Source organism: Streptomyces sp. NPDC050534 (assembly GCF_044457745.1).
Lineage (GTDB): Bacteria > Actinomycetota > Actinomycetes > Streptomycetales > Streptomycetaceae > Streptomyces.
The window spans coordinates 54,220-110,171 of the sequence record NZ_JBITHF010000017.1; the positions used below are offsets into that span (position 1 = coordinate 54,220).

Genomic DNA, 55,952 nt, shown 5'->3' on the forward strand with positions numbered 1-55,952 from the left:
GGGTCGAGGTTGTTGGTCGGCTCGTCGAGGAGCAGGACGTTGGCGGAGGAGACCACCAGGGTCGCCAGCGCCAGGCGGGTCTTCTCGCCGCCGGAGAGGACCCCGGCCGGCTTGTCGACGTCGTCGCCGGAGAACAGGAACGAGCCGAGCACCTTGCGGACCTCGACGAGGTCCATGTCGGGGGCCGAGGAGCGCATGTTCTCCAGGACCGAGCGCTCCGGGTCCAGGGTCTCGTGCTCCTGGGCGTAGTACCCGAGCTTGAGGCCGTGGCCGGGGACGACGGCGCCGGTGTCCGGCTGTTCGGCGCCCGCGAGAAGCCTCAACAGGGTTGTCTTTCCCGCGCCGTTGAGGCCGAGGATGACGACGCGCGAGCCCTTGTCGATGGCCAGGTCGACGTCGGTGAAGATCTCCAGCGAGCCGTACGACTTCGACAGGCCCTCGGCCGTCAGTGGGGTCTTGCCGCAGGGCGCGGGATCAGGGAAGCGCAGCTTGGCGACCTTGTCGGAGACCCGCACCGCGTCGAGTCCGGCGAGCAGCCGGTCGGCACGCTTGGCCATGTTCTGCGCGGCGACCGTCTTGGTGGCCTTGGCGCGCATCTTGTCGGCCTGCGAGTGCAGCGCGGCGGCCTTCTTCTCGGCGTTCTGCCGCTCCCGCTTGCGGCGCTTCTCGTCGGCCTCGCGCTGCTGCTGGTAGAGCTTCCAGCCCATGTTGTAGATGTCGATCTGGGCGCGGTTGGCGTCCAGGTAGAACACCTTGTTCACGACCGTCTCGACCAGGTCGACGTCGTGGGAGATCACGATGAAGCCGCCACGGTAGGTCTTCAGGTAGTCCCGCAGCCAGATGATCGAGTCCGCGTCGAGGTGGTTGGTGGGCTCGTCGAGGAGCAGCGTGTCCGCGTCCGAGAAGAGGATGCGGGCCAGTTCGATACGGCGGCGCTGACCGCCGGAGAGGGTGTGCAGCGGCTGACCGAGCACCCGGTCGGGCAGGTTGAGCGCGGCGGCGATGGTGGCGGCCTCGGCCTCGGCGGCGTACCCGCCCTTGGTGAGGAACTCCGTCTCCTGGCGCTCGTACTGCCTGAGGGCCTTCTCGCGGGTGCTGCCCTGGCCGTTGGCGATGCGCTGCTCGTTCTCGCGCATCTTGCGCAGCAGTACGTCCAGGCCGCGCGCGGACAGGACGCGGTCGCGGGCGAGGACGTCGAGGTCCCCGGTGCGCGGGTCCTGGGGGAGGTAGCCGACCTCGCCGGATCGGGTGATGGTGCCGCCCGCCGGGATGCCCTCCCCGGCCAGGCACTTGGTGAGGGTGGTCTTGCCCGCGCCGTTGCGGCCGACCAGACCGATGCGGTCGCCCTTGGCGACACGGAAGGTGGCGGACTCGATGAGGACACGGGCGCCGGCGCGCAGCTCGATACCGGAGGCGGAGATCACGGACAGGCTCCAGGGCAGTCATGGTTGACGGGTGGGCGGCTGAGGACGTTCCCGCCGTCTAATGCGCGAGGAGAATGGCCATGGGCCAAGTCTAACGGGGCGATGCAACCAGTTTTCCTGGGTCCGCGTGTTCGGTCGCCCGGGCGTGACGAAGGGCACGCCCGGGCACGCGTGCGGTCCTTTCGGCTCAGCCGCCGGTGTGCACCTGGAAGGCGGCCCGGCGCACGGCCTTGGCCAGGGCGGGGTCGGGGTGCGCCGCGGCGAGCGCGACCAGGACCTGCACGGTGCGGGGATGCCCGACGGCGCGCACCTCGTCCAGGAGCGAGGGGACCGTCGGCTGCACGGCCGACTCCAGGTGCCGTACGAGCATCGGGGCCTCGCCGTGGTCGGCGACGGCGGCCGCGGTGTCGACCCACAGCCAGGTGGCCTCCTCGCGGGTGAGCACCTCGTGGGCGTCCTCGGGGTCCACGCCGTCGTGCTCGGCCAGCCACAGCAGCGCGTACGGCCGCAGCGTGGGCTCCTCGACCACGGCGCTGACGTCGGGCTCGGCGGGGGCGCCGACCACGCGCAGCGCCTCGAAGGCGAGGCCGCGCAGCAGGGCGTCGTCGCCGCGCGCGGCGTCGATGAGCTCGGTGACGGCGCTGCCCACGGGCCGGGCGGCGAGCCAGGCACGGTACTCGGCGCGGGCGGCGTTGGGTCGCAGCTGGGCGCAGCCGCGGAGCATGTCCTCGGCCGCCTGCTCGATGTTCCCGGCGGGGCTCTGCGCGGCGACGCAGATCTGCTCCAGCTTGACCCAGACCGCCCAGTTGCCGAGCGGGGTGAGCGTGGCGTGCCCGTCGCCGTAGGTGAGCGCGCCGACGGCGGCGAGGGCACGCAGCGCCCAGTCGAGGAGGGGTGCGAGCGGGGTGTCCGTGGGCTGCTGCTGCACGGGCTCCGGCTGCGGGCCGTAGGGGATCTCGCATCGTGCGGTGCGCAGTTCGGTGACCCGCTGCTCCAGGAGGTCGAGGAGCTGGTCGACCGGGACGGGCCCGGCGGACAGCTGGAGGAAGGAGAGCACCTGGGGCATGGCCGAGACGACCTCGGCGACGCCGGCCGGCTCGTGCTCCGCCGGCTCGGGGTGGGCGAGGGACCAGGCGTCGAAGAGGGCGACCCAGCCGCGCAGCACGGCGCTGTCGTCGCGGTTCCAGGCGCGCAGCCGCCAGCCGGGGCGGGCGCTGTCGCCGTGCACCTCGATGAGGCCGGCGAGGCGGGCGGTGTCCCAGTCCGCGCGGACCTGAGCCGAGCTCAGGCCCAGTTCCACGGCGGCGCGTTCGGCGGTCTCGTCGGAGAGGGTGGCCTTCCCGTCCGCCGTCGCGTCGTCGCCGCCCGGGCCGAGAGCCGCGTCGGCCCAGCGGGCGACGCGGGCCGCGGCGGCCAGACCGGAGCGCGCCATTCTGGCCAGCTCCGCGGGCGCCGGTGTGCCCTCCGGAGGGCGGGGCGCGGGGCGGCGTGGGCGCCGCTGGTTCACAGCTGAGGGGGCGGCGGCCAGGGGTCGCGGGCGGACGAGTCGAAGCCTGGAGTCGCGCGGGATACGGGACGTCACGGGTGCAGTCTTCCGGTTGACGGTCCGAAAACCCAAACGGAATGTCACGGCGGGCGACGGGACTGGCCAACGCACGGGGTCCGGTGGGCGGTGCGGGGCCGAGAACAGGCCAGTCGTACGGCCTTAAACGGAACCGCACCGACCGTACAGGTGCGCGCACACCCGGCTCCGTGGACGGGGCCGGGCCGCGGGTCACATGAGCGGGGTGAGGAAGCGGCGCAGCGCCTCCTCGTAGGCCTCGGGGTCGGCGTTCCACATCGCGCCGTGCGGGGCCTGCGCGACCGTGTGCAGGGCGATCAGGTTGGGGCGGGCGTTCGCGAGCCGGCGGGAGTGCTCCCAGGGGGCCAGGGTGTCGTCCGGGCCGTGGAAGATCAGCGTCGGCACGGTGAGCTGCGCGGCCTCGGCGGCGCTGTCGCGCTCCAGGCCCGTGCGCCCCTGGGCGGCCCGTACGGCGAGCGGCAGCAGGGCGCCCGGGGTGCGGCGGGCCGAGGCGAGGGCGCGCAGCGTCGTCGGCCAGCTGAGGACCGGGGAGTCGAGGATCAGCCCCGAGATCCGCTCGCGCAGCGCGGAGCGCACGGCGGCGCGCAGCGCCATGGTGGCGCCGGTGGACCAGCCGTGCAGGACGACCTGCCGGGCGCCGTTGTCCACGGCGTACCGGACGGCCGCGTCCACGTCGCGCCACTCGGTCTCGCCCAGGTGGTTCAGTCCGTCCGGGGAGCGGGGCGCGCCACGGTCGCCGCGGTAGGCGAGGTCGAGCACCGGGAAGCGCTGGCGGTGCAGGAACTCCATGACGTTCATGGGGTGTTCGCGGGTGGCTCCCAGGCCGTGCACCGTGATCACCCAGGTGTCGCGCACGCCGGGCACGAACCAGGCGGGCATGGCACCCAGTTCGCCGAGGACCTCGACGTCGCGGTGGTCGAGGCCGAGGGCGGAGCGCGGGTCGCCGTGGTGCACGGCCGCGGTCAGCCGCACCTTGTCGCCCGTTTCCAGCGTGCCCTGCGTGACCCGCTCCAGGCGGCGCACGACGGTGTCGGCGGAGTGCGAGGCGGCGCCGAGCACCGGGCCGACGACCGCGTGCGTGCCGTTGCCCGCGAGGCCGTAGACGCCGGGGCGCAGGGCCGCCAGGTGGCGGGTGAGGGCGACCTGGCCCGCGGCCGTGGCGTGCACGGTGAGCCGGGGCTCGGTCGGCAGCGGTTTGCCCGGGGGCGCCTTGAGCGCTGCGTCGCTCGCGAACCGGCCGACCGCCACGCTCGCCGCGCCGGCCGCCAGGGCCACGGTGACGGCCGCGGCCGTCGCTTTGACTGTGCGCACCCCTCCAGTGTCCCGGCGGACCCGTTGACCGGCCAGCGGGAGGAAGGCACGGGGTGACGCGAGTTCTCGGCGATCGTGTGGTCTGCTCACGCCGTTGCGGGTACCCCGCGAAGTCACCCGCGTTGCCCGTACCCCAGCAGTTTCTCGGCCACCTCCGCCAATTGCCCGCCGGAGAGCAGGGACGGCGACATGCCGGGCACGGACGACGCCGTGAGCCACAGCCGGCACATCCACTCCAGCTGCGCGGTGCGGTCGTAGGCCTGGTCCAAGGTGGCGCCGTAGGTGATCGTGCCGTGGTTCTGCAGCAGGCAGCCGGCGCGGCCGGCGAGGGCGCGGAGCATGTTCTCGGCCAACTCGTCGCTGCCATACGTCGCATAGGGGGCGACTCGGACGGGCCCGCCGAGGGCGGCCGTCATGTAGTGGATCGTCGGAAGCTCGGGGACGAGCGTGGAGACCGCGGTCGCGTGCACGGCGTGCGTGTGGACGACGGCACGGGCGTCGGTGGTGCGGAGGACGGCGAGGTGCATGGGCAGCTCGCTGGTCGGGACCAGGGTGCCGAGCACCTGCCGGCCGTCGAGGCCGACGCCGGTCACGTCCTCGGGCGTGAGCCGGTCGTAGGGGACACCCGAGGGCGTGACCAGCACGGTGTCGCCGACGCGTACCGAGACGTTGCCGGAGGTGCCGACGACCAGTCCGTCGGACACGGTGCGGCGGGCGGTGGCGACGAGGTCCTCCCAGGCGCGGGCCTCCTCCGGGAGCACATCCCTCCGCCACGCTTCCCGCGCATCCTGTCCGCGCTCCCGGGCATCCCGTCCGTCCCGCTGGTCCTGCCGCTCCTCAGCCATGCCGCGATCCTGCCAGGCAGACCCCGACACGCGGCCGGACCGGGGGCACTTTAGGACGGAGGCCGAGCCTCCGAAAGAACACATATGCAGACAAATCACTCTCTCGCCATGCTTGGCCGGAGATCACCGCACATGCAACGACCTTCCAGTAATCTCCCGTTGACCTGCTGCGCACGTCGCCATTCCGGGGGGAAACATGGCTCGTGATCACAAGGTGCTGCGCCGCCGCAGCTGCGCCGCCGCGGTCTCCGTGGCGGCGCTCGCCGTCGGCGGCACCGCCCTCGCCGCGCTTCCGGCCGCGGCGGCCGGCCTGCCGAAGGGGCACGACGTCTCCTCGCACCAGAAGAACGTCGACTGGTCGCGGGCGAAGGCCAGGGGCGCCAGGTTCGTCTACGTCAAGGCGACCGAGTCCACCACGTACCGCAACCCGTACTTCACCAGGCAGTACAACGGTGCCCGCGACGCCGGCATCATCCGCGGGGCCTACCACTTCGCGCTGCCGGACCGCTCGTCGGGCAGGGCCCAGGCGGCGTACTTCGTCCGCCACGGCGGCCGGTGGCGCGCGGACGGCTGGACGCTGCCGCCGGCGCTCGACATCGAATACAACCCGTACAGCGCCAAGCACCGGTGCTACGGCCTGAGCAAGGCGGGCATGGTCCACTGGCTCCACTCGTTCAGCGACGAGGTGAAGCGGCGCACCGGGCGCCGGCCGGTGATCTACACGACCGCCCGCTGGTGGAACACCTGCACCGGCGGCAGCCGCGCGTTCGCCTCGAACCACGCGCTGTGGCTGGCCGGCCGCAGCCCGGCGGCGTCGGGATCGATGCCCGCCGGGTGGCCGTACTGGACCTTCTGGCAGTACGGCAGCAAGGGCAGCCTGCCGGGTGACCAGAATCTCTTCAACGGCTCCCGGGCCCAGCTGAAGAGGTTCGCCCGGGGCGGGTAGCCAAGGGGCGCCGAGGGTGAGGGGGCCGCCGGGCCGGGTGCGGAGCGGCAACCCCCTCATCAGGTCACCTCGAAGCCCTGTCCAGTTCATCTTCCGTTCACTCAGGTTTCCTACGGTCAAGCGACCGATGACTTCGAACGATTGCCTGGGTAAATGGAAAACTTCTCGCTGATCCTCGCGATTGTGGTCGTAACCGCACTCGCGTTTGATTTCACGAACGGTTTCCACGACACCGCCAACGCGATGGCCACCACCATCTCGACCGGTGCACTCAAGCCCAAGGTCGCGGTGGCCATGTCCGCCGCGCTCAACCTTGTCGGCGCCTTTCTGTCGGTGGAGGTCGCCAACACGATCTCCAAGGGCCTCGTGGACGAGGCCGGCATCCGTCCCGAGGTCATCTTCGCGGCGCTGGTCGGCGCGATCCTCTGGAACCTCGTGACATGGCTGGTGGGGCTCCCCTCCAGCTCCTCGCACGCCCTGATGGGCGGCCTGATCGGCGCCACCGTCGCCTCGGCCGGCTTCGGAGCCGTGCACGGCGACGTGCTCGTCACCAAGGTGCTCCTCCCGGCGGTCGCCGCCCCGATCGTCGCGGGCGTGGCCGCCATGATCGGCACCCGGCTTTCGTACACGATGAGTCGCAAGGCCGACGGCAAGGCCGCCGAGAAGGGCTTCCGCACCGGGCAGATCGCCTCGGCGGGCCTGGTCTCCCTGGCCCACGGCACGAACGACGCGCAGAAGACGATGGGCGTCATCACCCTCGCCCTGGTCGCCGGCGGTGTCGTCGCCCCCGACTCCGACCCGCCCACCTGGGTCATCCTCTCCGCCGGCCTCGCCATCGCGCTCGGCACCTACATCGGCGGCTGGCGCATCATCCGCACGATGGGCAAGGGCCTGACCGAGCTGCGGCCGCAGCAGGGCTTCGCCGCCCAGACCAGCGCGGCGACGGCGATCCTGGCCTCCTCGCACCTCGGCTTCTCCCTGTCCACCACGCACGTGGTCTCCGGTTCGGTGATGGGCGCGGGCCTCGGCCGCAAGGGCGGCGTCGTCCGCTGGTCGACCGCGACCCGGATGCTGGTCGCCTGGGTGCTCACGCTTCCGGCCGCCGCTCTGGTCGCCGCCGGCGCCGAGTCCGTGACGGACCTCGGCGACTGGGGCACCGCCGTCGTCGCAGTCTTCCTGGTCGCGGCGAGCGCCACGATCTGGAAGCTCTCCCGCCGCCAGGTCGTCGACGCGACGAACGTCAACGACACCGAGGAGCCGGCCGGCGTGGTGACCACGGCGATCGCCGCCGTGACGCCGCCTCCCGCGGCCACGATCAGCGAGGACCTGACGGCCACCGTCCCGGCCCCGGCCCCGACCGCCACCCCCGACCAGGCGGCCCCGGCGACCCCGCCGGCCGCGACCGTCTGAGCCGGCGCGCCCGGCACGAAGGAAGAGAAGCAGCATGAAGATCGACTGGGCAGCTCTGGGCTCCGTCTTCGGCGTCAGCCTCGCGGTCACCGTGGGCCTCGTGACCCTGTTCACCCTCGGCATCATGGGCCTGTCGCGCCGCGAACGGGCGGCAGCGCAGGGCAACTCGGCGGCCCTCGCGGTCACGGGCGCGTACGTGTGCTTCGCGGCCTGCGCGGCGGCCGTGGCGTACGGGATCTCCCTGATCATGACCAAGAGCTGAGGCCGCGACCGCACCTCGCACTCGCACGGCGCCCCCTGACCGGCCGAAAGGCCGGTCAGGGGGCGCCGTCCTGTTGCGGCCAGGCGATATTCGGCCACTTCCGCACCGTGGCCCGATCGTCACCCACCGCCGCACCGCACATCCGGCCCACCGACCGTTCGTCCCTCGCGTCCCGCGGGACCCAGGTGGATGACGCCTCGTAGCGCGCCCCATCACGATCGGTGAACGCGGGTGGCGTGGACGATCCGCACGCCCGTACGACGCAGACCGCGGCGCGAGCCCGCCCCTCCGCCCCGGGTGGCGTGATATAAGTCCGCCAGCCGCCCCGCGAAACGCCATATGGCAGACTGACACAGACCCAAAGACGTACGGCATCGGGGCACCTGTCAGAAGGAACACGCCTGAGCGGCGCATCGCCTACGTCTGAACGGTCACGGAGGAGCCAGCCCATGCCCAGGGAAGTCGACCCGAGTCTGAACCGCCGCCGGCTGCGCATCGAACTGCGCAAGGCGCGCGAGGCCACCGGTCAGACGCAGACCGATGCCGCAGGCGCGCTGGAGTGGTCGCTGTCGAAGATCATGCGCATCGAGGCCGGGACCGTGAGCGTCTCGGTCACCGACGTGCGGGCGCTGATCCAGCACTACGGCGTGACGGACCCCAAGCTGGTCGCCGAGCTGGAGGACGCGGCACGGGGCAGCAAGGGACAGAGCTGGTGGACCCCCTGGAACGAGGTCATCACACCCGGGTTCAGGTCGTACATCGGTTACGAGAGCGCGGCCGCGTCGATCCGCACCTATCACCCCATCGTGGTGCCCGGGCTGCTGCAGACCGAGGACTACGCAGCCGCCGTACTCGCGCCGCGGGTGGACGAGGCGCGGGCCCGGAAGATCATCGAGCTGCGCACGGCGCGCCAGGAGCGCGTACTGGACACCGACGCGCCCTCTCCCTGGCTCTCCTTCATCCTCGACGAGGCGGCGCTGCACCGCCAGGTCGGCGGCCCGCGGGTGCAGCGCAACCAGCTGCAGCACCTGATCGACATGGCGGCGCATCCCCGGGTGACGCTGCAGGTGCTGCCGTTCACCAGGCCCGCGCACTACGCCACGCAGACCAGCTTCATCCTGCTCGGCTTCCACGACGACGAGGACCTCCTGCACATGGAGCACAGGGGTCAGACGACGGGCGACGACTTCGAGCTGATCGTGCGCTACCAGGAGTGCTTCGAGTGGCTCCGTGAGAGCGCCTGCGACACCGAGAGCAGCATCGACCTGATCACCCGGATCAGGGAAGGCATCGACACCACCTGACCCCCGGGCACAGGGCTCGGGGCACGAGGGGAGGCCGTGACATGCCAGGCACGTGGACAGAGTGGCGGCAGGGCGTGGTCGCCGCCTTCTTCCGTGTCCCGGGGCCCCCGCCCGAGCCGGACGCACCGCAGGAGGCCACCGCCGGCCCGGAGGAGGACCTCCCCTCGTACAATCGGCTGGTCCACGACGCCGTACGGAGCGAGGAGCGGACCGTCCGGATGGACCATCTGGACAAGAACCGCACCCAGGACCGGATCGAGTTGCTGCGCGCGCGGCACGAGGAGCAGCGCAAGCTGCTGAAGACGATCATCGTCTACGGCACCGGCAGCGTCGTCGTCGTCCTGGTCTCGGTGGGCGGGGTGATCGCGGTCGCGGGCGCGTTCGGCGTGACCTCGCCCTACGGCCTGGGACCGCTGATCCTGGGGCCGATGTCGCTGATCACCGGGCTGTGGGTCAGGATGGGCCGCCTGGTGGCCGAGTACACGGCGGTCGCCCGGTCCGCCGCCGAACTCAGCGCGGACCGCCGGGCCGTGGTCCCGGAGCCCAGGTCCGCCGATCCGTCCTGACCATGCGGTGCCCCGTCCAGAAGCCGAACAGCAGCGCCACGACGGCGGCGACGCAGACCCACAGGGCCGTCCGTGCGGCACCGGCCGGTACCAGGAGTCCGGCGGCTCCGCCCACCACCACCGCGACCGCTCCGCCGAGCAGGCCGAGGGCCATGAGCTCTCGCGTGGCCGGCCGACGGGACTCGGGCCGCACGACCTCGCCGCCCTGGTGGCGTAATCCGGTCGACTGATGACCTGTCATCCCGCTCCCCCTCCCCCTCCGGCAGGGGCGCCGAGCGCATCCACGAACGTCTGCCACCGGACCCGGGAGAAGACGATGTGCCCCCGGTCCCGGTTCCAGGAGTGGCGCACCAGTACAGCGTCCCGTGTGACCGCCACCTCGACGCAGTCCTCTTCCTCGCTGTAACTGCTGGTGTACCAGCGCGGTTTGTCCGTGTTCGTGCGATCCACACCGACCTCCCCCTGCCCGAGTCGGCGTCCCCCGTGACGGACCGCCCTCCCCTTGTCGTGTTCCAGTCTAGGAAGGTCTGTTTTGGCCGCCTAGAGGCAAACCGGCCCACGCTCGCGCCCTGTGGGCCTCAGCACACTCCCCCGCCGCAGGTCAACAGCAAGTTGACTGCCGTTCGGGCGCGTGGTGGACTGCCGAGGCCATGTACGGCGGCGCGAGAGGAAGCCGGTGAAAGTCCGGCGCGGTCCCGCCACTGTCACCGGGGTAGGTAGCCCCGGGAGCCAGGAACTCTCACCGCCGGTCTCGTCGAACCAGGGCGCGGACACCCTGAGTGAGGACATATCGCCATGCGCGGCTGCCTGTTGAGGGCCTCCGGGGCCTGCCCACCGGCCCCCGGACCCAACGCCCGAAGTCTGTTCCTCCCCTCGGCCGGCTGAGCCGATGCGTGCCGGTCGCGTCTTCGCGTACGGCGCCGCCGCCGGACTCCTCGGTGACCACCTCCTCGGCGATCCGCGCCGCGGGCATCCGGTCGCCGGCTTCGGGCGGGCCGCGGCTGCCGTGGAGAAGGTGTTGTGGCGGGACCACCGCGGGTGGGGCGCGCTGCACACCGCCGTGTGCGCCGGAAGCGCCGTGACGCTCGGTGCCTTGGCGGAGTCCTGTCTGCGTCCCTCCCGTGCCGCCTCCGTCGCGCTGACCGCCGCCGCCACCTGGGCCGTGGTCGGCGGTACGTCTCTCGCGCGTGAGGCCCGCACCGTCCGCCGGGCCCTGGAGGCCGGGGACGTGGAGGCCGCGCGGGCGCGGCTGCCGCATCTGTGCGGGCGGGATCCGCAGGCGCTCGACGCCGGCGGGATCGCCCGGGCCGTCGTCGAGTCCGTCGCGGAGAACACCTCCGACGCCTTGGTGGGGGCGCTGGTGTGGGGCGCCGTCGGCGGGGTGCCGGGGCTGGTCGGGTTCCGGGCCGTCAACACGCTCGACGCCATGGTGGGGCACAGGTCGCCCAAGTACCGGCGGTACGGGTGGGCTTCCGCCCGTCTGGACGACGTCGCCGGATGGCCGGGAGCGCGGCTGACAGCCGTACTGGCGACGGTCGCCGGAGGCGATCCCCGCGGGGCGGTGCGCGCCTGGCGCGCCGACGCGGGCAGGCACCCGAGCCCCAACGCCGGGCCCGTGGAGGCCTCGTTCGCGGGGGCGCTCGGAGTGCGGCTCGGCGGGACGTTGTCGTACGGGGGGCGTGTGGAGCATCGGCCGGTACTCAACAGTGAAGGGCGGGCCGTGGAGTTCGGGGACATCGAGCGAGCCGTTCGGCTGTCCCGGCGGGTCGGGTGGCTGGCACTCGGGGCCGGGGCCGCGGGGGCGCTGCTGCGGGGGCGGGCCGCACGGCGCCCGGCACGGCGATGGGAGCGTGCGTCATGAGCGGCGGTGGGCTTCTGGTAGCCGGCACCACCTCGGACGCCGGCAAGAGTGTCGTGACCGCCGGGATCTGCCGCTGGCTGGTGCGCCAGGGGGTCAAGGTCGCCCCCTTCAAGGCGCAGAACATGTCGCTGAACTCGTTCGTGACGCGCGAGGGCGCCGAGATCGGGCGGGCGCAGGCCATGCAGGCGCAGGCGTGCCGGGTCGAGCCGACCGCGCTCATGAACCCCGTGCTGCTGAAGCCGGGCGGTGAGCAGAGCAGTCAGGTCGTGCTGCTGGGCAAGCCGGTGGGCGAGCTCAGTGCGCGCGGGTACCACGGCGGGCGGCAGCAGCGACTGCTCGGGACCGTTCTCGACTGCCTCGCCGAGTTGCGGGGCACGTATGACGCGGTGATCTGTGAGGGGGCCGGCAGCCCCGCCGAAATCAATCTGCGCCGTACCGACATCGTGAACATGGGGATCGCGCGCAACGCACGGCTCCCCGTGCTCGTCGTCGGCGACATCGACCGCGGCGGCGTCTTCGCGTCCTTCTTCGGGACCGTCGCGCTGCTCTCGTCCGAGGACCAGGAGCTCGTCGCCGGGTTCCTCGTCAACAAGTTCCGGGGCGACGTGAGTCTGCTGGAGCCCGGGCTCGACATGCTGCACGGTCTCACCGGGCGGCGGACGTACGGCGTGCTGCCCTTCCGGCACGGGCTCGGGATCGACGAGGAGGACGGGCTGCGGGTCTCGCTGCGCGGGACCGTGCGGGAGTCGAACACCGCTCCCCCGGTCGGCGCGGACGTGCTGCGGGTCGCGGTGTGCGCGGTCCCGCTGATGTCCAACTTCACCGACGCGGACGCGCTGGCCGCCGAACCCGGCGTCGTGGTGCGCTTCGTGGACCGGCCGGAGGAACTGGCCGACGCCGACCTGGTGGTGGTCCCGGGCACGCGCGGGACCGTGCGCGCACTGGAGTGGCTGCGGGAGCGCGGTCTTGCCGACGCCCTGGAGCGCAGGGCCGCCGAACAGCGGCCCGTCCTGGGCATCTGCGGCGGCTTCCAGATTCTCGGCGAGCACATCGAGGACGAGGTCGAGTCGAGGGCCGGTGCGGTCCCCGGGCTCGGAGTCCTGCCCGTGCGGGTGCGGTTCGCCCGCGAGAAGACCCTGACCCGTCCGTCCGGGGAGGCCCTCGGCGAGCGGGTCGAGGGGTACGAGATCCATCACGGGGTCGCCTCGGTGGAGGGCGGGGATCCCTTCCTCGACGGCTGCCGGGTCGGCGAGACCTGGGGCACGCACTGGCACGGTTCGCTGGAGTCGGACGGGTTCCGGCGGGCCTTCCTGCGCGAGGTGGCGGCCGCCGCGGGCCGCCGGTTCGTGCCGGCCCCCGACACCTCGTTCGCCGCGCTGCGCGAGCAGCAGCTCGACCGGCTCGGCGACCTGATCGAAGAACACGCGGACACGGACGCGCTGTGGCGGCTCATCGAGTCCGGCGCGCCGCAAGGACTGCCCTTCATTCCACCGGGAGCACCCGCATGAGCACAGTGTTGTTGTTGTCGACCGCCGACACGGATCTGCTGGCCGCGCGGGCCGCGTCCGGTGCCTCGTACCGGATCGGCAACCCCACCCGGGTGGATGTGGCCGAGGAGCTGCCCGGCCTCCTCGCGGGCGCCGACATCGCCGTCGTACGGCTGCTCGGCGGGAAGCGGGCCTGGGAGGACGGGCTCGCGGCGCTGAGGGCGTCCGGCGTGCCGACCGTGCTGCTCGGCGGAGAGGCCGTCCCGGACGCGGAGTTGATGGCCGAGTCGTCCGTGCCCGCCGGTGTGGTGGCCGAGGCGCTGAAGTACCTCGTCGAGGGCGGGCCCGCCAACCTCACCGAGCTCGCCCGGTTCCTCTCCGACACCGTGCTGCTGACGGGCGAGGGGTTCGTCGAGCCGCAGAAGATGCCCGAGTACGGCGTCCACGGCGAGCGTCCGCGCGTCGAGGGACGGCCGACCGTCGGCGTGCTCTTCTACCGGGCCCACGAACTGAGCGGCAACACCGCCTTCGTGGACACCCTGTGCGACGCGGTCGAGGCGCGCGGCGCCAACGCCCTTCCCGTGTACTGCGGTTCGCTGCGCTGCGCGGACGCGGGCCTGTACGAGCTGCTGGCGAAGGCCGACACCCTGGTCGCCACCGTCCTCGCCGCGGGCGGCACCCACGCCTCGCAGGCGTCGGCGGGTGGCGACGAAGAGGCGTGGGACATCGGGGCGCTCGCCGACCTCGACGTCCCTGTGCTGCAGGGGCTCTGCCTCACCTCGTCGCGGGCCGCCTGGGAGGCGTCCGACGCCGCCCTGTCCCCCATGGACGCGGCGATGCAGGTCGCGATCCCGGAGTTCGACGGGCGGCTCGTCACCGTCCCGTTCTCCTTCAAGGAGCAGGGCCCGGACGACGTGCCCGTGTACGTGGCCGACCCGGAGCGGGCCGCGCGGGTCGCCGGGATCGCCGTACGGCACGCGGAGTTGAGGCACAGGCCGAACGCCGGGAAGAAGCTCGCGCTCGTCTTCACCGCCTACCCGACCAAGCACTCCCGGGTCGGCAACGCGGTCGGCCTGGACACGCCCGCGTCGGCGGTGCGCGTCCTGGACGCGCTCAAGGACGCCGGATACGGGGTCACCGACTACCCCGACAACGGCGACGAGTTGATCCACCGGCTCATCGAGGCGGGCGGGCACGACGTCGAGTGGCTGACCGAGGACCAGCTCGCGTCGGCGCCCGCGCGCGTCCCGCTCGCCGACTACCGGGCGTGGTTCGAGAAGCTCGACCCCGGGCTGAGAGACGCGATGACCGAGGCGTGGGGCGAGCCGCCGGGCTCGCTGTACGTCGACGGGGAGGACATCGTGCTCGCCTCCCTCCGGTTCGGGAACGTCGTCGTGATGATCCAGCCGCCGCGCGGCTTCGGCGAGAACCCGATCGCGATCTACCACGACCCCGACATGCCGCCGTCGCACCACTACATGGCGGCCTACCGCTGGCTGGAGAACAGTTTCGGCGCCGACGCCGTCGTCCACATGGGCAAGCACGGCACGATGGAGTGGCTGCCCGGCAAGGGACTCGGGCTCGGCCGCGGCTGCGCGCCGGACGCCGTGCTCGGCGAACTGCCCCTGATCTACCCGTTCATCGTCAACGACCCCGGTGAGGGCACCCAGGCCAAGCGGCGCGGGCACGCCACGGTCGTCGACCACCTCGTACCGCCGATGGCGCGGGCCGACACCTACGGTGACCTGGCCAAGCTGGAGCAGCTGCTCGACGAGTACGCGCTCGTCTCCGACCTGGACCCGACGAAGGCCCCGGCGGTGCGCGCGCAGATCTGGACCCTGGTCAAGGCGGCCGAGCTCCATCACGACCTGCACGTGGACGAGCAGCCGGACGACGGCGAGTTCGACTCGTTCGTCATGCACATCGACGGCTATCTGTGCGAGATCAAGGACGTGCAGATCCGCGACGGCCTGCACATCCTGGGCGGCGGCCCGGTCGGCGAGCCGCGCGTGAACCTCGTGCTCGCCGTGCTGCGCGCCTCGCAGGTGTGGGGCGGGCAGGCCAACGCGCTGCCGGGGCTCAGGGCTTCGCTGGCCGCCCATTTCGGGCTGGTGGAGAAGGAGTTGCTGGCCGAGCCGGGCGCGCCGGTGAAGGCGCCGGTGGAGCTGACGGACCTCGTCGAGGGGCCGTCCCGTTCGGCCGCCGACGCGATCGACCTGCTGGAGCAGCTGTGCCGGCGGTTGGCGGAGGGGATGGAGGAGCGGGAGTGGGCCGCGGCCGCGGTTCCGGCCCTCGTCCGTGACGTCGTCGGCACCGAACTCCCGGACGCGGTCGCGGTGCTGGAGTTCGCCTGTGCCGAGGTCGTGCCGCGGCTCGCCCGCACCACCGACGAGATCGGCCACATCCTCAAGGCGCTCGACGGCGGTTACGTCCCCGCCGGCCCGTCCGGCTCCCCCACCCGCGGTCTGGTCAACGTCCTGCCGACCGGCCGCAACTTCTACTCGGTCGACCCCAAGGCCATTCCCTCCAGGCTGAGTTGGGAGGTCGGGCAGTCGCTCGCCGACTCCCTGGTGCAGCGGTATCTGCAGGACACCGGCGAGTACCCGAAGTCCGTCGGCCTCACGGTCTGGGGCACGTCCGCGATGCGCACCCAGGGCGACGACATCGCCGAGATCCTGGCGTTGCTGGGCTGCCGGCCGGTGTGGGACGACGCCTCGCGCCGGGTCACCGGCTTCGAGGTCGTCCCGCTGGAGGAGCTCGGCCGACCCCGCATCGACGTCACGGTCCGTATCTCCGGCTTCTTCCGGGACGCCTTCCCGCACGTCGTCGGGCTGATCGACGACGCGGTGCGCGAGGTGGCGGAGCTGGACGAGGCCGCCGAGCACAACTTCGTGAAGGCGCACGCCGACCAGGACACCGCCGAGCACGGCGACCGGCGGCGCGCGACGGCCCGTGTCTTCGGCTCCAAGCCGGGCGCGTACGGCGCCGGTCTGCTGCCCCTGATCGACGCCCGCAACTGGCGCTCCGACGCCGACCTCGCCGAGGTCTACGCGGTGTGGGGCGGCTACGCCTACGGGCGCGGGCTCGACGGGCGGGCCGCGCGCGGGGACATGGAGACCGCGTTCCGGCGGATCGCGGTCGCCGCCAAGAACGTCGACACCCGCGAGCACGACCTCGTCGACGCCGACGACTACTTCCAGTACCACGGCGGCATGGTCGCCATGGTGCGCCATCTGACGGGCGAGAGCCCCGAGGCGTACGTCGGCGACTCCGCCACCCCCGACCAGGTGAAGACCCGCACGCTCGGCGAGGAGACGCACCGCGTCTTCCGGGCGCGCGTGGTCAACCCGCGCTGGATGGCGGCGATGCGGCGGCACGGCTACAAGGGCGCCTTCGAGATGGCGGCGACCGTCGACTACCTCTTCGGGTACGACGCGACGGCCGGGGTCGTCGACGACTGGATGTACGAGAAGCTCAGCGCAGAGTACGTCTTCGCCCCGGAGAACCAGGAGTTCATGAAGAAGTCCAACCCGTGGGCGCTGCGCGGGATCACCGAACGGCTGCTGGAGGCCGCGGACCGGGGGCTCTGGGCCGAACCGGACGCGGAGACGCTGGAGCGGCTGCGCGCCACGTATCTGGAGCTGGAAGGCGACTTGGAGGGCGACCAGTGACCACCCCGTTCCCCTTTACGGCCGTCGTCGGGCAGGACGACCTGCGGCTCGCGCTGCTGCTGAACGCCGTCTCCCCGGCGGTCGGCGGCGTGCTGGTGCGCGGCGAGAAGGGCACCGCCAAGTCGACGGCCGTGCGCGCCCTTTCGGCGCTATTGCCGCACCTCGACGTGGTCTCCGGATGCCGCTTCTCCTGCGATCCCGCCGCCCCCGACCCGGCGTGCCCGGACGGTCCGCACGAGCCGGGCGCGTTCGAGACGCGTGCGGCGCGGATGGTCGAACTGCCGGTCGGCGCCTCGGAGGACCGTCTGGTCGGCGCCCTGGACATCGAGCGGGCGCTGGCGGAGGGCGTGAAGGCCTTCGAGCCCGGCCTGCTCGCCGACGCGCACCGCGGCATCCTCTACGTCGACGAGGTCAACCTCCTCCACGACCACCTGGTCGACCTGCTGCTGGACGCCGCCGCGATGGGCGCCTCGTACGTCGAGCGCGAGGGCGTCTCCGTGCGGCACGCCGCCCGCTTCCTGCTCGTCGGCACCATGAACCCCGAAGAGGGCGAGCTGCGGCCGCAGTTGCTCGACCGGTTCGGGCTGACCGTGGAGGTCGCGGCCTCGCGGGAGCCGGACCAGCGGGTCGAGGTGGTACGGCGCAGGCTCGCCTACGACGACGATCCGGCCGGTTTCGCGGTCCGCTGGGCCGCCGAGGAAGCCTCGGTACGTCAACGCATCGTCGCGGCAAGGGAGTTGCTGCCGTCGGTGCGGCTGGGCGACGGGGCGCTCCGGCAGATCGCGGCGACCTGCGCCGCCTTCGAGGTGGACGGCATGCGCGCCGACATCGTGATGGCCCGAACGGCCACCGCGCTGGCGGCCTGGGCCGGGCGTACCGAGGTGCTCGCCGAGGACGTACGGCAGGCCGCGCTGCTCGCGCTGCCGCACCGGCGCCGCCGCAACCCCTTCGACGCGCCGGGCCTGGACGAGGACAAGCTGGACGAGACGCTGGAGGAGTTCGCCGGGCCGGAGGACGACGACCCGGGTCCGGACGGCGGTCCCGGCGGGGGCGGCGGGCAGCCGGCGCCGGACGAGGGGCCGCAGGGCGGGGACACCGGTGCCCGTCCCGAGGCCGGCGAGGACGGCGCGCCGCAGCCCTCCGGTGCCGGGGAGCAGTCCGCCGTACGCGCCTCCGAGCCCTTCCGGACCAAGGTGCTGAGCGTGCCGGGGATCGGAGAGGGCGCCGCGGGGCGGCGTTCCCGGGCGCGGACCGAGCACGGGCGCACGACGGGGGCCAGGCGGCCTCGAGGCGCCCTCACCAAGCTGCACCTGGCGGCGACCGTGCAGGCCGCGGCGCCGCACCAGCGGGCACGCGGACGCTCCGGTCGCGGGCTGGTGGTCCGGCGCGACGACCTGCGGCAGGCGACCCGCGAGGGGCGCGAGGGCAACCTCGTGCTGTTCGTGGTGGACGCCTCCGGGTCGATGGCGGCGCGGCAGCGGATGAGCGCCGTGAAGGGGGCCGTGCTGTCGCTGCTGCTGGACGCGTACCAGCGGCGGGACAAGGTGGGGCTGGTGACGTTCCGCGGCACGGCCGCCGAGGTGGCGCTGCCCCCGACCTCCTCCGTGGACGCGGCCGCGGCCCGGCTGGAGTCGCTGCCGACGGGTGGGCGGACACCGCTCGCCGCCGGGCTGCTGCGCGCGCACGACGTGCTGCGGGTGGAGCGGCTCAGGGATCCGGCGCGCCGGGCGCTGGTCGTCCTCGTGACCGACGGGCGTGCCACGGGCGGACCCGAGCCGGTCGCGCTCGCGGGGCGGGCGGCTCGGCTGTTCGCGGCCGACGGAACCGCCTCGGTGGTGGTCGACTGCGAGTCGGGGCCGGTACGGCTGGGGCTCGCAGGGCAGCTCGCGGGTGAGCTCGGCGGCACCGCGGTGTCGCTGGACGAGCTGCGGGCTGACTCGATCGCCGGGCTGGTGAGGGATGTGCAGGGGACATCGAGGAGGGCCGCGTAATGCCGCAGGGGCAGCCGAGTGTCGTGCCGGACGACGGACTGACGACCCGTCAGCGCCGTAACCGGCCTCTGGTCGTCGTGCACACCGGGATCGGGAAGGGCAAGTCCACCGCCGCCTTCGGGCTCGCGCTGCGGGCCTGGAACCAGGGGTGGCCGATCGGGGTGTTCCAGTTCGTGAAGTCGGCCAAGTGGAAGGTCGGCGAGGAGAACGCGCTGCGGGTGCTCGGCGCCTCCGGCGAGGGCGGCACCGTCGACTGGCACAAGATGGGCGAGGGCTGGTCGTGGGTGCAGCGCGACGAGCAGCTGGACAACGAGGAGAAGGCCCGGGAGGGCTGGGAGCAGGTCAAGCGGGACCTGGCCGCCGAGACGTACAAGCTGTACGTGCTCGACGAGTTCGCCTACCCGATGCACTGGGGGTGGGTCGACACGGACGAGGTGGTCGACGTGCTGCGGAACCGGCCCGGGACCCAGCATGTGGTGATCACCGGGCGGAACGCGCCCGAGAAGCTCGTCGGCTTCGCCGACCTCGTGACCGACATGTCCAAGGTCAAGCACCCCATGGACACGGGCCAGAAGGGTCAGAGGGGCATCGAGTGGTGACTGCGGTTCCCCGGCTGGTCATTGCCGCGCCGTCGTCCGGCAGCGGCAAGACCACCGTCGCCACGGGTCTGATGGCCGCGTTCGCCGCACGGGGGCTCGCCGTGTCCCCGCACAAGGTCGGGCCGGACTACATCGACCCCGGGTATCACGCGCTCGCCACCGGACGCACGGGACGGAACCTCGACGCGTACCTGTGCGGGCCGGAGCTGGTCGGGCCGCTCTTCGCGCACGGGGCGCGCGGGTGCGACGTCGCCGTCGTCGAGGGCGTGATGGGGATGTTCGACGGGGCGGCCGGGGAAGGCGAACTGGCCTCGACCGCCCACGTCGCCAAGCTGCTGCGGGCGCCCGTCGTGCTCGTCGTGGACGCGTCCTCGCAGTCGCGGTCGGTTGCGGCGCTCGTGCACGGGTTCGCCTCCTGGGACCCGGAGGTGCGGGTCGGCGGCGTGATCCTGAACAAGGTGGCGTCCGACCGGCACGAGGCGCTTCTGCGGGAGGCGCTGGACTCGGCCGGGGTGCCGGTGCTGGGGGTGTTGCGGCGGGCCGCGCCGGTGGAGACGCCGTCACGGCACCTGGGACTGGTACCGGTCGCGGAGCGGCACGCCGCGGCGGTGGAGGCCGTGGAGGCGATGCGGGCGCAGGTGGAGCGGGGATGCGATCTCGAAGCGCTGATGGGGCTGGCGCGGAGTGCGGGTGCGTTGTCGTGTGCGGGCTGGGATGCGGCTGACGCCCTGGGGGCCGCGTCCACGGACGGGCTGAGAATTGCCGTCGCCGGCGGAAGTGCGTTCACGTTCTCCTATGCCGAGCACGCCGAGCTGCTCGCCGCCGCCGGAGCCGAAGTCGTCGTCTTCGACCCCCTCCGTGACGAGCGACTGCCCGACGGCACACGCGGGTTGGTCATCGGGGGCGGTTTCCCCGAGGTGTACGCCCCCGAGCTGTCCGCCAACGAAAACCTGCGCAAAGCCGTCGCAAGCCTCGCAGAGAGCGGCGCTCCCGTCGCCGCCGAGTGCGCCGGGCTGCTGTACCTGTGCCGGGAGCTGGACGGGCTGCCCATGTGCGGGGTGATCGACGCGCGGGCGCGGATGTCGGAGCGGCTCACTCTCGGGTACCGGGACGCCGTCGCCGTCGGCGACAGTGCGCTGGCGCCCGCCGGGACCCGGATGCGGGGGCACGAGTTCCACCGCACGGTCGTCGAGCCGGGGGCGGGGACGGCTCCCGCCTGGGGTGTGCGCGCCCCTGAACGGCGGCTCGAAGGTTTCGTACAGCAAGGTGTGCACGCGAGTTACCTGCACACGCACTGGGCGTCCGAGCCCGGTGTCGCCCGTCGGTTCGTGGAGAGGTGCCGGACGTCATGAGCAGCAGCAGGCTGATCGGAGTCGGGGTGGGCCCGGGCGACCCCGAGCTGGTGACCGTCAAGGGGGTCAACGCCCTGCGGGCCGCCGCCGTCGTCGTCGTACCCGTCATGGCTGCACCTGATGGGAAGGACGGCGGCGAGCGCGGGCGGGCCGAGGCCACCGTGCTGCACTACGTGCCCGGGGAGAAGGTCGTCCGGGTGGTGTTCGCGCTCAACGAGCGGAGCGACCACGCCCGGCGCGAGGCCGCCTGGGACGCGGCCGGTGCGCGGGTCGCCGAGCTGCTCCGGGAGCGCGGCACCGTCGCGTTCGCCACCATCGGCGACCCCAACGTGTACTCGACCTTCACCTATCTCGCCCACACCATCGCCGGGCTGGTGCCGGGGACCGCGGTGGAGACCGTGCCCGGGATCACCGCCATGCAGGATCTGGCGGCGCGGTCCGGGGCCGTCCTCACCGAGGGCACCGAGCCGCTCACCCTGGTGCCCGTCACCGCTGGGGCCGCCGTGCTGAAGGACGCCCTGGCCGGGCCGGGCACCGTCGTGGCCTACAAGTTCGGCCGGCAGGCCGCCGAGGTCGCCGAGGCGCTGCGCGAGACCGGGCGCATCGACGACGCCGTATGGGGTTCGGCGCTCGGCCTCGAGGCCGAGTCGATCCGGCCGGCCGCCGAGCTCGACGGCGCCGCGCTGCCGTACCTCTCCACGCTCATCGCGCCCGCGCGGCGTGACGGCGGGCGGGGCGGCAAGTTGTGACCTCCCGCCGAGGGCTCTCAGCCGGCGAGGCCCACCACCAGCCAGATGAACAGCACGCCCGCGATCGTGCACAGCAGCGTGGAGCGGGCGGGGTGTTCATGGTGCGCCTCGGGCAGGATCTCGGCGGCGGCGAGGTAGAGCAGTACGCCGCCGAAGAGTGCGAGATAGCCGCCGAGCAGGCCCTCCGGGATGGAGACGAAGGCGGTCGAGGCGGCACCCACGACCGGCGCCGCCGCGTCCGCGAACAACATGGTCAGCGCCTTGCGTCGGTCGTTCCCGTACAGGCTCGTGATCGTGTACGTGTTGAATCCGTCCGCGAAGTCGTGGGCGACCACGGCCAGCGCGACCGCCGTGCCCATGCCGCCGCCGACCTGGAAGGCCGCGCCGATCGCCACACCGTCCATGGCGCTGTGACCGACCATCGCCGCGGCCGCCGTGAGACCCACCTCCGGCACCCGGCCGTTGCTCTCCTCGCCGCCGTGCGAGGCCTGGCGGGCGGCCAGCAGCCGCTCCACCAGATGGGCCAGCAGGAAGCCGGCCACGAACAGGAGCAGGGCCGCCGGTACGCCGAAGACCTCGCCGCCGGCCGCCTTCAGGGCCTCCGGCAGCAGATCCAGGCCCACCACACCGAGCATCAGTCCGCCGGCCAGTCCCAGGACCAGATGGCGGCGGTCGGTCACACGCTGTGCCGTCCAGCCGCCGGCCAGCGTCATCAGGAACGCGCCGAGCGCGACGAAGACCGCCATGGGGCTTTGTTATCCGATCAACGGCCGTTCGCGCACATCGTGCGGCCCCACCGGCACACCTTGTAAGACCTTTTGTCCAGAGAGGACCGATTTTCATGGCCGATGCCCCCACCGGCAAGGTGACCTTCGTCGGTGCCGGCCCCGGCGCCGCCGACCTGCTGACGTTCCGTGCCGCGCGCGCCATCGCCGAGGCCGACGTGGTGATCTGGGCCGCCAGCCTGGTGCAGGCGGAGGTCCTCGAGCACGCGCGCGAGGACGCGGAGATCCTCGACTCGGCGACGATGTCGCTGGAGGACGTCGTCGCCGTCTACGAGCGGGCCCGGGCCGAGGGTCTGCGGGTGGCCCGGGTCCACTCCGGCGACCCCGCCCTGTGGGGCGGCACGCAGGAGCAGCTCGACCGGTGCGCGCGGATCGGCGTGGAGACCGAGGTCGTGCCCGGCGTCTCCGCCTTCTCCGCCGTCGCGGCGCTCGCGCGGCGCGAGCTGACCATCCCGGAGGTCGCGCAGTCGGTCGTCCTCACCCGGCTCGGCGGCGGCAAGACGCCGATGCCGCCCGGGGAGGAGGTGCGGGAGTTCGCCAAGCACGGCACCACCATGGCGATCTTCCTGTCGGCCGCCCGCAGCGGGCAGTTGGTGCGGGAGCTGCTGGAGGGCGGCTACCCGACGTCCACGCCGGTCGTCGTCGCCTACCAGGCGACCTGGCCGGAGGAACTGGTCGTGAAGTGCACCATCGGGACGCTGGAGGAGACGGTCAAGGAGCACAAGCTCTGGAAGCACACGCTCTTCCTGGTCGGACCGGCGCTGGACGCCGAGGGCACCCGCTCGCACCTGTACCACCCCGGCCACTTCCACGGTTACCGCAAGGCCGACCCCGAGGCCCGCCGGGCCCTGCGCGAGCGCGGGGCGAGTACGTGATCACGGTCGTCGGCACCGGGACGGGCGCGCCGGCTCCCCCCGACGCGGTGGCGGAGGCCGAGCTCGTCGTGGGCGGGCGCCGGCATCTGGACGCCGTACGGCTGCCCGCGGCGGCCGAGCGACTCGTGCTCGGGCCGCTGGCGCCCGCCCTGGACACCATCGAGGAGTACGTCGCCAAGGACCGGCGCGTGGTCGTGCTGGCCTCCGGGGACCCGGGGTTCTTCGGGATCGTGCGGGCGCTGGCCGAGCGGTTCGGCGCACGGTGTCTCGACGTCCGGCCGGGTGTCTCCTCCGTCGCCGCCGCCTTCGCGCGGCTCGGGCTGACCTGGGACGACGCGGTCGTCGTCAGCGCGCACGGGCGCGATCGGCGGACGGCTGTCCACGTGTGCCGCGCGTACCCGAAGGTCGCCGTGCTGACCGGGCCCGGTGCGGGTCCGGCCGAGCTGGGCGCCGCGCTCGCCCGCACCGCGCCCGGCCGGGTCCTCGTCGTCGCCTCCGCGCTGGGCTCCGCCGAGGAGCGCCTGGAGCGGGTCTCCCCCGCCGAGGCCGCGGGCCGCGACTGGGGCACGGCGGTGAGCGTCGTCCTGTGCCTGGACGAGGCGCGGGCGCTCGGTCCCGTGCGCACGCTCGCGGGCGCGGCCGCCGTACGGCCCGCCGGGTGGGCGCTGGACGAGGGCGACTTCGCCCACCGCGACTCGATGATCACCAAGTTCGAGGTGCGGGCCCTGGCGCTGGCCCGGCTCGGACCGCGCCCCGGCGACCTGGTCTGGGACGTCGGCTCCGGTTCCGGTTCCGTGGCCGTGGAGTGCGCGCGGCTCGGCGCCGCCGTCAGCGCGGTCGAGAAGGCCGCGGACGGGGTGGAGCGGATCCGCGCCAACGCCGGTGCGCACGGCGTCGACGTACATGTGGTGCGCGGTGAGGCACCGGCCGTGCTCGGCGAACTCGACGCTCCCGACGCGGTGTTCGTCGGGGGCGGTGGGCACGAGCTGCCCGGCATCGTCGCCGAGTGCGCCCGGCGGGCCCGGCGGACGGTCGTGGTCGCCTTGGCCGCGCTGGACCGGGTGCCCGCGGTGCGCGCCGCGCTCACCGGCGCCGGGTTGGGCTGCGACGGGGTGCTGCTCCAGTCGTCCCGTCTCGCACCGCTGCCCGGGGACGTGACCCGGCTGGCGGCGGCCAATCCCGTTTTCCTGCTGTGGGGCGTGCGGCCGCACGCCGTTGCTGACGAAGGAGTTGCCCTGTGATCGGCCTCATTTCCGCCACCGCGGCGGGGGCGGCGGCGCGCGACCGGCTGGCCGCGGCCTGGCCGGACCGCACGCGCGTGTACGAGGGTCCCGTGGGGGAGGCCGTACGCGCCGCGTTCGCGGAGTGCGACCGGCTCGTGTGCTTCCTCGCGACGGGTGCCGTCGTACGGCTCGTGGCGCCGCTGCTGGGCGACAAGGCGTCGGACCCCGGTGTGGTGTGCGTCGACGAGGGCGGGCGGTTCGCCGTGTCGCTGGTCGGCGGGCACGGGGGCGGGGCCAACGAACTCGCCCGGCAGGTGGGCGAGTTGCTGGGTGCCGAGCCCGTGGTGACCACGGCGACCGACGCCGTCGGCGTCCCCGGCCTGGACACGCTGGGGCTGCCCGTGGAGGGCGACGTCGCCGGAGTGACGCGGGCCCTGCTGGACGGGGAGCCGGTCGCGCTGGACGCCGAGGTGCCGTGGCCGCTGCCGCCGCTGCCGTTCGCCGGGCAGGGCGCGCACACCGTCCGGCTGACGGACCGGGCGGACCCGCCGGCAGGCGGTGAGGTGCTGCTCCGTCCGCCGTCCCTCGTCGTCGGTGTCGGCGCGTCCAGGGGCGCCCCGGCGGACGAGGTGCTCGACCTGGTCGAGGGGGCGCTGCGGGACGCGGGACTGTCCCCCCGAAGCGTCGCCGCCCTCGCCACCGTGGACGCCAAGCGCGACGAGCCCGGCATCGTGGCGGCGGCCGCGCGGCTCGGGGTGCCCGTCCTGACGTACCCGGCCGAGGAGTTGGCGAAGGTCCAGGTCCCCAATCCCTCGGACGCCCCGCTCGGCGCCGTGGGCACCCCGTCGGTCGCCGAGGCCGCCGCGCTCGCCCGCGGCGGTGAACTCCTCGTCCCCAAGCGGAAGTCGGCGCGCGCGGACGGGCATGCCGCGATGGCGACCTGTGCCGTCGTACGGCGTCCGGTGCGCGGGCGGCTCGCGGTGGTCGGGCTCGGACCCGGCGCCCGCGACCTGCTCACCCCGCGCGCCACGGCCGAACTGCGGCGCGCCTCCGTGCTCGTGGGGCTCGACCAGTACGTCGACCAGATCCGCGATCTGCTGCGGCCCGGCACCCGAGTCCTGGAGTCGGGGCTCGGCGCCGAGGAGGAGCGGGCGCGGACCGCGGTGGCCGAGGCCCGCCGCGGCCAGGCCGTCGCGCTGATCGGCAGCGGGGACGCCGGCGTGTACGCCATGGCCTCGCCCGCACTCGCCGAGGCCTCCGACGACATCGACGTGATCGGCGTGCCCGGCGTCACCGCCGCGCTCGCGGCCGGGGCGATCCTGGGCGCGCCGCTCGGGCACGACCACGTGTCCATCAGCCTCTCCGACCTGCACACCCCCTGGGAGGTCATCGAGCGGCGGGTGCGTGCCGCGGCCGAGGCGGACATCGTGGTCACGTTCTACAACCCCCGTTCCCGGGGCCGCGACTGGCAGCTGCCGAAGGCGCTCGCGATCCTCGCCGGGCACCGGGAGCCGGCCACTCCGGTCGGTGTCGTACGCAACGCCTCGCGACCGGACGAATCCAGCCGCCTGACGACGCTGGCCTCCCTGGACCCGGCGACGGTCGACATGATGACGGTCGTGACGGTCGGCAACACGGCGACGCGTGAGATCGCGGGGCGCATGGTGACGCCGCGCGGCTACCGCTGGCAGGCTCCGTCCACCGGTGGCTCCGCCACGGGCGCCGAGGAGGGCGCCCGGTGAACCGCGTCGTCCATCCCATCGAGGAGGAGTCGTACCGGCGGCTGCGCGCCCGCCTGGACACCTCGCACTTCCCGCCGCTGACGCGAGCGGTGGTCGAGCGGGTGATCCACTCCGCCGCCGACCTCGAGTACGCGAGCGATCTCGTTCTGGACGAGGGCGAGTTGGCGAGGGCGCACGCCGCGCTGCACGGCGGTGCGCCCGTGGTCGTCGACGTGGCGATGGTCGGCGCGGGCATCACCCGGCGCGAGACCGTCTGCCGCCTGGGGGACGCCGTGGCCGGGCCGGGTCTGACCCGCTCGGCCCACGCGATACGGCTGGCCCACGAGCAGGTCGGCCCGGGCGCCCTCTGGGTGATCGGCAACGCGCCGACCGCTCTGGAGGAGCTGCTCACCCTGGACGCCGCTCCGGCGCTCGTCATCGGCCTGCCCGTCGGCTTCGTCGGTGCGGTCGAGTCCAAGGCCGCCTTGCGCGCGAGCGGGCTGCCCGCCGTGAGCAACGTGTCCGAGAAGGGTGGGTCGGCGGTGGCCGCCGCCGCGCTCAACGCCCTGCTGTACCACCCCGTTTCACACTCCGAGGAGCAATCGTGACCACCCCTCCGCCCGCCCTGCTCATCGCCGGCCACGGCACCCGGGACGACGCCGGAGCCGAGGCGTTCCGGTCCTTCGTACGGCAGTTGGGAGAGCGCCACCCGCAACTGCCCGTCGCGGGCGGCTTCATCGAGCTGTCCCCGCCGCCACTGGGCGAGGCGGTCGCCGAACTGGTGGAGCGGGGGGTGCGGCGGTTCGCCGCCGTGCCGCTGATGCTGGTGTCCGCCGGGCACGCCAAGGGCGACATCCCGGCGGCGCTGTCCCGGGAGAAGGAACGGCACCCGGGGGTCTCGTACACCTACGGGCGCCCGCTGGGCCCGCACCCCAAGATCCTGTCGGTCCTGGAGCGCCGCCTCGACGAGGCCCTCGGCGGCGGCGCGCGCGAGGACCGGGCCGAGGTGACCGTGCTGCTGGTCGGCCGGGGCTCCACCGACCCCGACGCCAACGCCGAGGTGCACAAGGCGGCGCGGCTGTTGTGGGAGGGCCGCGGCTACGCGGGCGTGGAGACGGCGTTCGTGTCGCTCGCGGCGCCGGACGTGCCGAGCGGCCTGGACCGGTGCGCCAGGCTCGGCGCACGGCGGATCGTCGTCCTGCCGTACTTCCTGTTCACCGGCATCCTGCCGGACCGGGTGCGCCGGCAGACCGAGGACTGGGCGGCCGCGCACCCTCGGACCGAGGTGCGCTCGGCGGACGTCATCGGCCCGGAGCCGGAGCTGCTCGATCTGGTGATGGAGCGCTACGAGGAGGCCGTGCGGGGCGATCTGCGGATGAACTGCGACTCGTGCGTGTACCGCATCGCGCTGCCGGGCTTCGAGGACAAGGTCGGGATGCCGCAGCAGCCGCACTTCCACCCGGACGACGACGGTCACCACCACCACGGGCACCACCACGGCGGACACGCCCATGCACACTGACCGCGAGCACGATCTGCGCCATCACGGGGACGCCGAGGTGCGGGACGGCGGTTCGGCACTCGTCGACCTGGCCGTCAACGTCCGCACCGGCACTCCCCCGGTGTGGCTGCGCGAACACGTCGCCGGTGCGCTCGGCTCGCTCGCGGCCTACCCGGACGGGCGGGCCGCACGGTCGGCCGTGGCGGCGCGGCACGGGCTGCCCGTGGAGCGGGTGCTGCTGACCGCGGGCGCGGCCGAGGCCTTCGTGCTCCTGGCCCGGGCGCTGAAGGTCCGCAGACCGGTGGTGGTCCACCCCCAGTTCACGGAGCCGGAGGCGGCGCTGCGGGACGCCGGTCACTCGGTGGAGCGGGTGCTGCTGCGCGAGGAGCACGGCTTCCGCCTGGACCCGGCGGCGGTGCCCGAGGACGCGGACCTGGTGGTGATCGGCAACCCGACGAACCCCACCTCCGTCCTCCATCCCGCCGGCATCGTCGCCGAACTCGCACGCCCCGGGCGGACGCTGGTCGTCGACGAGGCGTTCATGGACGCGGTGCCCGGCGAGCGGGAGGCGCTCGCCGGACGGACGGACGTGCCGGGCCTGGTGGTCCTGCGCAGTCTCACCAAGACCTGGGGGCTGGCCGGACTCCGGATCGGCTACGTCCTCGCCGCCCCGGAGACGGTCGCCGCCCTGGAGCGTGCCCAGCCCCTGTGGCCGGTGTCCACGCCCGCGCTGGCCGCCGCCGAGGTCTGCATGGGGCCGCAGGCCCTCGCCGAGGCGGGGCACGCGGCCCACCGCATCGCCGCGGACCGCGCCCATCTCGTCGCCGGCCTCAGCGAGTTCGCCTCGGACGGGCTGCGGCTGGTGGAGCCGGCCGAGGGCCCCTTCGTCCTGGTACGGCTGCCCCGGGCGACCGCGGTGCGGCGGCATCTGCGCGACCTGGGCTTCGCGGTGCGGCGCGGGGACACCTTCCCCGGGCTCAGCGAGGAGTGGCTGCGGCTGGCAGTGCGGGACCGGGCGACGGTCAACTCCTTCCTGCAGGCGCTGGACCGGGCCCTGACTCTGGCCTCGCACCACTGAACTCGCGTCCCGTACCCGGGTGTTTCGGTGGTCTGCCGGCTCGGCCGCGACCGCCGGACTCGGCGAAGGCCCGACTCTTCGCCACCTCCCCGGCGCCCGGTGAGCAGGGCTGCGGCTCGCGGTGCGGGACCGGGCACTGCCCTGGTCTCGCGCCCCTGAACCGCAGCGCCCCGTACCGGGAGTTCGGCGCGCCGGATCAGCCGCGGCCGCGGCGTGCCAGCGCCACCGCCCCGCCGCCGGCCACGACCAGCGCGAGCGCCCCGCCCGCGATGTAGGGCGTCATGGAGTTGCCGCCGGTCTCGGCGAGGCCCGACCCCTCGCCGCCCTGCGGCTTGGTGTCACCGGCGGGGGCGGACGGCGCGGGCGACTGCGGCGCGGCCGCCGCCGGTGCCTCGCAGGTCGCCTTCGCCAGCGTCAGGGTGCCCTCGACCTCGGCCACGTTGAGCTTCAACGGGTTGACGGAGACCTTGAGTTCGAGCGCGGTGGCCGCCGCCGTACGGGATGTTGTCTCCCGCTTCGACAGGTCGAGCCGGACCTCGCCGACGCCGGGCACCTTGACGTCGGTCGTGCCGCCGGTCGTCAGGGTCACCTTCTTGCCCAGGACGCTCACCGAGCCGAGCAGGTTCGAGGTGGCGACGGGCGTCTTCCCCGCCGCGCAGGTCGCCTCGGAGGTGACCTTCTCGATCTCGATGAGGGACAGCAGCGGCAGACCGGGGACATGGACGCTGGCGTGCGCGAGGTTGGTGTAGCCCTCGGCCCGACCGGAGGTGACGGTCGCCCTCGCCGAAGCGGCCTGCGCGGCCAGCACGTTGAACGGCTTGCCGCCGTCGACGCCGTTCAGCGTGGCGGACAGCGCGGTCTTCTCGGCGCTTCGCGGTGCCTCGACCTGGTTGAGCGAGACGGCGAGCGGGACGTTCACGGTCTTGTTGAGCAGTGACACGTCGAGCCCGGTGCGCAGGACCACGGCGCTCGCGTGGCCCTGGTCGCCGGTCGCGTGCGCGGAGCCCGCGCCGGCCAGGACCGCGGGACCGGCGGCGAGGGCCGTGGCCGTCGCGACGGTCGCGAGACGGCGTGCGGGCAGGCGGAAGTTCTTGCCGTTCAAGGTGGGGACCCCTCAGAGGAGACTTGCTCGGGACCCGCCAAGAATTACGCACCAGGGGTGAACCGGCGGCGTTCCGGCGCCACTTCACCCCATCGTGCGTTCCCCGTGAACATTTTCGAATCGCGCGGCACAAGCGTTCCACTCTTTCACCGCCGCATCGCCTCCTGCGGGCGTACGGCGGCTGCCGCACCGGCGCACAGGCGGCGCGTGCCGCGTCAACCTGCCGTACCGGCTATGCGAAGGGCCGCCCGTTCACCACTACCCGCCTGGGGGCGGCGAGTACCCGTACGTCGGCCCGCGGATCGTCCTCGTAGACGACGAGGTCGGCCGGCGCCCCCTCGTCCAGTCCCGGCCTGCCGAGCCACCGCCGCGCGCCCCAGGTCGTCGCCGACAGCGCCTCGACGGGCGGGATGCCCGCGGTGACCAGCTCCGCCACCTCGCCCGCGACCAGCCCGTGGGCGAGGTGACCGCCGGCGTCGGTGCCGACGTACACCGGGATCCCGGCGTCGTAGGCGTTGCGCACGGTGTCGTAGCGGCGCTCGTGGAGCCTGCGCATATGGGCCGACCACTCGGGGAACCTGGCCTCGCCGCCGTCCGCGAGCCGCGGGAAGGTGGCGATGTTGACGAGGGTCGGGACGATCGCGACGCCGCGCTCGGCGAAGAGCGGGATCAGCTCGTCGGTGAGGCCGGTGGCGTGCTCGATGCAGTCGATGCCCGCCTCGACCAGGTCCTTCAGGGAGTTCTCGGCGAAGCAGTGCGCGGTGACGCGGGCGTTCAGGCGGTGGGCCTCGGCGATGGCCGCCTCGACCGCGTCCCGGGGCCAGCTGGGGGACAGGTCGCCGACCTCGCGGTCGATCCAGTCGCCGACCAGTTTCACCCAGCCGTCGCCGCGGCGGGCCTCCTGGGCGACGTACGCGACCAGGTCCTCCGGCTCGATCTCCCAGGCGTAGCCCCGGATGTAGCGGCGGGTGCGCGCGATGTGCCGGCCTGCCCGGATGATCTTCGGCAGGTCCTCGCGGTCGTCCACCCAGCGGGTGTCCGAGGGGGAGCCGGCGTCCCGGATGAGCAGCGTGCCGGCGTCCCGGTCGGTCAGCGCCTGCTTCTCGGCCACGTCCTGCTCGACCGGGCCGTGCGGGCCGAGACCGACGTGGCAGTGCGCGTCGACGAGGCCGGGCAGCGCCCAGCCCTCGACGGTACGGACATCGCGGGCGCCCGCGGGGCGGTCGAAGGAGATCCGCCCGCCGACCACCCACAGCTCGTCCCGGACGTCGTCGGGCCCGGCCAGGATCCGGCCCTTCACGTGCAGCACCGCGCGATCGCTCATGACTGCACCCTAATGACCGGCCGGGGCCCGTCGCGAAAGGCCCTAGCCGTCCTTGCCCACCTGGTCCGGCGTGCCCTCCTCGACCTCCGCCATCGCCGGGTCGAGGAGCCGGGCGAGGAAGTGGCGGGTGCGTTCGTGGCGGGGGTCGCCGATGACCTGGGCGGGGGCGCCGTCCTCCACGATCACGCCGCCGTCCATGAAGACGACCCGGTCGGCGACCTCGCGCGCGAAGGTCATCTCATGGGTGACGACCATCATCGTCATGCCCTCGCGCGCGAGCATGCGCATGACCGCGAGCACGTCCCCGACCAGCTCCGGGTCGAGCGCCGACGTCGGCTCGTCGAACAGCATCACCTCGGGCCCCATCGACAGCGAGCGCGCGATCGCCACGCGCTGCTGCTGGCCGCCGGAGAGGGAGGCGGGATAGGCGTCCGCCTTCTCCGACAGGCCGACGCGCTCCAGGTTCTCGGCGGCCACCCGCGCGGCCTTCGCCTTGTCCCGCCTGAGCACCCGGCGCTGCGGCAGCGTGAGGTTCTCGGTCACCGTCAGGTGCGGGAAGAGGTTGAACTGCTGGAAGACCATGCCGATACGGCGGCGTACGGCGTCGATGTCGACGTCCGGGTCGGTGAGTTCGGTGCCGCCGACGAAGACCTGGCCCTTGGTCGGCTCCTCCAGGAGGTTCACGCAGCGCAGCAGCGTCGACTTGCCGGAGCCGGACGGGCCGATGACGCACACCACCTCGCCCCGGCCGATCTCCAGGTCGATGCCGCGCAGCACCTCGTTGTCGCCGAACGACTTGTGCAGGCCGCGCACTTCGATCTCCGGGCCCGCACCGAGCGGCTTCTCGCTCATTTCACGGCCTCCTGGGCCTTCGCCTCCATGCGGCGTACGACGAAGCCGAGCGGGATGGTCACCAGCAGGTAGCACAGGCCGGCGACCAGGATCGGCGTGGAGTTGGCGGTCGTGCTGGCCAGGTCCCGGCCGTACTTGGACAGTTCGCGCTCCTCCAGGGTGACGCCGAGGAACAGCACCAGCGAGGAGTCCTTGAAGAGCAGGACGAGTTCGTTGGTCAGCGGCGGCAGGATGATGCGGAAGGCCTGCGGGATGACGATCGAGATCATGGCGCGGGCGGGCGAGAAGCCCAGGGAGCGGGCCGCCTCCAGCTGCCCCTTGGGCACCGCCTGGATGCCCGCGCGGATCGTCTCGGCCATGTACGCGGCGGCGACCAGGCCGAGCGCGAGGGCGACCTTGCCGTACGTGCCGCCGACGATCTCCGTGCCGGGGAAGGCCAGCGGCACCGCGACCCCGATGAAGATGAAGATCAGCAGGGCGGGCAGGCCGCGGAAGATCTCGATGTAGATGCCGGCCAGCCAGCGGTAGGGGCCCACCGACGACAGTCGCATCAGCGCGATCAGCATGCCGAGCGCCAGTCCGACGACGAAGCCGGACAGCGTGTACAGCACGGTGTTCTTCAGCGCCAGCGTGATGACGTCGGGGAACATCTGCTTGGCGATGCTGCCCTGCGCGAACTGGTTCTTGAGCCGTCCCCAGTCGGCCGAGACCGCGAAGGCGATCACGGCCGCGACGAAGACGACGTACTGCACGCCGCGCGACAGGCTGCGCTTCTGCCGCCGTGTCAGGCCCTTTTTCCTCGGCTGGAGTCGTACGTCCGTGTCGGTCATGGGGTCAGGACGCGGACGGAGAGGCGGCGGAGGTGTCGTACGGGCCGATCCACTTCTCGTACAGCTTCTTGTAGGTGCCGTCGGCCTTGGCGTCCTTGATCGCCTTGTTGACCGCGGCGAGGAGCTTGGTGTTGCCCTTCTTCACCGTGAAGCCGTACTGCTCGCCGGTGTTGATGTTGTCGGCGACCTTGTAGGCCGCGTTGGCCTTGTCCTTCAGCCAGCCCTGGACCACCGGGTAGTCGATGACGACGGCCTTGACCTGGCCGGTACGCAGGCCGTTGAGGACCGCGTCGGAGGACTCGAAGGAGACCGGGTCGAAGCCCTGCTTCTTCGCGTAGTCCTCGCCGGTGGTCTGCGCCTGGGCGCCGAGCTTGACCTTCTTGGCCTTCGCGTCGGCGAGCGAGGTGATGCCGCTGTCCTTGGCGACCATCAGGGCCTGGGTGGCGTCGAAGTACGGGTCGGAGAAGTCGACGTTCTTCTTGCGCTCGGCGGTGATCGTCATGCCGGCCGCGGCCAGGTCGCACTCCCCGGAGTTGAGGAAGGCACCGGTCTTGAAGTTCTCGAAGGGCGTGTCGAGGATCTGCTGCTTCACGCCGAGGTTCTTGGCGACGAGGTCGATCATCGACACGTCGAAGCCCTGCACCTTGCCGTTGATCTCCGACTGAAAGGGCGGGTACGGCAGGTGCGTGCACGTCGTGAGCTGTCCGGCCTTGACGAGTTCGACCCCGCCGGCGGCCGTCTTGCTCCCGCTGCCGCCGTTGCCGCTCGACGTGCATGCGGCTACGAGCACCAGCCCGGCCGTCGCGGTGGTGGCGGCCAGAACGCGGGTCCGGCGCCCGGAGAAGATCTGCACGGGGGGCCTCCTGTGAGGGAACTGAGGGTTCCGATTATAAGGAGAAGTTTGAGCCTCTCAAACCAAACCCATGGTCCAGCGGCTGTCCGGCCTAAGAAGTCTCCAGTGGAAGGAGGGGTCAAAGTGGCCGATACATGCCGGATACCCTCGACGGAAGTCGACCACTCGTGAGCGGAGAGAGCACGCCGTGACCCACCCCTTCCTCGACCTGCCCCCGATGAGTGCCGCGCACTTCGCCTCGATCGAGGACCGCGTGGCGAAACTGCTCGGCACCGAGCAGGACGTCGTGATCATGCAGGGTGAGGCGCTGCTGCCGCTGGAGGGGGCGATCCGCGGCACCGCCGGGCCGGGGACGACCGCGCTGAACGTCGTCACGGGTCCGTACGGGCAGACCTTCGGCAACTGGCTGCGCGACTGCGGGGCGACCGTGATCGACCTGGCGGTGCCCTTCCACACGGCGGTGAGCGCCGACCGGATCCGGCAGTCCTTCGCCGAGCACCCCGGCATCGACTTCGTGTCGCTGGTGCACGCGGAGGCCGCGACCGGCAACACCAATCCGGTCGCGGAGATCGGGGAGGCCGTACGGGAGCAGGGGGCCCTGTTCTACCTCGACGCGGTGGCGTCGGTCGGCGCGGAGCCGGTGCTGCCGGACGCGTGGGGCGTGGACCTGTGCGTCATCGGGGCGCAGAAGGCGATGGGCGGGCCCGCGGGCGTGTCCGCGGTGTCGGTGAGCGAGCGGGCGTGGGCGCGGATGGCCGCGAACCCCGGCGCGCCGCGCCGCTCCTACCTCTCCCTGCTGGACTGGAAGGAGCGCTGGATCGACGGCGGCCGCACGGCGCTGCCGCACGCTCCTGCGCAGCTGGAGATGCTGGCGCTCGAGGCGTGCGTCGAGCGGATCGAGGCGGCGGGGATCGAGACGGTGACGGCCCGGCACGCGTCCGCCGCCGCGGCGACGCGGGCGGGCGCGCCGGCTCTCGGCGCCGGGCTGGAGCCGTACGTCCACCGGGCCGGGGAGGCGGCCCCCGTCGCCACGACGCTGCGGACGCCCGCCGGGATCGCCGCCTCGGAGCTGGTCGCACGGGCGCTGGAGTCCGATCCCGCGCTCCCGCTGGCCGCGGGCGGTGGCGCCCTGGCCGCGGAGATGATCCGCGTCAACCACTACGGCCCCGGCGCCACCGTGGGCGCGGTCCAGGCGTCCCTGGCAGCGCTGGGCGCCGCACTGACCGAGAAGGGGCTGCCGGTGGACCTGGAAAAGGCGCGGCGCGCGGTCGAGGGCGCCTGGCGGCAGCCCTGAATTCGGCGCTATTAGTGCTATTATTTCAGAGGGTTTATCGGGGGTAGCTTCCCGTATTCTTCTGCCCGCTTTTCCTCGTCCTAAACGCAAAGATTTCGCGAACGTAGACGGGTGTATTTCGGGCAGATCTCGTGAGGATTAGACCTCTGTGACGCGTTACACACTGTGCCCGCTTTGACCCTTATTTACCGCACAAAATGGGCGCAAACGCCTGCCGGTCATGGCGAACCTCGCGCCCGCGCGATAACACATCGCATGCCCATGCGTAACCCCATTCCGCCATGCATTTTGGATTTTCCATCGGTAAGTTCAATTCGCATGACTGCCGCACACGCAGACCGAGCAGAACTGCAAATAGACCGTCCGTCGGTGACGGACGGCGCCGCGCTGTGGCGGATCGCCCGGGACTCGAAGACACTCGACCTGAACTCGTCGTACAGCTACCTGCTGTGGTGCCGCGACTTCGCCGACACCAGCGCCGTGGCTCGCGACGGGCGCGGGGAGGCGGTCGGCTTCGTGACCGGTTACGTAAGGCCGGACCGCCCGCGCACCCTGCTCGTCTGGCAGGTGGCGGTGGACGAGGCGTACCGGGGACGCGGGCTCGCGGCCACGCTCCTCGACGGGCTGGTGGCGCGCAGCTCCGGCGAGCACCGGATAACCGCCGTGGAGACCACCATCACGCCCGGCAACACCGCCTCCGAGCGCCTGTTCACCTCGTTCGCCGAGCGGCACGGCGCCGCGGTGGAGCGCGAGGTGCTCTTCGACACGAGCCTGTTCCCCGACGGGCCGCACGACCCCGAGGTGCTGTACCGCATCGGTCCCCTCTCCCTCTGAACTCCCCTCCGCAGTCACCGAAGCCACCGAAGCCGCCGAAGGCTTCGGCGAAGTCGACGAAGACTTCCGCAGACCCTGACGACCCCCACGCACTCCCCCACGCAACGAGGAGCGAATCGTCGTGACCATCACCCAGCCCGACCTCAGCGTCTTCGAGACCCTCGAGTCCGAGGTGCGCAGCTACTGCCGCGGCTGGCCCACCGTCTTCGACCGTGCGCTGGGCAGCCGCATGTACGACGAGGACGGCCATGAGTACCTGGACTTCTTCGCCGGGGCCGGCTCACTCAACTACGGGCACAACAACCCCGTCCTGAAACGGGCGTTGATCGACTACCTGGAGCGGGACGGCGTCACGCACGGGCTCGACATGTCGACCACCGCCAAACGGTCCTTCCTCCAGACCTTCCAGGACCTGGTGCTGCGGCCCCGCGACCTGCCGTACAAGGTCATGTTCCCGGGCCCGACGGGCACCAACGCCGTCGAGTCGGCGCTCAAGCTCGCCCGGAAGGTGAAGGGCCGCGAGGCCATCGTGTCCTTCACCAACGCCTTCCACGGCATGTCGCTCGGCTCCCTCGCCGTCACCGGCAACGCCTTCAAGCGGGCCGGCGCCGGCATCCCGCTGGTGCACGGCACGCCCATGCCGTTCGACAACTACTTCGACGGCCAGGTCCCGGACTTCCTGTGGTTCGAGCGGCTCCTGGAGGACCAGGGCTCCGGCCTCAACAAGCCCGCCGCCGTGATCGTCGAGACCGTGCAGGGCGAGGGCGGCATCAACGTCGCGCGTCCCGAGTGGCTGCGCGCGCTGGCCGAGCTGTGCGAGCGCCAGGACATGCTGCTCATCGTCGACGACATCCAGATGGGCTGCGGCCGCACCGGCGCCTTCTTCTCCTTCGAGGAGGCGGGCATCACGCCGGACATCGTCACCGTCTCGAAGTCCATCAGCGGCTACGGACTGCCGATGTCGCTGTGCCTGTTCAAGCCCGAGCTGGACATCTGGGAGCCGGGCGAGCACAACGGCACCTTCCGCGGCAACAACCCCGCCTTCGTCACGGCCACGGCCACGCTGGAGGCGTACTGGGCGGACGGGTCCGCGATGGAGAAGCAGACCCGCGCCCGCGGCGAGCAGGTCGAGCAGGCCTTCGCCGCCATCACCGAGGAGAACCCCGCCGCCGTCAAGGAGTACCGCGGCCGCGGTCTCGTGTGGGGCATGGAGTTCCACGACAAGGAGCGCGCGGGCCGGATCGCCCGGCGCGCCTTCGAACGGGGGCTGCTCCTCGAGACCTCGGGCCCGGAGAGCGAGGTCGTCAAACTCCTCCCGGCGCTCACCATCACGGCCGACGAACTGGACGAGGGGCTCAGCATCCTCGCCCGCGCCGTGCGCGAGACCGCCTGAACAACCGAGAACGCCCGTTTCCGGGCATCAACTAGGAGGCAAGGCACCACCGTGATCGTCCGTTCGTTCAAGGAGATCGAAGGCACCGACCGGCATGTGAAGTCCGCGTCCGGCACCTGGGAGAGCAAAAGGATCGTCCTCGCCAAGGAGAGGGTCGGCTTCTCGGTTCACGAGACGATCCTGTACGCGGGTACCGAGACCAGCATGTGGTACGCGAATCACATCGAGGCCGTCGTCTGCACGCAGGGCGACGCCGAGTTGACCGACCGCGAGACGGGGAAGACGTACCACATCACGCCCGGCACGATGTACCTCCTCAACGGCCACGAGCGGCACACGCTCAAGGTCAAGGAGGACTTCCACTGCATCTGTGTCTTCAACCCGCCCGTGACCGGACGGGAGGATCACGACGAGAACGGCGTCTACCCGCTGCTCACCGAGCCCGAGGAGGTGTGACATCACATGACCACCATCACTGATCTCTATCCCAGCCGCGGCCCCGCCGAGGTGGCCGTCCCGCGCAAGGACCCGGTCGTCTGGGGTTCCCCCGGCACCCCGGGCCCGATCGCGGCGGCCGAGCTCCAGGCGTTCGAGCGCGACGGGTTCCTCGCCATCGACCAGCTGATCACCCCGGACGAGGTCCCGCTCTACGCGCAGGAGCTGGAGCGGCTCGTCACCGACCCGCGGATCCGCGCGGACGAGCGCTCGATCGTAGAGCCGAAGTCCAAGGAGATCCGGTCGGTCTTCGAGGTGCACAAGATCAGCGAGGTGTTCGCGAAGCTGGTGCGCGACGAGCGCGTGGTCGGCCGGGCACGGCAGATCCTCGGCTCGGACGTGTACGTCCACCAGTCGCGGATCAACGTCAAGCCCGGTTTCGGGGCCAGCGGCTTCTACTGGCACTCGGACTTCGAGACCTGGCACGCCGAGGACGGCCTGCCCAACATGCGCACGGTGTCCGTCTCGATCGCGCTGACCGAGAACTACGACACCAACGGCGGCCTCATGATCATGCCGGGGTCGCACAAGACGTTCCTGGGCTGCTCCGGCGAGACGCCCAAGGACAACTACAAGCAGTCGCTGCAGATGCAGGACGCGGGCACGCCCTCCGACGAGGCGCTGACCGCCATGGCGAGCGACTACGGCATCAAGCTGTTCACCGGCAAGGCCGGTTCGGCGACGTGGTTCGACTGCAACTGCATGCACGGCTCGGGTGACAACATCACCCCGTTCCCGCGCAGCAACGTCTTCATCGTGTTCAACAGCGTGGAGAACGCCGCGGTCGAGCCGTTCGCGGCTCCCGTGCGGCGGCCCGAGTTCATCGGGGCGCGGGACTTCACCCCGGTGAAGTAGCCGGACGGAGCAGTTCCGGAGCGGGCGGCGTCACTGGCTTCACAGCCACGACAGTGACGCCGCCCGCTCCAGTACGTTCCTGATCGCGCCCTCGTCGCCCGCGACGCGGCGCGGCACCTCGGCCGGTGTCCGGCGGCCACCGACCAGAAGGCAGAACTCGACCGGGTCCAGGGCGAGTTCGGCGTACACCGGCTCGTCCTCCGAGCCCAGCACCCACTGCTCACCGCCGTCCACGGCGAACAGCACGGGCGGCGCCGTGGGACCGAGGGCCAGGCCGAGGACACGGACGGCCAGCCGCACCAGCTGCCCCAGGTACCCGGCGGGCGGCGGGGGTACGGCGAGGCCGAGGGCCCGGCCGATGTCGTCGGTGTGGATCCACGTCTCGAAGGCGCGCACGACGTAGTGGTCGGCGACGGGCAGCCGTACGCCCATCAACATCGTTGCCCTGGCGGCGAGTTCGGGCTCGCGGGCCTCGGGGACGGCGAGCAGGGCGGCGGCCTGCGCCGCCCAGTCGGCGACCGTCTGCGCGGGGGTACGGCCGTGCTCGTGCGCGATGACCTCGGCGCTGCGGCGGTTCCACGCCTCCACCCAGCTCACGTCTTCTCCGGCCGCGGACGACGGGACGCGTGGCGCGATGCCGAGCCGCCCGGCGAGCGGCTCGTCGGCGGCGAGCAGATGGGCCACGGTGGCGTGCACGTCCCAGTCGTGCACGACCGGCGTGCTCCAGCGGCCCTCCGCCTCGGGCAGCAGCGCCTTCAGCCCGGCGACCGCGGCCGCGTAGGGAGCGGCGTGCACGGCGACCCGGGGTGCCGCGGGGCGGGCGCGCAGGGCGGCGGCGAGCACGTCCGGGGCGGGCGGTGCGTGCGCGCCGGTCAGGGCCGCTCCGTCCAGCAGTCGTACGGTCTCGCGCAAGCGCTCCGCCTCCGCCGCGCAGCTCTCGCACTCCGCGAGGTGCTCGCGGACGGCCCGTTCCTCGTCCGGCGGGAGCGCGCCGAAGGCCCAGGCGGCCAGCAGGTCGCGTACGCGGTCGTGCTCGGTCACCGTGAGCCTCCCTTCCCGGCTTGCCGTGTCGCCATCATGCGCCTCGTTCCAGCGCGGGGTCGGGTGGGTCGGCCAAAGTGTCGGCCAAGGAGCGTAAAGCCGTGCGCAGCCGGGTCTTGGCGGTGCCCTCGGGGATGCCGAGTTCGACGGCGGCCTGCCGGTAGGTGCGGCCCGCGAAGTAGGCGAGGTGCACCACCTCCCGCTGCGGCTGCGGCAGTTCGGCGAGCGCCGAGTGCAGAAGGCGCGAGCGTTCGCGGTCGACGACCGTCTCGTCCGGGCCGGGCGCGGCGTCCGGGACGGCGAGCAGCGCCGAGTCGTCGGCCCGGGTGTCCTTGCGGTGCCGGGCCTCGCTGCGCACCCAGTCCACGGCCCGCCGGTGGGCGATCATGGACAGCCAGGTGCGCAGACTGCCCCGGCCCGCGTCGTAGGCGTACGGTCTGCTCCACAGCTGGGCGAAGACCTCCTGGGCCACATCCTCCACGGCGGCCGGGCTGCGGGTGACCCGCACGGCGACCCGGCGCACCAGGGCCCCGTACACCTCGTAGACCTCGGCCAGCGCGGACTCGTCCCCGTACACCAGGCGCCGGTGCAGCTCCGCGTCTGCGGGCCGCCGTACGGGGGAGGTGCCCGTGGACTCCACGTGCCCTTCCTAGCGTCCCGGGAGACCGCGCGCCAGTGGTTCAGGCGGACAGAACGTCGAGCAGCCGGTCGACGTCGGCGGCCGTGTTGTACAGGTGGAAGGCGGCGCGCAGGTTGCCCGCCCGGTTAGAGACCTCCACTCCCGCGCTGCTCAACTCGCCCTGGCAGCTGCCGAGTCCGGGGACGGACACGATCGGCGAGCCGGGCGCCGGCACGGGCTCGTGGCCGAGGGAGGCGAGGCCCGCGCGGAAGCGGTCCGCGAGGGCGAGGTCGTGGGCGCGCACCGTGTCCGGGCCGGCCTCCTCCAGCAGTTCCAGGGAGCGGCGGGCGCCCGCGTAGGAGAAGAGCGCGGGACTCTCGTCGAACCGCCGTGCGGAGTGGGCGAGTTCGTCGATGGGGCCGTAGCAGGCGTCCCACGGGCGCTCCCCCGCCACCCAGCCGGCGAACAGCGGCGTGAGAGCGCCGAAGTCCTCCGGGACGACGAGGAAGGCCACGCCGCGCGGGCAGAAGAGCCATTTGAAGGCGACGGAGGCGGAGTAGTCGTGGGCGTCCGCGTCGAAGTCCAGCCATCCGGCGGCCTGGGACGCGTCGACATACGTACGCGCCCCGTGCTGGCGCGCCGCCTCCGCGATCGCGGCCAGGTCGGCCACCCGGCCGTCGGCGGACTGGACGGCGCTGACCGCGACCAGCGCGGTGCCGGGCCGCACGGACTCGGCGACGCGTTCCAGCGGCACGCTGCGCACCTTGAGGTCGGAGCGGACGTGGAAGGGGTTGACCACCGAGCTGAAGTCGCCCTCGGCGGTGAGGACTTCGGCGCCGGCCGGGAGGGAGGCGGCGATCAGCCCGCTGTAGACGGCGACCGAGGCCCCGGCGGCCACCCGGCGCGCGGGCACCCCGACCAGCCGCGCGAACGAGGCGCGGCTCGCCTCGACGTCCGCGAACATGTCGGTCGGGTCGCCGGCCGCGGCGGCCTCCACGGCGGTGCGCAGGGCGGCCACGGTGCGGGCCGGCAGCAGCCCGGTGCTCGCGGTGTTCAGGTAGGTGTTCTTCGGCGCGAACTCGGCACGGACGAGGCTCTCGAAGGTCTCCATGGATCCACTGTGGTCCCCCGGGAACCCATAGTCCATTGCCGATTTCTACGTGGTTTCGCCAAGCGACGCTTATACATGGGCCGCCACCTGCGGTTCTGCGGCGGCCCGCGCGATCACTGCTGCGGAACGGCGCACCCGTCCGGGCCGCACGCCTCCGCGCCGCCCTCGTCGATCAGCGTCAGCGGGGACCGCTCGCCCCACGCCTGGGTCAGCGCCTCGGTGAAGACCTCGGCGGGCTGGGCGCCGGAGACGCCGTACTTGCGGTCGAGGACGAAGAAGGGCACGCCGTTCGCACCGAGCTCGGCGGCCTCGCGCTCGTCCGTGCGCACCTCGTCGGCGTAGGCGGTGGGGTCGGCGAGCACCTTGCGGGCGTCCTCGGCCTCGAGCCCGGCCTCGACGGCGAGCTCGACCAGCCGCTCGTCGCCCTCGGAGAAGACGGAGCGCTCCTCGGCGAAGTTCGCCCGGTAGAGGAGCTGGATCAGCTCGTCCTGCCTGCCCCGCTCCTTGGCGAGGTGCAGCAGGCGGTGCATGTCGAAGGTGTTGCCGTGGTCCCGGTCGCGGGTGCGGTAGTCGAGGCCCTCGGCGGCGGCCTGCGCGCCCAGGTTCTCCTCGCCGGCCTGGGCCTGCGCCTCGCTCATGCCGTACTTCTTCGTGAGCATCGTGAGCACCGGCTGGACGTCGCCCTTGGCGCGGCCCGGGTCCAGCTCGAAGGAGCGGTGCACGACCTCGACCCGGTCGCTGTGCGGGAAGGCGGCCAGCGCCTTCTCGAAGCGGGCCTTGCCCACGTAGCACCAGGGACAGGCGATGTCCGACCAGATCTCGACCTTCATGCTCTCGGCTCTCTCCCGCTCGTACGGAAACGGAGACACCCTCCGCCCGGTACGTGAACGTTCAAGCAGCGGGGATCATTCCCCCGGCACCGAGAAGCGCAGGAAGAGGTGGTGGTCGCCCTCGGCGGGCGGGTTCTCCGGGTCCGGGACCCAGCCCTGGCGGGCGTAGAAGGTCTGGGCCCGGTGGTTGCCGGCATGCACGTCGAGGACGGCGGTGCGCCGGGCGTCGGCCCGCCACTGCTCGACGCAGGCGGTGTGCAGGGCGGTGCCGACGCCGGAGCGCCAGTGGCCCGGGTCGACGTGGAACTGGAACAGCTTGACCGTTTCCGCAGCGGCGCCCTCCGGGGTGCGGAAGGAGGCGACGGCGATCATGCGGCCCTCGCGGACCGCGCACAGGACCTGGCCGTCGGGGCGGGCGATGGCCTGCGTCCAGAGCGCCGGCCAGTCCAGGCCGTCGTCCGGAAGGCCGTCCGGGTAGTACGTTGCGCGGGCGCGCCCATGCAGCTCGGCGACGGCCGCGGCCTCGGCGGGCAGGGCGGTTCTGATCATCAGTGAGTCGACGGTCCGGTTCGCTTCGATCATGCAGCGGAGGACGTGTCCCCGGCGGCCGCGGTTCCCTCTTTTCCTGATCGCCTCCGGGCTCCGGCCGGCTGGAGCCGGGTGAACTGGGTCCGGTAGGCGCTCGGCGTCAGACCGGTGCGGCGGACCACGTGGGCGCGCAGCGAGTCGGCGGTGCCCAGGCCGCAGGCGCGGGCCACCTGGTCCATCGGCAAAGTGGTCGTCTCCAGCAGCTCCTTGGCGCGCTCGATGCGCTGGTGGAGCAGCCACTGCAGGGGGCTGACCCCGCTCTCGGCGTGGAAGCGGCGGGTGAGGGTGCGCACCGAGACGCCCGCGTGCCGCGCCAGGTCGGCGAGGGTGAGCGGCTTGTCGAGGTTGCGCATGGCCCAGCCGCGGGTGTCGGCGCAGACCACGCCGCGCTCGGGCGGCAGCGGGGTGTGGGTGAACTGGGTCTGGCCGCCGGGGCGTACGGGGGCGACGAGGGCGAGCCGGGCGACCTCGTTGGCGACGGCGGCGCCGTAGTCGGTGCGGATGACGTGCAGGCACAGGTCGATGCCGGCGGCGTAGCCGGAGGCGGTGACGTAGGGGCCGTCCTGGACGTAGAGGACGTCTCCCTGGAGGTCGACCTGGGGGTAGCGGCGGCGCAGCTCCTCGGCGTGCGCCCAGTACGTGGTGGCCCGGCGGCCGTGCAGCAGGCCCGCCTCGGCGAGCTGGAAGGCGCCGGTGCACAGCGACGCGATCCGCTTGCCGGCGGCGTCCGCCGCGCGGACGGCGGCCACGATGCGCGGGTCCGGCTCGTAGGGCGCGCCCGTGCCGGCGACCACGACCGTGTCCGCCTCGTGCACCGCGTCGAGTCCGCGGCGCACATACAGGTCGAGTCCGCCGGAGGTGGGCACCGGGCCCGGTTCGGCGGCGCAGATGACCACCTCGTAGCCCGGCCGCCCGGCCACCTCGACCTTGCCGAACAGCAGCTCGGGGATGGCCAGGTTGAACATCGAGACGGGCGAGGGTGCGATGACGGCGATGCGGTGCGCGGGCATGGCCAGAACCTCCGGGTACATGGCATTCAGGCCACTACTGTACGGCGCCGGGAATCCGCAGCATGGAGCCATGTCGACCGACCGGACTCTCGGGAGCGAACAACTCCCCGTCATCGAGCGTGAGTTGGCGCCCAAGGGGCCTTCTCCCGCAGTCACCCTCACCGCCGCGCTGCTGGGATTCGCGCTGATCTGCCTGGACGCCTCCGTGGTGAACGTGGCGCTGCCCTCGATCGGGACCTCACTCGACGGCGGGATGTCCGGGCTCCAGTGGGTGGTGGACGCCTACACGCTGCCGTTCGCGGCGCTGATGCTGTCCACCGGCGCGTTCTCGGACCGGGCGGGGGCGAGCCGCGCGTACGCGCTCGGCACGGCCGTGTTCACCCTCGCCTCGGTGGGCTGCGGGCTGGCGCCGGGGCTGCCGGCGCTGATCGGCGCGCGGGTGGTGCAGGGGGTCGCGGCGGCGGTCGTGCTGCCGGCCTCGCTGGCGCTGGTGCGGCAGGCGTACGCCGATCCGGGGCGGCGGGCCCGCGCGGTGGCGGTGTGGGCGGCGGGCGGTTCGGCGGCGGTGGCGCTCGGGCCGGTGGCGGGCGGTCTGCTGACCACGGCCTGGGACTGGCGCGCGATCTTCTTCGTGAACGTGCCCGTGGGAGCGGCGATCCTGCTGCTTGCGGCGCGCGCTCCGCGCTCCGAGCGCCGTCCGGCACCGCTCGACCTGGCAGGCCAGGCGACCGCGGTGGTCAGCCTGACCGCGCTGACCTTCGCGGTGATCGAGGGCGGGTCCGCCGGGTGGGCGGCGCTGGCCGTCGCCGTCGTCGCGGCGGCCGCCTTCCTGCGCATCGAGGCACGCGGGGCGCACCCGGTCGTGCCCCTCTCCCTCTTCCGCGACCGGACCGTGGCGGTGACGGTCGCGGCGGGAGCGGCGGTCAGCGTCGCCTTCTACAGCATGGTGTTCGTGTTCTCGCTCTTCTTCCAGCAGGTGCAGGGGCGTTCACCGCTCTTCGCGGGCCTGCTCTTCCTGCCGATGACGGGCCTGATCGCGGTGACGAACGTGGTGGCGGGCAAGCTCGCGGGACGCTACGGCGCCCGGCTGCCGATGACGGTGGGGCAGGCCCTGGCCGTCGTGGCCCTCCTCGTCCTCCTCTACGTCGACGCCGGCACGCCCCCGGCCCTGGTGGCCGTGCTCCTGATCCCGCTCGCCCTGGGCTGCGCCCTTACGGTGCCGCCGCTGACCGCCGCGATGATGGACGCCGTACCCGCCGAACGGGCGGGCGTGGCCGCGGGCCTGCTCAACGCGGCCCGCCAGGTCTCGGGCGGCCTCGGGATCGCGGTGTTCGGAGGGCTGGTCGCGGACGACTTCGAGTCCGGGATGCGGCTGGGCCTGCTGGCCGGCGCGGCGCTGCTCGCGGTGACGGCGGCACTGAGCTCCCGGCTCAGAGGTGGGCCGGCCACTTGACGGGCGACCGCTCAGCTCCCGTCCCGCAGGTCGCTCGGCCACGCGGGCCGGTATTCGAGGTGGTCGTACGTCACCACGCAGCCCTCGCCCATCGGGGACTGGGTCATGAAGCCGATCAGGGCGTCGCCGGTCTCCTTCTCGGTGCCCAGGGTGAAGAGGCGGACGAAGGTCCAGCGCCGGCCGTCGCGGGAGGCGTGGAAGGCGAAGGCGCGGCCGGTGCGGCTCACCCGGAACCACACCGAACTGCCCTCCACGGTGAAGGAGTTGGCGTCGTCGGAGTGGCCACGGGTGACCACCGTGCACACGGTGGGCACGTCCGGGGAGTACTCCAGGCAGAGCTTGGCCCAGGCCCGCTCGCCGACATGGACGTAGAGCACACCCGCGTCGAACGCCCCGGCGAAGCCCACCGTGACGCGCGCGATCAGCTGGAAGTCACCCTCGGGGGCCCCGAGCAGCCGGGGCGCGTCCGAGGCCGGCTCCAGGGCCTCACCGGTGGGCGGTACGAACCGGTCCTGCCGGGGACCGGCCCAGCCGGTGAGGATGCCGTCCTCGTAGGACCAGTTGCCGTCGGGGCCGTACGTCCGCAGGGCGAAGGGCAGTTCGGGGAGTTCCACGTCCATCCCGTGAGTGTGGCACCTCGGTGCGGGCGATGCGGGCCTGGGGTTGGGGCTTGTCCGCCCAACGGCCCCTAGCGCTCGAGACGGCCGTCGTAGCGGCGCGGCAGGCCGAGCGGGTTGTCGTCGCGCAGCTCCGGCGGCAGGATCGCCTCGGGTGCGCCCTGGTACACCACCGGCCGCATCCAGCGCTCGATCGCCGTGCCGCCGACGGACGTCGACGTCGAGGTGGTCGCCGGGTAGGGGCCGCCGTGGTGCTGGGCGGGGGCGACGGCGACACCGGTCGGCCAGCCGTTGACGAGGACCCGGCCCGCGAGCGGGGTCAGCTCGGCCAGGAGCTCCGCGCCCCGGCCCTCGCCGGCCGCCTCCTCGGCCGAGAGGTGGACCGTCGCCGTGAGGTTGCCGGGCAGCCGGGACAGCACGGACCGCACCTCGGCCTCGTCCTCGTAGCGCGCCACGACCGTGACCGGCCCGAAGCACTCCTCGAGGAGCAGGTCGTACGCCCCCTCGGCGGCCAGCTTGTCCGCCGCCACCGTCAAAAAGCCCGCGCTCACCGTGTGGTCGCCGCCCGCGCCCGGGGTCACCGGCGTTTCCACGTCGGGGAGTTGGGCGCGCTCGGCGACCCCGGCGAGGAAGTTGTCGCGCATGCGGTGGTCCAGCAGGACCCCCGCATCGGTGTCGCTGACCGCGTCCGTCAGGGACTTCAGCAGGCGGTCGCCCGACGCAGAGGACGGTGCGAGCACCAGGCCGGGCTTCACGCAGAACTGCCCGACGCCCAGCGTCATCGACCCGGCGAGCCCGGTGCCGATCGCCTCCGCGCGCTCGGCCGCGGCGGCCTCGGTGACCACGACGGGGTTCAGCGAGCCCAGCTCGCCGTGGAACGGGATCGGGTTCGGGCGCGCGGCGGCGGCGTCGAACAGCGCCCGGCCGCCCTTCACGGAACCGGTGAAGCCGGCCGCGGCGACCAGCGGGTGCCTGACCAGCTCGACGCCCGCCTCGAAGCCGTGCACCAGGCCGACGACGCCCGCGGGGATGCCGTGCGCGGCGGCGGCCCGGCGCAGCACCTTGGCGACCAGCTCGGACAGCGCCGGGTGGTCGGGGTGGGCCTTGACCACGACCGGGCAGCCCGCGCCCAGCGCGCTCGCGGTGTCGCCGCCCGCGACGGAGAAGGCGAAGGGGAAGTTGGAGGCGGAGTAGACGGCGACGACGCCCAGGGCCACCTTGTAGCGGCGCAGGTCCGGGATCGGCGGCGTCGCGGTGTCGTCCGGGTGGTTGATGATCACGTCGAGGAAGGCACCCTCCTCGACGATGTCCGCGAACGCCCTCAGCTGGTAGCAGGTGCGGGCGAGTTCGCCGGTGAGCCGGACCGGGCCGAGCGCGGTCTCGGCGTCGGCGGTCTCCACGAGCCCGTCCCGCGCCGCCTCGAGCTGCTCGGCGGCGGTGCGCAGGAAGGCCGAGCGGACCGCCCGGTCGGCGAGGGCGTCCCTGCTCGCGTACGCGGCACGGACGGCGGCGTCCACCTCCTGGGCTGTGGCCTCCACCGCAACCTGTTCACGCTGCTTCCCGGTTCGGGGGTCGACACTCCAGACTGGTGCTGCTGCCACCGCAGATCCCTTCACGTATTGCTGGGTCATTCACCAGGGTCGTTCGATATGCTGAACGCCGTCTCTGATGATGAATATGCTGTTGGAGACTATTTCCCGTCCAACGAAGGGGTCAAGGGCGATGTCGGCAGTCGAGACAGGCGGCGGGGCGCAGGTCAAGTCCGCGGTGCGGACCGTTGAATTGCTGGAGTACTTCGCCGGTCGCCCCGGCATGCACTCGCTCGCCTCGGTCCAGGAGGCCGTCGGGTACCCCAAGTCCAGCCTGTACATGTTGCTGCGCACGCTGGTGGAGCTCGGCTGGGTGGAGACCGACGCGACGGGCACGCGGTACGGCATCGGGGTGCGGGCGCTGCTGGTCGGCACCTCGTACATCGACGGCGACGAGGTGGTCGCGGCGGCGCGGCCGACGCTCGACCGGCTGTCGGACGACACCACGGAGACGATCCACCTGGCGCGCCTGGACGGCACGAACGTCGTGTACCTGGCCACCCGCCAGTCGCAGCACTATCTGCGCCCGTTCACGCGGGTGGGGCGCCGGCTGCCCGCGCACTCCACCTCGCTGGGCAAGGCGCTGCTGAGCACGTACACCGACGAGCAGGTGCGCAAGCTGCTCCCGGAGACGCTGCCGGCCCTCACCGAGAACACCATCACGGACCGGGAGAAGCTCATCGAGGAGCTGCACCAGGTCCGCGAGCAGGGCTTCGCGGTGGACCGCGAGGAGAACACGCTGGGGCTGCGCTGCTTCGGCGTGGCGATCCCGTACCGCACTCCGGCGCGGGACGCGATCAGCTGCTCGGTGCCGGTGGCACGGCTGACTCCGGCGCACGAACAGATGGTGAAGGACGCGCTGTTCGACGCCCGGGACCGGCTGACGCTGGCGACCCGTAGGCTCTGACTCCATGAATGTCGTCCTGCGCGCGGTCCACGACAGTGATCTGCCGGTCTTCTACCGGCAGATGAACGATCCGGAGGCCCAGCTGATGGCGGCCTTCACCCCCGAGGACCCGGCCGACTGGGCCGCCTTCCAGTCGCTGTGGCAGAAGATCCGGTCCTCCGGCGACGTCGCGCGGACGATCCTGGCCGACGGTGACGTCGTCGGCAGCGCGTCGGTGTACGGGAATCCGGGCGAGCGCGAGGTCACGTACTGGGTGGACCGCGCGTACTGGGGTCGCGGCGTGGCCACCGCCGCACTGCGGGAGCTGCTGGCCGAGGTGCGCGAGCGCCCGCTCTACGCGCGCGCGGCGGCGGACAACACCAGGTCGCGGCGCGTCCTGGAGAAGTGCGGGTTCAAGGTGCGCGCACAGGCGTCGGGGTACGCGAACGCGCGCGGCGTCGAGATCGAAGAAGTGGTGCTGACGCTGGACGGATGAGCTCCGGGGCCGGTGTTCTCCACCCACAGGCGGAGCCGGATCGTCGCCGGGCAGGACGCGGGCCCCGGCCTCCGTACGCGACGGTGGCCCCATGGTGCAGGGGAAGCGGTCCGGGTGAGGGGGTTCGCCCGGGTGCTGTTCGGGCGGCGGGCGCGGCTGCGGTGGGTCCATCTGATCCTCGGTGGCGCGCTCGCCATGCCGTACGTCCTCGTCGGCGCGACCGCCGTCGGCCCGGTCACCGGATCGCAGGACGTCCTGACGGACATCTGGCTCCAACTCCTGTCCTTCGCCGTGGGGTTGCCCCTTGCCGCCGTCACCTCCCTGTTCCCGCTGACACGGCCGCTGGAGGCGAGCGCCGTGCGGTGGCTGTGCGGAGTGGACACGGACCGGCTCGTCCACGACCCCGCCCGCGGCCGCGCGGCGAAGGGGCGCACGGCGGCCTGGTTCACGCTGCACCTCGGGTGCGGCGGTGTGATCGCCGGGATGTCGCTGGCCGTGCCGCCCTTCGCGGCCGTACTGATCGCGCTGCCGCTGGTCGCGTGGCTGGACGACGGCCGGCTCGGCCTGCCCGAAGTCCTCGGCCACCCCTGGGCGTTGGCGCTGTCGCCCGTCGTCGGCGCCGCCTGCCTGGTCGCGCTCGCGGGCTGCGCGGCCGCGGCCGGTGCCCTCCTCGCGCACGGGGCGCCGCGTCTGCTCGGGCCGAGCCCGGAGGACCGGCTCGCGGCTGCCGAGGCCCGGGCCGCCGGCCTCGCCGTCCGCAACCGGCTCGCACGCGAGCTGCACGACTCCGTCGGCCACGCGCTCAGCGCCGTCACCCTCCAGGCGGGCGCGGCGCGCCGCGTCCTCGACAGCGACCCGGAGTTCGTCCGCGCGGCGCTCGCCGCGATCGAGGACACCGCCCGGCGCACGGTCGGCGAACTCGACGCGGTGCTGGGCGTGTTGCGCGACGGCGACTCTCCCGGCACCGGCCCGGCGCCCACCCTCGACGCCGACCTCGACGGCCTCCTGCGCCGCGTCCGCGCCGGTGGACTGCGGGTGACCGCCACCGTCGCCACCGACCCCGCGGGCTTGCCGCCCGTCCTGTCCCGGGAGGCCTACCGCATCGTCCAGGAGGGCCTGAGCAACGCGCTCAGGCACGCCGACGGCGGGGCGCGCGTGGCGCTGCGGATCACGGAGGCCCGCGGCCACCTGGACATCGCCGTCGACAATCCGCTCGGCACTCCCGCCCCCTGCCGCCCCGGCGGCGGCCACGGGCTGCGCGGCATCGCGGACCGGAGCCGGCTGCTGGGCGGCACGGCCGAGGCAGGCCCGGCGGCGGACGGCACCTGGCGCCTGCGGGCACGTCTGCCCCTGAAGGGGCCCGTACGACCGGAAGGACCCGTATGACCGGCTCCCCCGTCCGCATCGTCCTCGCCGACGACGAGCACCTGGTGCGCAGCGCGCTGCGGGCCATCCTGTCCGCCGAGCCGGATCTGGAGGTGGTCGGTGAGGCGGCGACCGGCGCGGAGGCGGTGGCCGTCGTGCGCGCGGTGCGCCCCGATGTCGTGCTGATGGACGTCCGGATGCCGGAGATCGACGGGATCCGTGCCACCGAGCGGATCCTCGGCACGCTCGACGGACCGCCGCGGATCGTCGTCGTGACGACCTTCGAGAACGACTCCTATGTCTACGACGCCTTGCGCGTGGGGGCCGCCGGCTTCCTGCTCAAGCGGGCCGACGCCGATGTGCTCGTGCAGACGGTACGGCTCGTCGCCCGCAGTGACAGCCTGCTGTTCCCGTCGGCCGTGCGGGCGCTGGCCGAGGAGCACGCGCGTGTGTTCGCCGCGCCGCCGCCCTGGGTGGCGAGGCTCACCGGCCGGGAGAGCGAGGTGCTGCGGCACATGGCGGACGGCCTGACGAACGCGGAGATCGCGCGCCGCATGGGGGTCGGTCCCGCCACCGTGAAGTCGCACGTCGCGGCGGTGCTGGCGAAGACCGGCACCCGGGACCGCACCCAGGCGGTGATCGCGGCCTACGAGGCCGGCTTCATGAGCGCCCGATGAGAAATCGGGCCGGAAGGGAACGATCCGCTCGGTTCCGGTCGTCATCCAGAGCGGGATGAACAAGACGATCAGGCGGGCCTCCGTCTTCACGCTGCTGCTCGTTCTCGCTCTGCTGGCCAGGGCGACCTGGGTGCAGTTCTACGACGCCAAGGCCCTCGCGGACGACAAGAACAACCGGCGCAACGCGATCAAGACGTACGCGGAGCCGCTCGGGAACGTCATCGTGGGCGGCCGGTCGGTGACCGGTTCGGCGGCGACGAAGAACGGCGACCTGAAGTACAAGCGCACGTACAAGGACGGCGCGCTGTACGCGGCGGTGACGGGCTACGCCTCGCAGGCCTACGCCCCGACCCAGCTCGAGGGCATCTACCAGGACCTGCTCGACGGCACGGACACCCGCCTCGGCACCCTGATGGACACGGTCACCGGCAAGCGCGCCGATCCGGGCGACGTGGTCACGACGATCGATCCGGACGTGCAGAAGGCGGCCTACGACGCGCTCGGCGAGAAGAAGGGCGCGGCCGTCGCGATCGACCCGAAGACCGGCAGGATCCTCGCGGTCGTGTCCACGCCGTCGTACGACCCGTCGACCCTGACCGACGCCAACACCGCGGGCACCGCCTGGAAGAAGCTCAACGCCGACCGGGACAAGCCGCTGACCAACCGCGCGCTGCGCCAGCCGCTCCCGCCGGGCTCGACGTTCAAACTGGTCGTCGCGGCCGCCGCGCTGGAGGACGGGCTGTACTCCACGGTCGATCAGAAGACCAAGAGCCCGGACCCGTACACCCTGCCCGGCACCACCACCGGCCTGTCCAACGAGAATCCGAGCGCGCCCTGCGAGAACGCCTCGATCCGCACCGCGCTGCAGTACTCCTGCAACAACGTCTTCGCGAAGATGGCCGTCGACCTCGGCCAGGACAAGGTGCGGGCGATGGCGGAGAAGTTCGGCTTCAACGACACGAAGCAGGACGTGCCGGTGCGCGCCTACACCAGCGTCTACCCCTCGGACATGGACCGCTCCTCCACCGCCCTGACCGGCATCGGCCAGTACGACGTCACGGCGACCCCGCTCCAGATGGCCATGGTGTCCGCGGCCATCGTCGACGGCGGCAGGCTGCGGTCGCCGCACATGGTCTCCCAGATCACCGACAGCGGCGGCGACGTGCTGAAGAACTACGACGACGGCACGAGCACGAAGCAGATCGTCAGCTCCTCGACCGCCGGGCAGCTCCAGTCGGCGATGCAGACGGTCGTGGAGGACGGCACGGGCACCAACGCGCAGATCCCGGGCGTGACCGTGGGCGGCAAGACCGGCACGGCCCAGCACGGCGAGAAGAACAGCAAGACGCCGTACGCCTGGTTCACCTCCTACGGCAAGGCGGGCGGCAAGGAGGTCGCCGTTGCCGTCGTCGTCGAGCAGTCGGACGCGGCCCGCTCGGAGGTCAGCGGAAACGGGCTGGCCGCCCCCGTGGCCAAGGCCGTGATGGAGGCGGCACTGAAGAACTGAGCGGCCCGGGCGCCTACTTCACGCCGAGGATCTGCTCCACCGGATCGATCGCGAAGTACACCAGGAACAGCACCGACACGCCCCACAGCAGCCAGTGCACCTCCTTGGCCTTGCCGAGGACCGACTTGATGACGACGTAGGCGAGGAAGCCGGCGCCGATACCGTCCGTGATCGAGTAGGTGAACGGCATCGTGGCGATCGTCAGGAACGCCGGGATGGCGATCTCGTAGCGGTCCCAGTCGATGTGCTTGACGTGGGTCATCATCAGGAAGCCGACCGCGATCAGCGCGGGCGCGGCGGCCTGGAGCGGGACGATCGTGAGCAGCGGGGTGAGGAAGAGCGCGAGCCCGAACAGGCCGCCCGTGATCAGGTTGGCGAACCCGGTGCGGGCGCCCTCGCCGACGCCGGCCGCGGACTCGATGTAGGCGGTGTTGGAGGAGGCCGAGCCCACTCCGCCGGCCACGGCCGCGGCGCCGTCGATGAAGAGCACGCGGCCGATGCCCGGCACCTGCCCCTTGTCGTCGAGCAGTCCGGCCTCGGCGCTGATGCCGACGATGGTGCCCATCGCGTCGAAGAAGTCCGACAGGATCAGGGTGAACACCAGCAGCACCGCGGTGAGGACACCGGCCTTCGCGAAGCCGCCGAACAGGCTGAAGTGACCGATGAGTCCGAAGTCGGGCGTGGAGACGATCTTGTCGGGCACGTGCGGGGTGGTCAGGCCCCAGCTCTTGATGTCCGCGATCGCGTCGATGACGATCGCGACGACCGTCATCGTCACGATGCTGATCAGGATCGCGCCCTTCACCTTGCGCGCGAGCAGCGCGATGGTGAGCAGCACGCCGACGCAGAAGACCAGTACGGGCCAGCCGGTGAGCCGCCCGACGGCACCGAGCTGCACCGGCACGGTGGTGTCGGCGGCGTCCGGGATGCGGCTGACGAAGCCCGCGTCGACGAAGCCGATGAAGGCGATGAACAGCCCGATGCCCACGCCGATGGCCTGCTTGAGCTGCTGCGGGATGGCGTCCATGATCGCCTTGCGCAGCCCGGTGACCACCAGGATGCAGATCACGATGCCCTCGAGGACGACCAGGCCCATCGCGTCGGGCCAGCTCATGATCGGGGCGAGCTGGAAGGCGACGACGGCGTTGAGGCCGAGGCCCGCCGCGATGGCGAGCGGCAGATTGCCGCCCACGCCCATGATCACCGTCATCACGCAGGCCACCAGAGCGGTGGCGGTGACGAGTTGACCGGTGTCGAGGGTGTGGCCGAACTTGTCCTTCGCGCTGCCCAGGATGATGGGATTCAGGACAAGGATGTAGGCCATCGTGAAGAACGTGGCGAAGCCGCCGCGTATCTCCCGGCCGAAGGTGGATCCCCGCTCGGAGATCCTGAAGTACCGGTTGACTCCGTTCGCCGCTGGTGGTGCGGCACTCGGCCGGTCGGCCGTCGTCTCGGTGTCGGTCATGGCGGGTGCTCCTCGTGGGCGGACGGATCAGTGTGCGGATGCTGGCTGGATTGTTCCCCCCTTGAACAGGTTTCAGGTTTTCCCCGTGTTACGGAATGTCATCTTCATGACATACGCAGGGAGGTCCGTCCCGTGGGCACTGTCGTCGACGACGCGGCCTCCGCGGAGTTTCACGCCTTCTTCGAGCGTCACTACGCCGAACTGTCCCGTATAACCCATCTGCTGACCGGCGAGGCGGACGCCGCCGACGATCTCGCGGCCGACGCGCTGCTCGCACTGTGGCACCGCTGGGACCGGGTGCGCACGGCCGACCACCCCGTCGCCTACGCCCGCGGAGTCGTCGCCAACCTGGCCCGCACCCGGATCCGCAGCGCGGTGCGCGAACGCCGGCGGATCTCGCTGTTCTGGTCGCAGGGCGAGGAGAGGACCGAGAACCCCGACATCGCGGGCGTCGTCGACGTGCAGGAGGCCCTGCGCAGGCTGCCGTTCAGGAAGCGGGCGTGCGTGGTGCTGCGGCACGCCTTCGACCTGTCGGAGAAGGACACCGCCCTCGCCCTGGGTGTCTCCGTGGGTACGGTGAAGTCCCAGACGTCCAAGGGGATGGCCGAGTTGCAGCGGATGCTGGGCGCCGAGGACGAGCCCCAGATGGTGCACGCGGCGATGGCGCGCGGCGGCCGGACCGGAGGAGCGGACCGATGAGGCGCCTGGACGCGCACGACGAGCTGCGCGCCCGGCTGCACGAGGCGGCCGACGCGCACGAGCCGGACCGGCACGGCATGCTGGCCCGGATCGAGCGGGGCATGGGCGGGCACGGCCGCGCCGGCCGGCGGGAGACGGGTCCGCCGGTGTGGGGCTGGGCCCGGGTGGCGGGTGCCACGGCCGCGGTCGCCGGGATGCTCGCGGCCGGCGGTTACGCCGTGGCGTCCGCGGTGAGGGACGACGCGCCCCCGCAGCGGCAGACGGTCGCGGTCTCCCCGACGCCCGCGCCGTCACCGGACACGACGAGCCGCGCGCCCGCACCGCCCGTGGATCCGGCGCCGACACCCACATCGCCGTCGGGCACGGCACCGAGGGCGCACCACGGAGCGAGCGGCACCCCCTCGACGGAGCCTCCCGCCTCCGCGCCGCCGTCCGCCACCGGCGCGAAGGACGGCCCGCTGTGGTCGGACGGCTCGGTGGACCCGCACAGCAACGACTTCTGGGCACAGAGCGACCTCACCCTGCGGACCGGCCGGCAACTCACCGCCCTCACCGTGCGGTTGAAGATCGCCCAGACCGGCGGCGTCAGCTCGGCCGGCGCCTGGCGCTCCCTGCCCGAGCAGGACTTCGACCTCACAGTCGGCGAGCGGAACGGCTTCCTCGTCTACACCTGGGTACTCAAGGAGGGCCGTACGGTTCCCCAGGGCGAGTGGGTGTTCGCCGGGCAGTACGACCACTGGCGCGGCGGCCGGGACGCCGGGGGCGACGGCTACACCGTCACGGCCACGGCGGACGGCAGGCAGCGCACGGTGGGCGGCGGCTTCGCGGGCGGTACGGCAGATGCGGGCGGCAATGCAGATGCGGGCGGCTCGTAAAAATGTTGAGAGCGCGGCAACCGTTTCCCCGGCGGCGGCGACTTGAAAGCATACGGACCTGTCGGCCCGAGCCCCCCTCGGCCGGCAGCCGCCGATCGAGCCCCCCTCGTCGGCGACAGAGCGCCCCCGCCGGTGACGACCGGCGGGGGCGCTTCGCGGTCGAAGGGGCGCGGGATACGCGTCGACCGGCTGTGGTTCGCCGCGGACGGTACCCTTCAGCCCGTCGAGCCGGCCCTGGAGCCGGACCGCCCTCCGCGGGGGCTCAGCCGACGAAGTACGTCGGGTTCGGCAGCTTGTACTTCTGGTCGGCGTAGCCGCCGTCGAGGTCCGAGTACTGGTCGCCGAAGTTGGCGATGATCTCGTACCCGAGGTCCTGCTCGATGTGCTTGCGGGTGCCCGACTTGTACTGCACGGTCGTGCACGTCCAGGCGCCCGGGGTGGCGCACGAGCTCAGGTAGGACGGCGGGTTGGCCGCGTCCTTGAGGAACATGTGGCCGGCGTCGAGGTTGACGTCCGCGCCGACCTTCTTCAGGTTCTCCACGGCGGCCGCGCGCTGCGCCTCGCTGAGGCCCGAGTTGTAGAAGACCTCGACGCCCTTCTTCTCGGCGTACTGCACGAGTTCGGGGCTGCCGAAGACCTCCGGCCGGTCGGCCTTGTTCACGTACGCGGCCCAAGTGGCCGAGTTGTACGTGTAGTTGTACCGCTTCTCGTAGTCGAGGCTGAGCAGCAGCGTGTCGTCGACGTCGAAG

General features: G+C 72.6%; 53 protein-coding genes and 1 riboswitch (2 of these 54 only partly in view). Of the genes, 32 read left to right on the top strand and 21 right to left on the bottom strand.

What is annotated here, in order from left to right:
- The 4 genes from ACIBN2_RS40260 to ACIBN2_RS40275 form a co-directional block, all read right to left on the bottom strand.
- Positions 1–1,424: the 5' portion of an ABC-F family ATP-binding cassette domain-containing protein gene (locus ACIBN2_RS40260; protein ID WP_399142282.1), read on the bottom strand. Its footprint begins 175 nt before the window's first position; only the first 1,424 of its 1,599 coding nucleotides appear in the window; the start codon lies at positions 1,422–1,424; its stop codon lies off the left edge, out of view.
- A gap of 187 nt (positions 1,425–1,611) precedes the next feature.
- On the bottom strand, positions 1,612–2,856 hold the full coding sequence (locus ACIBN2_RS40265) for a hypothetical protein (protein WP_399142284.1): 1,245 nt from the start codon (positions 2,854–2,856) through the stop codon (positions 1,612–1,614).
- 342 nt (positions 2,857–3,198) lie between these two features.
- Positions 3,199–4,317, bottom strand: coding sequence for an alpha/beta hydrolase (locus ACIBN2_RS40270; protein WP_399142286.1), 1,119 nt, complete (start codon positions 4,315–4,317; stop codon positions 3,199–3,201).
- A 113-nt stretch (positions 4,318–4,430) separates the two neighbouring features.
- A complete protein-coding gene (locus tag ACIBN2_RS40275) occupies positions 4,431–5,162 on the bottom strand; it encodes a class II aldolase/adducin family protein (RefSeq protein ID WP_399142288.1) in 732 nt (243 codons plus the stop codon).
- 196 nt (positions 5,163–5,358) lie between these two features.
- On the opposite strand from ACIBN2_RS40275, the gene ACIBN2_RS40280 reads away from it, so the two are divergent.
- From ACIBN2_RS40280 to ACIBN2_RS40305, 6 genes are all read left to right on the top strand, one after another.
- Positions 5,359–6,108: a lysozyme gene (locus ACIBN2_RS40280; protein WP_399142290.1), complete on the top strand. Its 750-nt coding sequence runs from the start codon at positions 5,359–5,361 to the stop codon at positions 6,106–6,108.
- A 153-nt stretch (positions 6,109–6,261) separates the two neighbouring features.
- On the top strand, positions 6,262–7,518 hold the full coding sequence (locus tag ACIBN2_RS40285; protein ID WP_399142292.1) for an anion permease: 1,257 nt from the start codon (positions 6,262–6,264) through the stop codon (positions 7,516–7,518).
- 34 nt (positions 7,519–7,552) lie between these two features.
- On the top strand, positions 7,553–7,780 hold the full coding sequence (locus tag ACIBN2_RS40290) for a hypothetical protein (protein ID WP_399142294.1): 228 nt from the start codon (positions 7,553–7,555) through the stop codon (positions 7,778–7,780).
- 449 nt (positions 7,781–8,229) lie between these two features.
- Positions 8,230–9,084 (top strand): helix-turn-helix domain-containing protein, encoded by an 855-nt coding sequence (locus ACIBN2_RS40295; RefSeq protein WP_399142296.1) that lies wholly within the window; start codon positions 8,230–8,232, stop codon positions 9,082–9,084.
- A 41-nt stretch (positions 9,085–9,125) separates the two neighbouring features.
- Complete coding sequence (locus ACIBN2_RS40300; RefSeq protein WP_399142298.1) at positions 9,126–9,650, top strand: hypothetical protein; 525 nt, start codon at positions 9,126–9,128, stop codon at positions 9,648–9,650.
- 7 nt (positions 9,651–9,657) lie between these two features.
- The gene (locus ACIBN2_RS40305) at positions 9,658–9,867 is read left to right on the top strand and encodes a hypothetical protein (RefSeq protein WP_399142300.1); all 210 of its coding nucleotides are present in this window, start codon (positions 9,658–9,660) and stop codon (positions 9,865–9,867) included.
- Between the two features lie 20 nt (positions 9,868–9,887).
- Here ACIBN2_RS40305 and ACIBN2_RS40310 read toward each other — a convergent pair whose 3' ends face one another.
- Complete coding sequence (locus ACIBN2_RS40310; protein ID WP_399142302.1) at positions 9,888–10,100, bottom strand: DUF397 domain-containing protein; 213 nt, start codon at positions 10,098–10,100, stop codon at positions 9,888–9,890.
- A 167-nt stretch (positions 10,101–10,267) separates the two neighbouring features.
- Positions 10,268–10,410, top strand: a riboswitch (cobalamin riboswitch).
- Positions 10,411–10,539: 129 nt separating this feature from the next.
- On the opposite strand from ACIBN2_RS40310, the gene ACIBN2_RS40315 reads away from it, so the two are divergent.
- The 7 genes from ACIBN2_RS40315 to cobI are packed head-to-tail and all read left to right on the top strand — an operon-like array spanning position 10,540 to position 21,360.
- Positions 10,540–11,511 (top strand): cobalamin biosynthesis protein, encoded by a 972-nt coding sequence (locus ACIBN2_RS40315; protein WP_399142304.1) that lies wholly within the window; start codon positions 10,540–10,542, stop codon positions 11,509–11,511.
- Entirely contained in the window at positions 11,508–13,019 is a 1,512-nt protein-coding gene (locus ACIBN2_RS40320; protein WP_399142306.1) for a cobyric acid synthase, read from the top strand. Before ACIBN2_RS40315 ends, ACIBN2_RS40320 begins: the two co-directional genes overlap by 4 nt.
- The gene (cobN, locus tag ACIBN2_RS40325) at positions 13,016–16,669 is read left to right on the top strand and encodes a cobaltochelatase subunit CobN (RefSeq protein ID WP_399142307.1); all 3,654 of its coding nucleotides are present in this window, start codon (positions 13,016–13,018) and stop codon (positions 16,667–16,669) included. The genes ACIBN2_RS40320 and cobN overlap by 4 nt, the downstream gene beginning before the upstream one ends.
- Positions 16,666–18,660, top strand: a complete 1,995-nt coding sequence (locus ACIBN2_RS40330) for a putative cobaltochelatase (RefSeq protein WP_399142308.1) — start codon at positions 16,666–16,668, stop codon at positions 18,658–18,660. The genes cobN and ACIBN2_RS40330 overlap by 4 nt, the downstream gene beginning before the upstream one ends.
- Positions 18,660–19,259 (top strand): cob(I)yrinic acid a,c-diamide adenosyltransferase, encoded by a 600-nt coding sequence (gene cobO / locus ACIBN2_RS40335; RefSeq protein ID WP_399142310.1) that lies wholly within the window; start codon positions 18,660–18,662, stop codon positions 19,257–19,259. The genes ACIBN2_RS40330 and cobO overlap by 1 nt, the downstream gene beginning before the upstream one ends.
- Positions 19,253–20,611 (top strand): cobyrinate a,c-diamide synthase, encoded by a 1,359-nt coding sequence (locus ACIBN2_RS40340; protein WP_399142312.1) that lies wholly within the window; start codon positions 19,253–19,255, stop codon positions 20,609–20,611. The genes cobO and ACIBN2_RS40340 overlap by 7 nt, the downstream gene beginning before the upstream one ends.
- Positions 20,608–21,360 carry a precorrin-2 C(20)-methyltransferase gene (gene cobI / locus ACIBN2_RS40345; RefSeq protein WP_399142314.1) on the top strand — a complete coding sequence of 251 codons (753 nt, stop codon included), beginning with the start codon at positions 20,608–20,610 and terminating at the stop codon, positions 21,358–21,360. The genes ACIBN2_RS40340 and cobI overlap by 4 nt, the downstream gene beginning before the upstream one ends.
- Positions 21,361–21,377: 17 nt before the next feature.
- Here cobI and ACIBN2_RS40350 read toward each other — a convergent pair whose 3' ends face one another.
- Positions 21,378–22,106 (bottom strand): ZIP family metal transporter, encoded by a 729-nt coding sequence (locus tag ACIBN2_RS40350; protein WP_399142316.1) that lies wholly within the window; start codon positions 22,104–22,106, stop codon positions 21,378–21,380.
- Between the two features lie 95 nt (positions 22,107–22,201).
- Here ACIBN2_RS40350 and cobM point away from each other — a divergent pair, with 95 nt between their 5' ends.
- From cobM to cobC, 6 genes are read left to right on the top strand one after another with little or no spacing between them, the layout of a single operon-like run.
- Positions 22,202–23,020, top strand: coding sequence for a precorrin-4 C(11)-methyltransferase (gene cobM / locus ACIBN2_RS40355; RefSeq protein WP_399142318.1), 819 nt, complete (start codon positions 22,202–22,204; stop codon positions 23,018–23,020).
- On the top strand, positions 23,017–24,261 hold the full coding sequence (gene cbiE / locus ACIBN2_RS40360; protein WP_399142320.1) for a precorrin-6y C5,15-methyltransferase (decarboxylating) subunit CbiE: 1,245 nt from the start codon (positions 23,017–23,019) through the stop codon (positions 24,259–24,261). The genes cobM and cbiE overlap by 4 nt, the downstream gene beginning before the upstream one ends.
- A complete protein-coding gene (cobJ, locus tag ACIBN2_RS40365) occupies positions 24,258–25,985 on the top strand; it encodes a precorrin-3B C(17)-methyltransferase (protein ID WP_399142321.1) in 1,728 nt (575 codons plus the stop codon). The genes cbiE and cobJ overlap by 4 nt, the downstream gene beginning before the upstream one ends.
- Positions 25,982–26,572, top strand: coding sequence for a precorrin-8X methylmutase (locus ACIBN2_RS40370; protein WP_399142322.1), 591 nt, complete (start codon positions 25,982–25,984; stop codon positions 26,570–26,572). The genes cobJ and ACIBN2_RS40370 overlap by 4 nt, the downstream gene beginning before the upstream one ends.
- The gene (locus tag ACIBN2_RS40375; protein WP_399142324.1) at positions 26,569–27,486 is read left to right on the top strand and encodes a sirohydrochlorin chelatase; all 918 of its coding nucleotides are present in this window, start codon (positions 26,569–26,571) and stop codon (positions 27,484–27,486) included. Before ACIBN2_RS40370 ends, ACIBN2_RS40375 begins: the two co-directional genes overlap by 4 nt.
- Positions 27,476–28,543 carry an Rv2231c family pyridoxal phosphate-dependent protein CobC gene (cobC, locus tag ACIBN2_RS40380; RefSeq protein WP_399142326.1) on the top strand — a complete coding sequence of 356 codons (1,068 nt, stop codon included), beginning with the start codon at positions 27,476–27,478 and terminating at the stop codon, positions 28,541–28,543. Before ACIBN2_RS40375 ends, cobC begins: the two co-directional genes overlap by 11 nt.
- A 196-nt stretch (positions 28,544–28,739) precedes the next feature.
- Here cobC and ACIBN2_RS40385 read toward each other — a convergent pair whose 3' ends face one another.
- From ACIBN2_RS40385 to ACIBN2_RS40405, 5 genes are all read right to left on the bottom strand, one after another.
- The gene (locus tag ACIBN2_RS40385) at positions 28,740–29,645 is read right to left on the bottom strand and encodes an SCO1860 family LAETG-anchored protein (RefSeq protein ID WP_399142327.1); all 906 of its coding nucleotides are present in this window, start codon (positions 29,643–29,645) and stop codon (positions 28,740–28,742) included.
- Positions 29,646–29,877: 232 nt separating this feature from the next.
- On the bottom strand, positions 29,878–30,969 hold the full coding sequence (locus ACIBN2_RS40390) for an amidohydrolase family protein (protein ID WP_399142329.1): 1,092 nt from the start codon (positions 30,967–30,969) through the stop codon (positions 29,878–29,880).
- Positions 30,970–31,011: 42 nt separating this feature from the next.
- The gene (locus ACIBN2_RS40395) at positions 31,012–31,821 is read right to left on the bottom strand and encodes an amino acid ABC transporter ATP-binding protein (RefSeq protein WP_399142330.1); all 810 of its coding nucleotides are present in this window, start codon (positions 31,819–31,821) and stop codon (positions 31,012–31,014) included.
- Entirely contained in the window at positions 31,818–32,651 is an 834-nt protein-coding gene (locus ACIBN2_RS40400) for an amino acid ABC transporter permease (RefSeq protein WP_399142331.1), read from the bottom strand. The genes ACIBN2_RS40395 and ACIBN2_RS40400 overlap by 4 nt, the downstream gene beginning before the upstream one ends.
- Positions 32,652–32,655: 4 nt before the next feature.
- A complete protein-coding gene (locus ACIBN2_RS40405) occupies positions 32,656–33,504 on the bottom strand; it encodes a transporter substrate-binding domain-containing protein (protein WP_393868012.1) in 849 nt (282 codons plus the stop codon).
- A gap of 187 nt (positions 33,505–33,691) precedes the next feature.
- Between ACIBN2_RS40405 and ACIBN2_RS40410 the strand changes: the two genes are divergently transcribed.
- The 5 genes from ACIBN2_RS40410 to thpD all read left to right on the top strand — a co-directional run bounded on the left by ACIBN2_RS40410 (position 33,692) and on the right by thpD (position 38,375).
- Positions 33,692–34,798, top strand: coding sequence for a pyridoxal-phosphate-dependent aminotransferase family protein (locus tag ACIBN2_RS40410; RefSeq protein WP_399142334.1), 1,107 nt, complete (start codon positions 33,692–33,694; stop codon positions 34,796–34,798).
- A gap of 318 nt (positions 34,799–35,116) precedes the next feature.
- Positions 35,117–35,632, top strand: coding sequence for a diaminobutyrate acetyltransferase (gene ectA / locus ACIBN2_RS40415; protein ID WP_399142336.1), 516 nt, complete (start codon positions 35,117–35,119; stop codon positions 35,630–35,632).
- Positions 35,633–35,753: 121 nt separating this feature from the next.
- Positions 35,754–37,025: a diaminobutyrate--2-oxoglutarate transaminase gene (gene ectB, locus ACIBN2_RS40420; RefSeq protein WP_399142337.1), complete on the top strand. Its 1,272-nt coding sequence runs from the start codon at positions 35,754–35,756 to the stop codon at positions 37,023–37,025.
- 51 nt (positions 37,026–37,076) lie between these two features.
- Positions 37,077–37,481 carry an ectoine synthase gene (locus tag ACIBN2_RS40425; protein WP_393868016.1) on the top strand — a complete coding sequence of 135 codons (405 nt, stop codon included), beginning with the start codon at positions 37,077–37,079 and terminating at the stop codon, positions 37,479–37,481.
- 6 nt (positions 37,482–37,487) lie between these two features.
- The gene (gene thpD, locus ACIBN2_RS40430; protein WP_399142339.1) at positions 37,488–38,375 is read left to right on the top strand and encodes an ectoine hydroxylase; all 888 of its coding nucleotides are present in this window, start codon (positions 37,488–37,490) and stop codon (positions 38,373–38,375) included.
- 39 nt (positions 38,376–38,414) lie between these two features.
- Here the strand turns inward: thpD and ACIBN2_RS40435 are convergent, their stop codons facing one another.
- The 6 genes from ACIBN2_RS40435 to ACIBN2_RS40460 all read right to left on the bottom strand — a co-directional run bounded on the left by ACIBN2_RS40435 (position 38,415) and on the right by ACIBN2_RS40460 (position 43,595).
- Positions 38,415–39,416 carry a maleylpyruvate isomerase family mycothiol-dependent enzyme gene (locus ACIBN2_RS40435; RefSeq protein ID WP_399142341.1) on the bottom strand — a complete coding sequence of 334 codons (1,002 nt, stop codon included), beginning with the start codon at positions 39,414–39,416 and terminating at the stop codon, positions 38,415–38,417.
- A 34-nt stretch (positions 39,417–39,450) separates the two neighbouring features.
- Positions 39,451–40,056 carry an RNA polymerase sigma factor gene (locus ACIBN2_RS40440; protein WP_399142343.1) on the bottom strand — a complete coding sequence of 202 codons (606 nt, stop codon included), beginning with the start codon at positions 40,054–40,056 and terminating at the stop codon, positions 39,451–39,453.
- A 40-nt stretch (positions 40,057–40,096) separates the two neighbouring features.
- The gene (locus tag ACIBN2_RS40445; RefSeq protein WP_399142344.1) at positions 40,097–41,146 is read right to left on the bottom strand and encodes an aminotransferase class V-fold PLP-dependent enzyme; all 1,050 of its coding nucleotides are present in this window, start codon (positions 41,144–41,146) and stop codon (positions 40,097–40,099) included.
- 113 nt (positions 41,147–41,259) lie between these two features.
- A complete protein-coding gene (locus ACIBN2_RS40450; protein WP_399142345.1) occupies positions 41,260–41,976 on the bottom strand; it encodes a DsbA family oxidoreductase in 717 nt (238 codons plus the stop codon).
- A 75-nt stretch (positions 41,977–42,051) separates the two neighbouring features.
- Positions 42,052–42,558 carry a GNAT family N-acetyltransferase gene (locus tag ACIBN2_RS40455; protein ID WP_399142347.1) on the bottom strand — a complete coding sequence of 169 codons (507 nt, stop codon included), beginning with the start codon at positions 42,556–42,558 and terminating at the stop codon, positions 42,052–42,054.
- Entirely contained in the window at positions 42,555–43,595 is a 1,041-nt protein-coding gene (locus ACIBN2_RS40460) for a GlxA family transcriptional regulator (RefSeq protein WP_399142349.1), read from the bottom strand. Before ACIBN2_RS40460 ends, ACIBN2_RS40455 begins: the two co-directional genes overlap by 4 nt.
- Before the next feature lie 49 nt (positions 43,596–43,644).
- On the opposite strand from ACIBN2_RS40460, the gene ACIBN2_RS40465 reads away from it, so the two are divergent.
- Entirely contained in the window at positions 43,645–45,027 is a 1,383-nt protein-coding gene (locus tag ACIBN2_RS40465) for an MFS transporter (RefSeq protein ID WP_399142351.1), read from the top strand.
- Between the two features lie 11 nt (positions 45,028–45,038).
- On the opposite strand, the gene ACIBN2_RS40470 is transcribed toward ACIBN2_RS40465, so the two are convergent.
- A complete protein-coding gene (locus ACIBN2_RS40470; protein ID WP_399142352.1) occupies positions 45,039–45,647 on the bottom strand; it encodes a DUF1349 domain-containing protein in 609 nt (202 codons plus the stop codon).
- Between the two features lie 68 nt (positions 45,648–45,715).
- Positions 45,716–47,245 carry an aldehyde dehydrogenase (NADP(+)) gene (locus ACIBN2_RS40475; protein WP_399142354.1) on the bottom strand — a complete coding sequence of 510 codons (1,530 nt, stop codon included), beginning with the start codon at positions 47,243–47,245 and terminating at the stop codon, positions 45,716–45,718.
- A 121-nt stretch (positions 47,246–47,366) separates the two neighbouring features.
- Between ACIBN2_RS40475 and ACIBN2_RS40480 the strand changes: the two genes are divergently transcribed.
- The 5 genes from ACIBN2_RS40480 (at position 47,367) to ACIBN2_RS40500 (ending at position 52,164) form a co-directional block, all read left to right on the top strand.
- Positions 47,367–48,140 (top strand): IclR family transcriptional regulator, encoded by a 774-nt coding sequence (locus ACIBN2_RS40480; protein ID WP_384257674.1) that lies wholly within the window; start codon positions 47,367–47,369, stop codon positions 48,138–48,140.
- A gap of 4 nt (positions 48,141–48,144) precedes the next feature.
- On the top strand, positions 48,145–48,615 hold the full coding sequence (locus ACIBN2_RS40485; RefSeq protein WP_399142356.1) for a GNAT family N-acetyltransferase: 471 nt from the start codon (positions 48,145–48,147) through the stop codon (positions 48,613–48,615).
- Between the two features lie 114 nt (positions 48,616–48,729).
- Complete coding sequence (locus ACIBN2_RS40490; RefSeq protein ID WP_399142358.1) at positions 48,730–50,001, top strand: sensor histidine kinase; 1,272 nt, start codon at positions 48,730–48,732, stop codon at positions 49,999–50,001.
- Positions 49,998–50,657: a response regulator gene (locus ACIBN2_RS40495; protein ID WP_399142360.1), complete on the top strand. Its 660-nt coding sequence runs from the start codon at positions 49,998–50,000 to the stop codon at positions 50,655–50,657. The genes ACIBN2_RS40490 and ACIBN2_RS40495 overlap by 4 nt, the downstream gene beginning before the upstream one ends.
- A gap of 55 nt (positions 50,658–50,712) precedes the next feature.
- Positions 50,713–52,164, top strand: a complete 1,452-nt coding sequence (locus ACIBN2_RS40500) for a peptidoglycan D,D-transpeptidase FtsI family protein (RefSeq protein WP_399142361.1) — start codon at positions 50,713–50,715, stop codon at positions 52,162–52,164.
- 13 nt (positions 52,165–52,177) lie between these two features.
- On the opposite strand, the gene ACIBN2_RS40505 is transcribed toward ACIBN2_RS40500, so the two are convergent.
- Entirely contained in the window at positions 52,178–53,629 is a 1,452-nt protein-coding gene (locus ACIBN2_RS40505) for an NCS2 family permease (protein WP_399142363.1), read from the bottom strand.
- A gap of 132 nt (positions 53,630–53,761) precedes the next feature.
- Here ACIBN2_RS40505 and ACIBN2_RS40510 point away from each other — a divergent pair, with 132 nt between their 5' ends.
- Positions 53,762–54,328, top strand: a complete 567-nt coding sequence (locus ACIBN2_RS40510; RefSeq protein ID WP_399142364.1) for a SigE family RNA polymerase sigma factor — start codon at positions 53,762–53,764, stop codon at positions 54,326–54,328.
- Entirely contained in the window at positions 54,325–55,203 is an 879-nt protein-coding gene (locus ACIBN2_RS40515) for a hypothetical protein (protein ID WP_399142366.1), read from the top strand. Before ACIBN2_RS40510 ends, ACIBN2_RS40515 begins: the two co-directional genes overlap by 4 nt.
- 262 nt (positions 55,204–55,465) lie before the next feature.
- Here the strand turns inward: ACIBN2_RS40515 and ACIBN2_RS40520 are convergent, their stop codons facing one another.
- Positions 55,466–55,952, bottom strand: the 3' portion of a protein-coding gene (locus ACIBN2_RS40520; RefSeq protein ID WP_399142368.1) for an HAD family acid phosphatase. Its footprint extends 311 nt past the window's final position; the window shows 487 of its 798 coding nt (coding positions 312–798); the start codon falls outside the window, past its right edge — the gene reads right to left on this strand; the stop codon is at positions 55,466–55,468.

Bases quoted from the DNA above. Each gene is read 5' to 3' on its own strand.
- cobI (WP_399142314.1), top strand. From the start codon at position 20,608: ATGAGCAGCAGCAGGCTGATCGGAGTCGGGGTGGGCCCGGGCGACCCC.
- cobN (WP_399142307.1), top strand. From the start codon at position 13,016: ATGAGCACAGTGTTGTTGTTGTCGACCGCCGACACGGATCTGCTGGCC.
- ACIBN2_RS40465 (WP_399142351.1), top strand. From the start codon at position 43,645: ATGTCGACCGACCGGACTCTCGGGAGCGAACAACTCCCCGTCATCGAG.
- ACIBN2_RS40395 (WP_399142330.1), bottom strand. From the start codon at position 31,821: ATGAGCGAGAAGCCGCTCGGTGCGGGCCCGGAGATCGAAGTGCGCGGC.
- ACIBN2_RS40480 (WP_384257674.1), top strand. From the start codon at position 47,367: ATGTCGGCAGTCGAGACAGGCGGCGGGGCGCAGGTCAAGTCCGCGGTG.
- ACIBN2_RS40290 (WP_399142294.1), top strand. From the start codon at position 7,553: ATGAAGATCGACTGGGCAGCTCTGGGCTCCGTCTTCGGCGTCAGCCTC.
- ACIBN2_RS40265 (WP_399142284.1), bottom strand. From the start codon at position 2,856: ATGGCGCGCTCCGGTCTGGCCGCCGCGGCCCGCGTCGCCCGCTGGGCC.
- ACIBN2_RS40320 (WP_399142306.1), top strand. From the start codon at position 11,508: ATGAGCGGCGGTGGGCTTCTGGTAGCCGGCACCACCTCGGACGCCGGC.
- ACIBN2_RS40455 (WP_399142347.1), bottom strand. From the start codon at position 42,558: ATGATCGAAGCGAACCGGACCGTCGACTCACTGATGATCAGAACCGCC.
- ACIBN2_RS40275 (WP_399142288.1), bottom strand. From the start codon at position 5,162: ATGGCTGAGGAGCGGCAGGACCAGCGGGACGGACGGGATGCCCGGGAG.
- cobO (WP_399142310.1), top strand. From the start codon at position 18,660: ATGCCGCAGGGGCAGCCGAGTGTCGTGCCGGACGACGGACTGACGACC.
- ACIBN2_RS40485 (WP_399142356.1), top strand. From the start codon at position 48,145: ATGAATGTCGTCCTGCGCGCGGTCCACGACAGTGATCTGCCGGTCTTC.
- ACIBN2_RS40285 (WP_399142292.1), top strand. From the start codon at position 6,262: ATGGAAAACTTCTCGCTGATCCTCGCGATTGTGGTCGTAACCGCACTC.
- ACIBN2_RS40500 (WP_399142361.1), top strand. From the start codon at position 50,713: ATGAACAAGACGATCAGGCGGGCCTCCGTCTTCACGCTGCTGCTCGTT.
- ACIBN2_RS40295 (WP_399142296.1), top strand. From the start codon at position 8,230: ATGCCCAGGGAAGTCGACCCGAGTCTGAACCGCCGCCGGCTGCGCATC.
- ectA (WP_399142336.1), top strand. From the start codon at position 35,117: ATGACTGCCGCACACGCAGACCGAGCAGAACTGCAAATAGACCGTCCG.
- ACIBN2_RS40450 (WP_399142345.1), bottom strand. From the start codon at position 41,976: ATGAAGGTCGAGATCTGGTCGGACATCGCCTGTCCCTGGTGCTACGTG.
- cobC (WP_399142326.1), top strand. From the start codon at position 27,476: ATGCACACTGACCGCGAGCACGATCTGCGCCATCACGGGGACGCCGAG.
- ACIBN2_RS40445 (WP_399142344.1), bottom strand. From the start codon at position 41,146: ATGGAGACCTTCGAGAGCCTCGTCCGTGCCGAGTTCGCGCCGAAGAAC.
- ACIBN2_RS40300 (WP_399142298.1), top strand. From the start codon at position 9,126: ATGCCAGGCACGTGGACAGAGTGGCGGCAGGGCGTGGTCGCCGCCTTC.
- ACIBN2_RS40515 (WP_399142366.1), top strand. From the start codon at position 54,325: ATGAGGCGCCTGGACGCGCACGACGAGCTGCGCGCCCGGCTGCACGAG.
- ACIBN2_RS40280 (WP_399142290.1), top strand. From the start codon at position 5,359: ATGGCTCGTGATCACAAGGTGCTGCGCCGCCGCAGCTGCGCCGCCGCG.
- cobM (WP_399142318.1), top strand. From the start codon at position 22,202: ATGGCCGATGCCCCCACCGGCAAGGTGACCTTCGTCGGTGCCGGCCCC.
- ACIBN2_RS40390 (WP_399142329.1), bottom strand. From the start codon at position 30,969: ATGAGCGATCGCGCGGTGCTGCACGTGAAGGGCCGGATCCTGGCCGGG.
- ACIBN2_RS40495 (WP_399142360.1), top strand. From the start codon at position 49,998: ATGACCGGCTCCCCCGTCCGCATCGTCCTCGCCGACGACGAGCACCTG.
- ACIBN2_RS40460 (WP_399142349.1), bottom strand. From the start codon at position 43,595: ATGTACCCGGAGGTTCTGGCCATGCCCGCGCACCGCATCGCCGTCATC.
- ACIBN2_RS40505 (WP_399142363.1), bottom strand. From the start codon at position 53,629: ATGACCGACACCGAGACGACGGCCGACCGGCCGAGTGCCGCACCACCA.
- ACIBN2_RS40470 (WP_399142352.1), bottom strand. From the start codon at position 45,647: ATGGACGTGGAACTCCCCGAACTGCCCTTCGCCCTGCGGACGTACGGC.
- ACIBN2_RS40315 (WP_399142304.1), top strand. From the start codon at position 10,540: ATGCGTGCCGGTCGCGTCTTCGCGTACGGCGCCGCCGCCGGACTCCTC.
- thpD (WP_399142339.1), top strand. From the start codon at position 37,488: ATGACCACCATCACTGATCTCTATCCCAGCCGCGGCCCCGCCGAGGTG.
- ACIBN2_RS40400 (WP_399142331.1), bottom strand. From the start codon at position 32,651: ATGACCGACACGGACGTACGACTCCAGCCGAGGAAAAAGGGCCTGACA.
- ACIBN2_RS40350 (WP_399142316.1), bottom strand. From the start codon at position 22,106: ATGGCGGTCTTCGTCGCGCTCGGCGCGTTCCTGATGACGCTGGCCGGC.